The organism is Aquaspirillum soli (assembly GCF_054781915.1).
The window spans coordinates 1-56,634 of the sequence record NZ_BAAGTM010000003.1 but is presented as its reverse complement, the minus strand read 5'-3'; the positions used below and the strand labels follow the sequence as shown (position 1 = coordinate 56,634).

59 protein-coding genes and 1 pseudogene (1 of these 60 only partly in view) are annotated in these 56,634 nt (G+C 48.7%); 27 read left to right on the top strand and 33 right to left on the bottom strand.

What is annotated here, in order from left to right; all coding sequences use genetic code 11:
- On the bottom strand, positions 1-131 hold the 5' end (the start) of the coding sequence (locus ACYVJG_RS04135; protein ID WP_460429925.1) for a GTPase family protein. The gene continues 847 nt to the left of window position 1, outside the view; the window shows 131 of its 978 coding nt (coding positions 1-131); the start codon lies at positions 129-131; its stop codon lies beyond the left edge, outside the window.
- A 292-nt stretch (positions 132-423) separates the two neighbouring features.
- Positions 424-1,650: an aminotransferase-like domain-containing protein gene (locus tag ACYVJG_RS04130; RefSeq protein WP_460429924.1), complete on the bottom strand. Its 1,227-nt coding sequence runs from the start codon at positions 1,648-1,650 to the stop codon at positions 424-426.
- Between the two features lies 1 nt (position 1,651).
- Between ACYVJG_RS04130 and ACYVJG_RS04125 the strand changes: the two genes are divergently transcribed.
- Positions 1,652-2,095 carry a MarR family winged helix-turn-helix transcriptional regulator gene (locus ACYVJG_RS04125; RefSeq protein ID WP_460429923.1) on the top strand — a complete coding sequence of 148 codons (444 nt, stop codon included), beginning with the start codon at positions 1,652-1,654 and terminating at the stop codon, positions 2,093-2,095.
- Positions 2,096-2,165: 70 nt separating this feature from the next.
- Here ACYVJG_RS04125 and ACYVJG_RS04120 read toward each other — a convergent pair whose 3' ends face one another.
- The 5 genes from ACYVJG_RS04120 to ACYVJG_RS04100 form a co-directional block, all read right to left on the bottom strand.
- Entirely contained in the window at positions 2,166-3,050 is an 885-nt protein-coding gene (locus tag ACYVJG_RS04120) for a DMT family transporter (RefSeq protein ID WP_460429922.1), read from the bottom strand.
- A gap of 66 nt (positions 3,051-3,116) precedes the next feature.
- Positions 3,117-3,926, bottom strand: coding sequence for a hypothetical protein (locus ACYVJG_RS04115; RefSeq protein WP_460429921.1), 810 nt, complete (start codon positions 3,924-3,926; stop codon positions 3,117-3,119).
- 58 nt (positions 3,927-3,984) lie between these two features.
- Positions 3,985-5,604: a fatty acid--CoA ligase gene (locus tag ACYVJG_RS04110; RefSeq protein ID WP_460429920.1), complete on the bottom strand. Its 1,620-nt coding sequence runs from the start codon at positions 5,602-5,604 to the stop codon at positions 3,985-3,987.
- Positions 5,605-5,622: 18 nt separating this feature from the next.
- Positions 5,623-6,786 carry a porin gene (locus ACYVJG_RS04105; protein WP_460429919.1) on the bottom strand — a complete coding sequence of 388 codons (1,164 nt, stop codon included), beginning with the start codon at positions 6,784-6,786 and terminating at the stop codon, positions 5,623-5,625.
- Between the two features lie 223 nt (positions 6,787-7,009).
- Positions 7,010-8,422 (bottom strand): sigma-54 interaction domain-containing protein, encoded by a 1,413-nt coding sequence (locus ACYVJG_RS04100; RefSeq protein WP_460429918.1) that lies wholly within the window; start codon positions 8,420-8,422, stop codon positions 7,010-7,012.
- 108 nt (positions 8,423-8,530) lie between these two features.
- Between ACYVJG_RS04100 and lgt the strand changes: the two genes are divergently transcribed.
- The 4 genes from lgt (at position 8,531) to ACYVJG_RS04080 (ending at position 13,263) form a co-directional block, all read left to right on the top strand.
- A complete protein-coding gene (gene lgt / locus ACYVJG_RS04095) occupies positions 8,531-9,382 on the top strand; it encodes a prolipoprotein diacylglyceryl transferase (protein ID WP_460429917.1) in 852 nt (283 codons plus the stop codon).
- Between the two features lie 76 nt (positions 9,383-9,458).
- Positions 9,459-10,298: a 23S rRNA (adenine(2030)-N(6))-methyltransferase RlmJ gene (locus tag ACYVJG_RS04090; protein ID WP_460429916.1), complete on the top strand. Its 840-nt coding sequence runs from the start codon at positions 9,459-9,461 to the stop codon at positions 10,296-10,298.
- Positions 10,299-10,306: 8 nt separating this feature from the next.
- Positions 10,307-11,350, top strand: a complete 1,044-nt coding sequence (gene tsaD / locus ACYVJG_RS04085) for a tRNA (adenosine(37)-N6)-threonylcarbamoyltransferase complex transferase subunit TsaD (protein WP_460429915.1) — start codon at positions 10,307-10,309, stop codon at positions 11,348-11,350.
- The gene (locus ACYVJG_RS04080; protein WP_460429914.1) at positions 11,347-13,263 is read left to right on the top strand and encodes an ATP-binding cassette domain-containing protein; all 1,917 of its coding nucleotides are present in this window, start codon (positions 11,347-11,349) and stop codon (positions 13,261-13,263) included. The genes tsaD and ACYVJG_RS04080 overlap by 4 nt, the downstream gene beginning before the upstream one ends.
- On the opposite strand, the gene ACYVJG_RS04075 is transcribed toward ACYVJG_RS04080, so the two are convergent.
- The 4 genes from ACYVJG_RS04075 to dnaE form a co-directional block, all read right to left on the bottom strand.
- A complete protein-coding gene (locus ACYVJG_RS04075; RefSeq protein WP_022654434.1) occupies positions 13,264-13,875 on the bottom strand; it encodes a glutathione S-transferase N-terminal domain-containing protein in 612 nt (203 codons plus the stop codon).
- Between the two features lie 40 nt (positions 13,876-13,915).
- Positions 13,916-14,629, bottom strand: a complete 714-nt coding sequence (locus tag ACYVJG_RS04070; RefSeq protein ID WP_022654433.1) for an SIMPL domain-containing protein — start codon at positions 14,627-14,629, stop codon at positions 13,916-13,918.
- A 63-nt stretch (positions 14,630-14,692) separates the two neighbouring features.
- Entirely contained in the window at positions 14,693-14,905 is a 213-nt protein-coding gene (locus ACYVJG_RS04065; RefSeq protein ID WP_022654432.1) for a DUF1289 domain-containing protein, read from the bottom strand.
- Positions 14,905-18,342 carry a DNA polymerase III subunit alpha gene (gene dnaE / locus ACYVJG_RS04060; RefSeq protein ID WP_460429913.1) on the bottom strand — a complete coding sequence of 1,146 codons (3,438 nt, stop codon included), beginning with the start codon at positions 18,340-18,342 and terminating at the stop codon, positions 14,905-14,907. Before dnaE ends, ACYVJG_RS04065 begins: the two co-directional genes overlap by 1 nt.
- Here dnaE and ACYVJG_RS04055 point away from each other — a divergent pair.
- On the top strand, positions 18,335-18,796 hold the full coding sequence (locus ACYVJG_RS04055; RefSeq protein ID WP_460429912.1) for a type II toxin-antitoxin system RelE/ParE family toxin: 462 nt from the start codon (positions 18,335-18,337) through the stop codon (positions 18,794-18,796). The genes dnaE and ACYVJG_RS04055 overlap by 8 nt on opposite strands.
- The gene (locus ACYVJG_RS04050; RefSeq protein ID WP_460429911.1) at positions 18,793-19,074 is read left to right on the top strand and encodes a helix-turn-helix domain-containing protein; all 282 of its coding nucleotides are present in this window, start codon (positions 18,793-18,795) and stop codon (positions 19,072-19,074) included. The genes ACYVJG_RS04055 and ACYVJG_RS04050 overlap by 4 nt, the downstream gene beginning before the upstream one ends.
- Positions 19,075-19,121: 47 nt before the next feature.
- Here ACYVJG_RS04050 and ACYVJG_RS04045 read toward each other — a convergent pair whose 3' ends face one another.
- Positions 19,122-20,087: a calcium/sodium antiporter gene (locus tag ACYVJG_RS04045; protein WP_460429910.1), complete on the bottom strand. Its 966-nt coding sequence runs from the start codon at positions 20,085-20,087 to the stop codon at positions 19,122-19,124.
- 288 nt (positions 20,088-20,375) lie between these two features.
- Here ACYVJG_RS04045 and ACYVJG_RS04040 point away from each other — a divergent pair, with 288 nt between their 5' ends.
- The 3 genes from ACYVJG_RS04040 to ACYVJG_RS04030 all read left to right on the top strand — a co-directional run bounded on the left by ACYVJG_RS04040 (position 20,376) and on the right by ACYVJG_RS04030 (position 21,952).
- Positions 20,376-20,837 (top strand): hypothetical protein, encoded by a 462-nt coding sequence (locus tag ACYVJG_RS04040; RefSeq protein WP_460429909.1) that lies wholly within the window; start codon positions 20,376-20,378, stop codon positions 20,835-20,837.
- 47 nt (positions 20,838-20,884) lie between these two features.
- Positions 20,885-21,445: a hypothetical protein gene (locus tag ACYVJG_RS04035; protein ID WP_460429908.1), complete on the top strand. Its 561-nt coding sequence runs from the start codon at positions 20,885-20,887 to the stop codon at positions 21,443-21,445.
- A 69-nt stretch (positions 21,446-21,514) separates the two neighbouring features.
- A complete protein-coding gene (locus ACYVJG_RS04030) occupies positions 21,515-21,952 on the top strand; it encodes a GNAT family N-acetyltransferase (protein WP_460429907.1) in 438 nt (145 codons plus the stop codon).
- 13 nt (positions 21,953-21,965) lie between these two features.
- Here ACYVJG_RS04030 and ACYVJG_RS04025 read toward each other — a convergent pair whose 3' ends face one another.
- Positions 21,966-22,121: a zinc ribbon domain-containing protein gene (locus ACYVJG_RS04025; RefSeq protein WP_460430129.1), complete on the bottom strand. Its 156-nt coding sequence runs from the start codon at positions 22,119-22,121 to the stop codon at positions 21,966-21,968.
- A 371-nt stretch (positions 22,122-22,492) separates the two neighbouring features.
- On the opposite strand from ACYVJG_RS04025, the gene ACYVJG_RS04020 reads away from it, so the two are divergent.
- The 4 genes from ACYVJG_RS04020 (at position 22,493) to ACYVJG_RS04005 (ending at position 24,594) form a co-directional block, all read left to right on the top strand.
- A complete protein-coding gene (locus ACYVJG_RS04020; protein WP_460429906.1) occupies positions 22,493-22,870 on the top strand; it encodes a heavy metal-binding domain-containing protein in 378 nt (125 codons plus the stop codon).
- 11 nt (positions 22,871-22,881) lie between these two features.
- Positions 22,882-23,301, top strand: a complete 420-nt coding sequence (locus ACYVJG_RS04015; RefSeq protein WP_460429905.1) for a hypothetical protein — start codon at positions 22,882-22,884, stop codon at positions 23,299-23,301.
- Between the two features lie 238 nt (positions 23,302-23,539).
- A complete protein-coding gene (locus tag ACYVJG_RS04010) occupies positions 23,540-23,971 on the top strand; it encodes a hypothetical protein (RefSeq protein ID WP_460429904.1) in 432 nt (143 codons plus the stop codon).
- 161 nt (positions 23,972-24,132) lie between these two features.
- A complete protein-coding gene (locus ACYVJG_RS04005; RefSeq protein ID WP_460429903.1) occupies positions 24,133-24,594 on the top strand; it encodes a hypothetical protein in 462 nt (153 codons plus the stop codon).
- A gap of 199 nt (positions 24,595-24,793) precedes the next feature.
- Here ACYVJG_RS04005 and ACYVJG_RS04000 read toward each other — a convergent pair whose 3' ends face one another.
- Complete coding sequence (locus ACYVJG_RS04000) at positions 24,794-25,354, bottom strand: hypothetical protein (RefSeq protein WP_460429902.1); 561 nt, start codon at positions 25,352-25,354, stop codon at positions 24,794-24,796.
- A gap of 191 nt (positions 25,355-25,545) precedes the next feature.
- On the opposite strand from ACYVJG_RS04000, the gene ACYVJG_RS03995 reads away from it, so the two are divergent.
- Entirely contained in the window at positions 25,546-25,797 is a 252-nt protein-coding gene (locus tag ACYVJG_RS03995) for a type II toxin-antitoxin system prevent-host-death family antitoxin (protein WP_460429901.1), read from the top strand.
- Positions 25,798-25,932: 135 nt separating this feature from the next.
- Here ACYVJG_RS03995 and htpG read toward each other — a convergent pair whose 3' ends face one another.
- From htpG to motA, 13 genes are all read right to left on the bottom strand, one after another.
- Positions 25,933-27,828, bottom strand: a complete 1,896-nt coding sequence (gene htpG / locus ACYVJG_RS03990) for a molecular chaperone HtpG (protein ID WP_460429900.1) — start codon at positions 27,826-27,828, stop codon at positions 25,933-25,935.
- 129 nt (positions 27,829-27,957) lie between these two features.
- Positions 27,958-28,833 (bottom strand): serine hydrolase, encoded by an 876-nt coding sequence (locus ACYVJG_RS03985; protein WP_460429899.1) that lies wholly within the window; start codon positions 28,831-28,833, stop codon positions 27,958-27,960.
- Positions 28,834-28,941: 108 nt separating this feature from the next.
- The gene (locus ACYVJG_RS03980; protein ID WP_460429898.1) at positions 28,942-30,771 is read right to left on the bottom strand and encodes a SurA N-terminal domain-containing protein; all 1,830 of its coding nucleotides are present in this window, start codon (positions 30,769-30,771) and stop codon (positions 28,942-28,944) included.
- A gap of 149 nt (positions 30,772-30,920) precedes the next feature.
- Positions 30,921-31,190 (bottom strand): HU family DNA-binding protein, encoded by a 270-nt coding sequence (locus tag ACYVJG_RS03975; protein WP_022653708.1) that lies wholly within the window; start codon positions 31,188-31,190, stop codon positions 30,921-30,923.
- 101 nt (positions 31,191-31,291) lie between these two features.
- Positions 31,292-33,712, bottom strand: a complete 2,421-nt coding sequence (lon, locus tag ACYVJG_RS03970; protein WP_022653709.1) for an endopeptidase La — start codon at positions 33,710-33,712, stop codon at positions 31,292-31,294.
- Positions 33,713-33,850: 138 nt separating this feature from the next.
- On the bottom strand, positions 33,851-35,125 hold the full coding sequence (gene clpX / locus ACYVJG_RS03965) for an ATP-dependent Clp protease ATP-binding subunit ClpX (protein ID WP_022653710.1): 1,275 nt from the start codon (positions 35,123-35,125) through the stop codon (positions 33,851-33,853).
- Positions 35,122-35,769, bottom strand: a complete 648-nt coding sequence (gene clpP / locus ACYVJG_RS03960; RefSeq protein WP_460429897.1) for an ATP-dependent Clp endopeptidase proteolytic subunit ClpP — start codon at positions 35,767-35,769, stop codon at positions 35,122-35,124. The genes clpX and clpP overlap by 4 nt, the downstream gene beginning before the upstream one ends.
- Entirely contained in the window at positions 35,769-37,073 is a 1,305-nt protein-coding gene (gene tig / locus ACYVJG_RS03955; RefSeq protein WP_460429896.1) for a trigger factor, read from the bottom strand. The genes clpP and tig overlap by 1 nt, the downstream gene beginning before the upstream one ends.
- Positions 37,074-37,282: 209 nt before the next feature.
- On the bottom strand, positions 37,283-38,074 hold the full coding sequence (locus ACYVJG_RS03950; protein WP_460429895.1) for a TrmH family RNA methyltransferase: 792 nt from the start codon (positions 38,072-38,074) through the stop codon (positions 37,283-37,285).
- 9 nt (positions 38,075-38,083) lie between these two features.
- Positions 38,084-39,415, bottom strand: a complete 1,332-nt coding sequence (locus ACYVJG_RS03945) for an HDOD domain-containing protein (protein ID WP_460429894.1) — start codon at positions 39,413-39,415, stop codon at positions 38,084-38,086.
- The gene (locus ACYVJG_RS03940; RefSeq protein WP_460429893.1) at positions 39,412-40,152 is read right to left on the bottom strand and encodes a class I SAM-dependent methyltransferase; all 741 of its coding nucleotides are present in this window, start codon (positions 40,150-40,152) and stop codon (positions 39,412-39,414) included. Before ACYVJG_RS03940 ends, ACYVJG_RS03945 begins: the two co-directional genes overlap by 4 nt.
- Positions 40,153-40,183: 31 nt before the next feature.
- Positions 40,184-41,089, bottom strand: a complete 906-nt coding sequence (gene motB, locus ACYVJG_RS03935; RefSeq protein WP_460429892.1) for a flagellar motor protein MotB — start codon at positions 41,087-41,089, stop codon at positions 40,184-40,186.
- Positions 41,090-41,129: 40 nt separating this feature from the next.
- Entirely contained in the window at positions 41,130-41,990 is an 861-nt protein-coding gene (gene motA, locus ACYVJG_RS03930) for a flagellar motor stator protein MotA (protein ID WP_022653717.1), read from the bottom strand.
- A gap of 220 nt (positions 41,991-42,210) precedes the next feature.
- Here motA and ACYVJG_RS03925 point away from each other — a divergent pair, with 220 nt between their 5' ends.
- Complete coding sequence (locus ACYVJG_RS03925) at positions 42,211-42,756, top strand: cupin domain-containing protein (protein ID WP_460429891.1); 546 nt, start codon at positions 42,211-42,213, stop codon at positions 42,754-42,756.
- On the opposite strand, the gene ACYVJG_RS03920 is transcribed toward ACYVJG_RS03925, so the two are convergent.
- A complete protein-coding gene (locus tag ACYVJG_RS03920) occupies positions 42,753-43,238 on the bottom strand; it encodes a YajQ family cyclic di-GMP-binding protein (protein WP_460429890.1) in 486 nt (161 codons plus the stop codon). The genes ACYVJG_RS03925 and ACYVJG_RS03920 overlap by 4 nt on opposite strands.
- Positions 43,239-43,254: 16 nt before the next feature.
- Entirely contained in the window at positions 43,255-43,458 is a 204-nt protein-coding gene (locus tag ACYVJG_RS03915; RefSeq protein WP_460429889.1) for a DUF2788 domain-containing protein, read from the bottom strand.
- Positions 43,459-44,105: 647 nt separating this feature from the next.
- Between ACYVJG_RS03915 and ACYVJG_RS03910 the strand changes: the two are divergent.
- The 3 genes and pseudogenes from ACYVJG_RS03910 to ACYVJG_RS03900 all read left to right on the top strand — a co-directional run.
- Positions 44,106-44,378: pseudogene (locus ACYVJG_RS03910) on the top strand (methyl-accepting chemotaxis protein); the annotation flags it as partial.
- A gap of 27 nt (positions 44,379-44,405) precedes the next feature.
- Positions 44,406-44,801: a CZB domain-containing protein gene (locus ACYVJG_RS03905; protein WP_460430128.1), complete on the top strand. Its 396-nt coding sequence runs from the start codon at positions 44,406-44,408 to the stop codon at positions 44,799-44,801.
- 75 nt (positions 44,802-44,876) lie between these two features.
- Positions 44,877-45,977, top strand: a complete 1,101-nt coding sequence (locus tag ACYVJG_RS03900) for a VanZ family protein (RefSeq protein ID WP_460429888.1) — start codon at positions 44,877-44,879, stop codon at positions 45,975-45,977.
- Here ACYVJG_RS03900 and ACYVJG_RS03895 read toward each other — a convergent pair.
- The 4 genes from ACYVJG_RS03895 to ACYVJG_RS03880 all read right to left on the bottom strand — a co-directional run bounded on the left by ACYVJG_RS03895 (position 45,937) and on the right by ACYVJG_RS03880 (position 48,512).
- Positions 45,937-46,596 carry a pyrimidine 5'-nucleotidase gene (locus tag ACYVJG_RS03895; RefSeq protein WP_460429887.1) on the bottom strand — a complete coding sequence of 220 codons (660 nt, stop codon included), beginning with the start codon at positions 46,594-46,596 and terminating at the stop codon, positions 45,937-45,939. The genes ACYVJG_RS03900 and ACYVJG_RS03895 overlap by 41 nt on opposite strands.
- A gap of 34 nt (positions 46,597-46,630) precedes the next feature.
- Complete coding sequence (locus ACYVJG_RS03890; protein WP_027405253.1) at positions 46,631-47,059, bottom strand: CBS domain-containing protein; 429 nt, start codon at positions 47,057-47,059, stop codon at positions 46,631-46,633.
- Positions 47,060-47,194: 135 nt separating this feature from the next.
- A complete protein-coding gene (gene argB, locus ACYVJG_RS03885; RefSeq protein WP_460429886.1) occupies positions 47,195-48,067 on the bottom strand; it encodes an acetylglutamate kinase in 873 nt (290 codons plus the stop codon).
- Between the two features lie 103 nt (positions 48,068-48,170).
- A complete protein-coding gene (locus ACYVJG_RS03880; RefSeq protein WP_460429885.1) occupies positions 48,171-48,512 on the bottom strand; it encodes a DUF2325 domain-containing protein in 342 nt (113 codons plus the stop codon).
- A gap of 184 nt (positions 48,513-48,696) precedes the next feature.
- Here ACYVJG_RS03880 and ACYVJG_RS03875 point away from each other — a divergent pair, with 184 nt between their 5' ends.
- From ACYVJG_RS03875 to ACYVJG_RS03840, 8 genes are all read left to right on the top strand, one after another.
- Entirely contained in the window at positions 48,697-49,692 is a 996-nt protein-coding gene (locus ACYVJG_RS03875; protein ID WP_460429884.1) for a Fe(3+) ABC transporter substrate-binding protein, read from the top strand.
- Positions 49,693-49,834: 142 nt separating this feature from the next.
- Positions 49,835-51,451 carry an ABC transporter permease gene (locus tag ACYVJG_RS03870; protein ID WP_460429883.1) on the top strand — a complete coding sequence of 539 codons (1,617 nt, stop codon included), beginning with the start codon at positions 49,835-49,837 and terminating at the stop codon, positions 51,449-51,451.
- A 24-nt stretch (positions 51,452-51,475) separates the two neighbouring features.
- Positions 51,476-52,525, top strand: coding sequence for an ABC transporter ATP-binding protein (locus ACYVJG_RS03865; RefSeq protein ID WP_460429882.1), 1,050 nt, complete (start codon positions 51,476-51,478; stop codon positions 52,523-52,525).
- 9 nt (positions 52,526-52,534) lie between these two features.
- Entirely contained in the window at positions 52,535-53,431 is an 897-nt protein-coding gene (locus ACYVJG_RS03860; protein ID WP_460429881.1) for an AEC family transporter, read from the top strand.
- Between the two features lie 27 nt (positions 53,432-53,458).
- The gene (locus tag ACYVJG_RS03855; protein ID WP_460429880.1) at positions 53,459-54,343 is read left to right on the top strand and encodes an alpha/beta fold hydrolase; all 885 of its coding nucleotides are present in this window, start codon (positions 53,459-53,461) and stop codon (positions 54,341-54,343) included.
- Between the two features lie 60 nt (positions 54,344-54,403).
- Positions 54,404-54,964, top strand: coding sequence for a ribosome biogenesis factor YjgA (gene yjgA, locus ACYVJG_RS03850; protein WP_460429879.1), 561 nt, complete (start codon positions 54,404-54,406; stop codon positions 54,962-54,964).
- 2 nt (positions 54,965-54,966) lie between these two features.
- Positions 54,967-55,929: a YheT family hydrolase gene (locus tag ACYVJG_RS03845; RefSeq protein ID WP_460429878.1), complete on the top strand. Its 963-nt coding sequence runs from the start codon at positions 54,967-54,969 to the stop codon at positions 55,927-55,929.
- Between the two features lie 14 nt (positions 55,930-55,943).
- Positions 55,944-56,393: a GNAT family N-acetyltransferase gene (locus ACYVJG_RS03840; protein ID WP_460429877.1), complete on the top strand. Its 450-nt coding sequence runs from the start codon at positions 55,944-55,946 to the stop codon at positions 56,391-56,393.
- Positions 56,394-56,634 lie beyond the last annotated feature (241 nt).

Genomic DNA, 56,634 nt, shown 5'->3' with positions numbered 1-56,634 from the left:
ATTAAAATATTCACCTTGGTGTTTTTAAGCTGGGTCAAATTACGCAAAATGATGTTTTTCGATTCTTCCGAAATCTGTTGATCTTTCATAACCGAATCAATGATGGCGGATAAAGGGTTATTTGCGTGCATAGACGGCTCCTGATAGGATTGGCGGGTTTTGAAATTGGCGGTGTGGTCAAATAACATGGTGGAGCCTCTCAAAAGAAAATGGATATCAACTAATAAAACCAGATAACAGCAGCGGGACTATCTTTTAGGTGATGGCATCAATCCATTCCTTTGGTTGAGAGCAGATGAGCCGAGTGTAATCAACCGAACCAAAACATGTGGCGTAGCAAGCTTGTCAAAAAGAAAGGGACGATCCGAAAATCGTCCCTTATTTATTTGGCAAAGCAAGCCGCCGTTTTCTCGTTTAGTTCAGCTAGTCATCTAATGCTTTTCTCAACCCCGCAGCCAATCGCGCCACTCCAATTTCAATCGCCTGTTCGCTGGCGTGGCTAAAGTTCAAACGCAGATGACCAAGCTCGACTTGGTTTTCTGGATAAAACGCCTCACCCGGCATCACGGCCAAGCCTTGTTTCAACCAATCGGGCAGTAATAGGCGGGTGTCTAAACGCTCTTTTAACGTCAGCCAAAAGAACAAACCACCAGCAGGACATTGCCAATCGGCGATGTCTGACAACTCAGCTTGGAGTGCGCGTTGCATCACATCACGTTTTTGCCGGTAGTGTTGTTGTAGGGTGTGCAGATGGCTTTGATAGCTGTCCGAACTCACCGCCTGCAACACCAAATATTGCCCAAGGCGGCTGCTGTGTAAGTCGGCGGCTTGTTTTAAGCGCAGCAAATGTGGAAATAAGTCGGGCGAGGCAATTAAAAAGCCAATCCGCAAGCCGGGGGCGAGGGTTTTCGAGAATGTCCCAAGATACACCCAGCTATCGTCGGCGGTCATCTGGGCACACAAGGGCCGTCTTTCGACTTCGTCATACACCAAATCACGATAGGGATCGTCTTCAATCAACGGCACTCGCGCCGCTTGTAAGGCCTGCACCACCTGTTGCCGATGTTCGGCATCGTAACAACTGGCGGCAGGGTTTTGGAAAGTCGGGATTAAATAGGTAAAGGCTGGCTGTTGTTGTAATGCCTGTTGTAAGCGTGGCAAGTCGATACCCGTCGGCGACAGCGGAATCCCCGTGATATCTGCACCGAAAAATTCAAAGCATTGCAACGCCGCCAGATAAGTGGGCGACTCGGTGATAATGGGGGTCTGGGGGTCGATAAACAGCTTGGAGACCAGATCAATCCCTTGTTGCGAACCGGACAAAATCAGCACTTGCTGTGCCTGACAGTCAATGCCCAGTTGTTGCCGTGCATAGTTGGCAACATATTCGCGCAATGCCGGTTCGCCTTCGCTGGGGCCATATTGCGCCAGTTGTTTGGGCAAGGGTGATTCGGATTCATGCCAGAACAACAAAGCCGGATCGGGCAAGCCACCGGCGAAGGAAATCACGTCTGGCTGTTGTGCGGCAGCCAAAATATCGCGGATTAAAGAAGATTTGAGTTGTGCAACTCGTTGAGAAAACGCCATCATCTCACCTTTTACGTCAACATAATTGACGTAATAATGCGGATAATCGAAAAAGAAAGTCAATATGCTTGACCAAAATTCACCCTCTCACCCCAACCAGCCCGACGAGGCGATTGAACTGTTTTTTTATGCTTTTAGAAATTTTACTGCGAGAGCAGATGAGATATTGGCAGAATATGGCCTGCAACGAGTTCATCACCGCATTTTATTTTTTATCGGTCGTTATCCACAGCTCACGATTCAACAGCTGTTATCGATTTTGGCAGTCAGTAAACAAGCGTTGCACGCGCCTTTGCGCCAGCTTACCGAACAAGGCTATATCCTCAGTACCGCCGCTGAGCACGACCGCCGTAGCAAACAACTCACCCTCAGCCCACAAGGCCAAACCCTCCTTGCCCGTCTTAGCGCAGAACAACGAACATTATTAGAAAGTGTGTTTGATAGTGTGGGAACAGAGGGGGAAATGATCTGGAAAGACATCATGCGGCGGGTAGCGGGGTATCATTAGCTCGAATCTTCCCCGACAGACGTAAAAAAAGGCACATTACCATGTGCCTTTTCCAAAAGACTTCTCTGATTTAAGACCGCCGCAACGATACCACCGCCACCGCCGCCAAAATCAACACTGCCGCCAACCCCTCTTGCCAGCCCGGTTGCTCACCCAACAACAACGCCCCACCCACCACCCCAATCAACGGTGTAATCAACGATGACAAAGACGATACCGCCACTGGCACCATCATCACAATCCGATTCCACGCCCAATAGCAAAACATAAACGCCACTGTCACGTTATACACCATCCCCAACGCCGGCCATAACGAAGGCCAACGCAGGCTGTCCACCTCGAAGCACAACGCCCCCAACAACATCGGCGCACTGCCTAACAACATCATCCAACCGGTTAACACCGTTGTATTCACCGGCAACACAAACCGCTTCATCAACACCACACCCAATGCCCAACTCCACGCCGCCCCGACCATACACAACACACCCGTTGGCGCCTGCAACAAGGTCTGGACACTACCCCCCATCAACACAAACACCCCACTCAAACCCAATAACAAAGCTAACAACAAACGCAGGGTCAAGGGTTCACGCAAAATCCACACCGATAACAACACACTCCACAACGGCATGGTGTAGCCCAACAACGCAGCACGTCCAGATGGCAACAACGCCACGCCATAAATCGCTAACGCATTCCATCCAATAATATTAAACAGCGTTAGCCATCCCAGCTGCCGCCAATACCGAGAGGGAATCGCCAACGATTGCTGCCGCCGCGCCAGCGCCAACACCCCTAAACCGCCCAATAACAAACAACTGCCACGAAAAAACAGTGGTGGAATGTCTTGCAAGACAATTTTCATCACCGGCCAATTTAGCCCCCAACCCAATGCCAATGCGGCCAGCAACAACAATCCCTGTGGCGGAAGGCCAGCAGATTTTTGCGACATCGTCTTATTCCCACTCAAGCAAAGATAGGCAGTCTACGCCGAGTTGAAACAAAAAAATATCTTGGCCTAGCTGTCAATTTGTGAGGTTAATTCGGCAATCAGATTGAGTTCAGTGTTTAATTCTTTCGACAGCTGCTGACGATCTTGCTGATTCATCGCTGCTTTTAACAAAGCGGCCAACGCTTTTAACCTTTGCGTGGCTTCGGCAACCAACTGGCGGAATTGTTGATCGAGGGCTTTTTCTTGCTGATTAGCAGCATCCCCATACGACACCGTCACCCGAGGGGTATCCGACTCGGCTGGATCAGCTTCTTCTGCCGCCGCGCCAGTCTCGGTCTGTGTTTTATCCGCCGCTTCTGCCTTATCCACCGCTTGATTTGCCGCACTCAAGGCAGCTTCGGGTGTGGCAGTATTGGCTGTAGCAGTATTCTGTCCTGTTTGCGCCTCTTGTCCACCACTCACGCTGACCTGCAATGAAGGACTCTCCCCTCCACCTGCCGAAGCATATTGCTGCACAGCACCGCGCAACTGCTGTGCGATGTCTTTTAACTGTGCCGCCAATGCTTTTGCCGCTGCCGGTGGCAAACCAACGGCCAGTTTTTGCAACATCTCTAAACGCTGTTTTAACTCTGCCACCCGCGCCATCGCACGCGATTTTTCTTCTTGTCGCTGTTGTGCCAATAACTGTTTCTTTTGCTCATCAATTTCTTCGAGCGCTGCACGCAGTTTTTGCAAAGCCTGTTGCGATACCGACACTTTTTCTTGTGCTATCGCTTCCGCTAGATGGCTCTGGCGTGGTGTCGAACGAGACACACGCTCATCACTCGCCGGCGTCACCACCACCCGCGAAGACAATAAAGAAGGGGCAATCCTCATGATTATGACCTCCACAAAAGCCTATTATCGACTGCCCCATCGCAAAACTGATCGGTAATTAACAGTATTGTTTACGCAGTGCTACCTTATTTAATTTGCCTACGCTGGTACGTTCTAACGTATCGACAAAACGAATTTCATCCGGAACAGCCCACTTGGACAAATGACCAGCCTCAACCACTTGCAACAAATACGTACGTAAAACGTCTACTGTACATATCTGCTTGGGTTTCAATACCACTAAGGCCATAGGTCGCTCTCCCCATTTAGCATCAGGCACCGCTACCACCGCCACTTCACTGACAGCAGGATGTTCCGAGATACGGGATTCTAGTTCTAGGGAAGAGATCCACTCGCCACCTGTCTTAATCACATCTTTTAAACGATCAGTAATCCGTAGCGAACCACGCACATCCATCACACCAATATCATTGGTATGCAGGTATCCCCCTGCCCATAAATCAGCACTAACCTCAATATTTTTGTAATAACCCTGTGTCAGCCAAGGACTACGCACAACTACTTCGCCAGGTGTTTTGTCGTCTTGAATAACCGACTGCATTTCTGGACTTACCACACGCAAATCAACAAGAGGAATCGTTTGACCCGTTCGAGCACGCAGAGGAACCTGTTTTTCTGCTGATAACGCTAATTCTGCAGAACTCAAATGTGCCAAGGTTAGGATTGGGCAAGTTTCAGACATCCCATAACCCGTAAAAACATCCATCCCAAAACGAGCCGCCTCTACCGCCAAACCTGAAGGCAAAGCCGATCCACCAATCACCATTTTTAAGCCACGCAGACGTGTCGTGCGTTCAGCAAGCGGATTTTTCAACAACATATGCAAAATAGTCGGCACACATTGTGAGAAAGTCACATGCTCTTGTTCAATCAAATGTAATAAGTGATCTGCTAAATAACGTCCGGGATAAACCTGTTTGATACCTAATAGCGTGGCAACATACGGTAATCCCCACGCATGAACATGGAACATGGGAGTAATTGGCATATAGACATCTTCTCTATGCAAGCGCCCATGTGCTGCGGCACTTCCCAACGCCAATGCGCTGCTTAAGGTGTGTAAGACTAACTGTCGATGTGAGAAATAAACACCTTTTGGCAGTCCTGTTGTGCCAGTGGTATAAAATAAAGTCGCGCGTGTATTCTCATCGAAATCAGGGAAAATAAAGCATTTTCCAGCATATTCGGCTAATAGTGCCTCATATTCTCCTGCCCACGGTAAGCTAGATTGACAAGCACCGCCTTCGTCGTCTAGCAAAATAAACGTTTTTACCGACGTGAGTTGGGCCGCAATATGTTCAATCACCGGTAAGAACTCTCGATTAAGCAACAACACTTTTGGTTCTGCATGATTCAGTGTGTACAACACCTGATCAGAAGCAAGACGCACATTGACATTGAATAGTGTCGCACCCAACGATGGCACTGCAAAATAGCATTCCAAATAACGATGGCTATCCCAATCCATCACTGCAACCGTGTCCCCCATCACCACCCCTTGTGCGCTTAACATTAAAGCAAGTTGCTGAATACGCTGCCAAGTCTGTTGATAGGTATGGCGGGTGGTGCCACGATAGACAATTTCTTGTGCCGCAGTTTGTTGTAATGGAGTGTGCCAAAGTTGTTTGAGTAACAGTGGATACGTGTAAGCAGTCATGATTTTCCTTGAGCAGGGTTAGAAAGTATGGTTGATACCGACCATCAATGTACGGGGGTCAGCGCCTTTGCCAGCAACACGTCCGACCGTGCTGTCGTTTAAGTTAGCCGTCGACACAAAAGTGTACGCCGCATTGCTGTCATTCAGGATACGAGCATATTCTGCAAACAGTAGCGTACGTTTTGACAACGAGTAGCTACCAATTAGGCTGATAAAGCGGGCACCTGTGTCCTGTGTGGTCGCACCACCACTGACATGACTCTCAACATCATCGGCCTGCCCAAGATGGACTCCCATATAAGTAGCAGGGCTGAGGGTTTGGCCAAGATGAACGCCATAAGCATTTCGACTGACTTTACCTTCGGGAAACCGCGTTTCTAGGCGTTCAAAACCAACACCTAACACGGTACCTGAGCCAAAGTGATACATCGCCACCGCTTTCACGGCTCGCGAACGTGTCCCCTCAACCGTCATCGACGGTGGATAATGGGTATAACCGCTACCCAGAAAACCATTGCTATCACGACTTTCCAACCACACAACGTTAGCAGCTAACTTAGCGTCTTTATAATCAAGCTCACCCTGTACTGCCCAAGGATCACTTTGGCTTACCCCCTGTTTTTCTGCGGTGGAGAAACTGAGGGTACTCGATACCCCATACCAACTCGGCGTCTCATAACGCAAAACATTTGGGGCTCGACCGCCAGTTAGCGGTGCAGTAGGACGATCTGCGCGTGGTGCATACCCACCGAACGTTCCAAATAAGGAAAGAATAGAACCAGCAATACCAGTGCTGATAATCCGCCGATCCATACCAGGGATATGCGACGTCCAATAGATATCGTGTCTCCCTGCTAGCAAACGGCCCCATTGTCCCTTTAATCCAACATAGCTGTTGCGATTGGCAAAGCCACATTGACGACATTCATCTGGATTAATGTCCTGTTCAACTTGCCAAATCGCACTCAATCCATTCCCTAAATCTTCGCTTCCACGAAAGCCCATATAAGATAAATTGCTGGTCACACGCTGCATTGATTCGATATCACGACCGTCTTTTGCACCTTTGGCAGCAATGGTTTCAAATGCCAAATTTATCTTGCCGTATAACTGAACGTCTGCTTGTACCCACGTAGGAAATAATCCAGCGCTAAGCCAAATCACTGGCCATGTTTTCTTCATCATTTCTCCTGAATTTATCGTTATATCACCGTGATACGGTGTTCAGGCTATCGCAAAAAACAGGCCAGCTTTTCAAGTGTTTGTTTTAATTCAAAAAATAGATATGCTTAAGCGTCTTTTGTCTCTAACAAAGACAAGAAAAATATCAAAAAAAACATAACACTTTGAATATTAAAGTTTATTTAAATTCTACAAACGGAGACAAACTATCTCTTTTATGAGACTACAGAGAAGGGGAAGATGACGTGATTTGATGATATTGGATTTTTTTATATAACGTGGCACGTCCAATCCCAAGTTGTTTTGCCGCAGCAAAAACATTGCCCCGATGAGTTGCCAACGCATCACAAATGACCCGCCGTTCACATTCAGCCAGTTGTTGTTGTAGAGTCAGAGAAACGGTAGTGGGAGAAATCGAGTCAGAAGCTTGGGGTAGCACTGTTTGTAACTCATTCACACCGAGAGTTAACGTATCAAACAAGGTCACGGCTTGCTCCAACACATTCCATAGCTCACGCAGATTACCCGGCCAGTCATAGCGTGTTAGCCATGCTAAACCTTGTGGATCAATGTCGCGTGGGACTTCTCCTGTGTGATCAGCAATACGTGCCAAGATGTGCTCACAAAGCGCAGGCAGATCTTCTCGACGTTGTCGTAGGGGAGGTAAAGTCAGAGGTAAGACGTTCAAACGGTAATATAGATCGGCACGAAATTGTCCATTGTGTACCATCGTTACCAAATCTCGACTGGTTGCTGTGATAATACGCACATCAATGTTTTGAACCTGATTCGACCCTAAGGCCTCAAACTCCTTTTCTTGTAAAACTCGCAAGAGTTTAGCTTGAAGGGATAAGGGCAAATCGCCAATTTCATCCAAAAACAAGCTTCCGCCCTCTGCAAGCTTAATTTTTCCTTCGCGACCACGCCGGTCAGCGCCAGTATAGGCACCTCCTACAGCCCCAAACAATTCGCTCTCTAATAAAGTTTCAGGAATCGCCGCTACATTAAGCGCGACGAATGGCCCAGCTGAACGTGCACTTTCAGTATGAATCGCATGAGCAAATAATTCTTTACCTGTTCCTGTTTCACCTAATAGCAAAACAGCCCCTTGCCCCCGAGCAACACGCCGTGCCCGACGTTTCGTTTCTTGCATCACTGCTCCATGACCAATGATGTCAGAGAGCGAATATTTAGTAGCTCGACTCCGAGTTAAAGCCTGTCTCACCGACGCTAACTCAGCTTCTAGACGTCTAAACTTAGCTAACAATGGTTTCAAATGTTGACGGGTTTCATACAAAGCAAAACCAATCGCACCGACAATTCGTCCTCTTTCATCTTTGACTGGTACCCGTGAAATAATGAATGAACGCTCACCTACCGTAAAAATATCGAGTAATACGGGTTCACCAGTGGCTAAGACCTCTGGCATCCTAGTATGAGGGGTGAGTTCGGCAATCGGACGACCCAACACTTGCTGCAGCGGCAAAGCCAACGCCTCAAGGTAGGTTTCATTAATCCAAATAACCTGTCCCTGACAATCAACAGCAATCGCACCTTCGCAACGTTCTGCTAACCACGAAGCCAATGAAGAAGCAATTTGTTGTCGCCAAATCGATAAGTCGGCAGGAAACGCCATGTGATTTTTTTCCATGTGCTGACGATATAACAACTCACCCCTTGGCACAAACCATCCTCTAAGCGGAAATGATAAGATGCCGCCTCTTTCTTTTGTCACGAGGTGTCTGTGCTGATTCATCCTCAATTTGATCCTATCGCCGTGAGCCTTGGCCCACTTGCCATTCGTTGGTACGGGCTGATGTATCTGGTGGGTTTTGTGCTGTTCATTGTGTTGGGCAGTGTGCGGATTAAACGCGGTTACAGCGTCTTTACCCGACCGATGCTAGACGACCTGTTGTTCTATGGCATTCTCGGCGTCATTCTTGGCGGTCGTCTTGGCTATGTTGTGTTCTACAAGCCGGCGGAATATCTTGCCGACCCGCTATCCATTCTCAAAGTCTGGGAAGGTGGCATGGCGTTTCATGGTGGCTTTTTGGGGGTGTTGGTGGCGATGGCGTTGTGTGCGCGCAAATATCGCCTCAGCTTTCTCCAAGTCACCGACTTTATTGCACCACTGGTACCGCTTGGACTGGCCACAGGGCGGATTGGTAATTTCATCAATGGCGAATTGTGGGGACGGGTTACCGCACCCGACTCAGCATGGGCAATGGTCTTTCCACAGGCCTATCACGAAGACTTACGCACCGCCATGCACAACCCAACGCTGATCGAGTGGATGAGCCAATATGGCGGCTTGCCCCGTCATCCCTCACAGCTCTATCAATTCGCGCTCGAAGGCGTGTTGTTATTCCTGATTTTGTGGGGCTATTCCAATCGACCCAAACCGGTTGGCTGCGTCTCGGCGTTATTCTTAATCGGCTATGGTAGCTTCCGTTTTATCGCCGAATTTGCGCGCGAGCCGGATGATTTTCTCGGTTTGTTGGCAATGAATTTGTCGATGGGACAATGGTTGTCGTTACCCATGATTGTGATTGGTGCCGTGTTGTGGGGAGTCAGTAGCCGACGCCCTCGGTATTAAGCACAATTGCGCTGTGCGCGGGCAAGCAGGCATCGGGTACAATCCTTTGCTTTCTTGCCCGTTTTCTTGGTCTTGCATGCTCAGCTATCGTCACGCTTTCCACGCCGGCAACCACGCCGATGTGCTCAAACACACTATCCAACTGGCTTTGTTGGACTATCTCAAACAAAAAGACAAACCATTTTGGGTGGTGGATACCCACGCTGGTGCCGGTGGCTATGTCTTAGACTCTGACTTTGCCTTAAAAACGGCGGAATGGCGGGATGGCATTGCCCGTTTATGGTCACGTCAAGACCTGCCGCCGCTGTTAGCAAATTATGTGGATCTGGTGAAAAACCTACATGGTGATGACGAGCTACGCTATTACCCAGGTTCACCTTGGTTTTCATTACAAGCCGCACGCGACAGCGAACACCTGCGCTTATTCGAGTTACATCCAACAGATTTCCCCCTGCTGGCACAAAACATCTGCGACCCTCGCGTGCGTAGCGAACAGAAAGATGGGTTTGCTGGATTAAAAGCGGTACTCCCTCCGCCACCACGACGCGCCTTGGTGCTGATCGACCCACCCTATGAAGATAAAAAAGACTATCAGCGGGTGGTCAGTTCGCTACAAGACGCGCTCAAACGATTTGCCAATGGGGTGTATGCGGTGTGGTATCCCTGTTTGCAGCGATTTGATGCCCGCGATTTACCAGAACAACTCAAACAGCTCCCCGTAAAAAGCTGGTTGCGCGCTGAATTGCATGTGCAAAGTCCGGCCAGCGATGGTTTTGGGATGCACGGTAGCGGTATGTTTATCCTCAATCCGCCGTGGACACTGGCACAACAGCTCGCAGATACCTTGCCTTATCTTGTTCAGCACTTGGGACAAGACTCTGGCGCCCGATTTGTGTTGGAACAGCAAAGCGCATAGGACACGTTATGTTAGTGCTTGGAATTGAATCATCTTGTGATGAAACTGGCGTGGCTTTATACGATACCGAACACGGTTTACTGAGCCATGCGCTACATACACAAATGGCGATGCACGCAGAATATGGCGGCGTGGTGCCAGAATTGGCCAGCCGCGATCACATTCGCCGTGTGTTGCCTTTAACGCGGGAATGTCTGCAACAGGCGCAAAAAACCCTAGCAGACCTCGATGCGATCGCCTACACCGCTGGCCCGGGTTTAGGGGGGGCGCTGTTGGTCGGTTCGGCTATCGCCAATGGTTTAGCGTTTGGCCTTGATATTCCAGTGATTGCAGTGCATCACCTCGAAGGCCATCTCTTATCGCCGATGCTGGCCGATCCTCGTCCCGAATTTCCGTTTGTGGCTTTGCTGGTGTCGGGGGGGCATACCCAGTTAATGGCGGTGCATGGCATTGGCCAATACGAAACACTGGGGGAAACCCTCGACGATGCTGCTGGCGAAGCGTTTGATAAAACAGCAAAACTGCTGGGTTTACCTTATCCGGGTGGCCCTGCATTATCAAAATTGGCCGAACAAGGCGATCCGAACCGCTTTAGCCTGCCACGTCCGATGCTGAAAAGCAGTCATTTGGACATGAGTTTTTCTGGTTTAAAAACAGCGGTATTGACCTTAGTACGCCAACAAGAAAAACACGGTGCGATAGATGACACCACACGCGCTGACATTTGCCGCGCCTTTCAGGATGCAGTGGTGGATGTGCTTCTGCATAAATCCGCCGCTGCATTAAAACAAAGCGGTTTACGGCGGTTGGTGGTTGCTGGTGGGGTCGGTGCCAACCGTCAACTACGCGAAGCACTCAATCAATTTGCCGCCAAGCAGCATATCGATGTGTTTTATCCGCCGCTGTCGTTATGCACTGACAACGGCGCCATGATTGCCCTCGCCGGTGCCATGCGCCTGCAATATGCCCGTCCCGCTGCTGGCTTTAGCGTGTTCCCTCGTTGGGAACTGGCCAGCCTGCCGCGCCTTAATCCACCACAGGATGCCACATGATTCAGCTTAAAAATATCACGCTCCGCCGTGGCAACAAGGTGGTCTTACAAGAAGCACAATTGACCGTCCACCCCGGCCAACGGGTGGGGGTAGTCGGTAAAAATGGCGTGGGTAAATCCAGCCTATTTGGTCTGTTGCGGGCCGAATTACACCAAGATGCCGGTGAATGTAGCTTACCTGCGGCATGGGTGATTGCCCATGTCGCCCAAGAAACCCCAGCTCTGAACAGTTCCGCCTTGGATTATGCACTGGATGGCGATAAGGAATTGCGCCAGTTGGAAGTGGCACTGGCCGATGCCGAAGCGCGGCACGATGGAGAGGCCATCGGTCATCTGCATGATGAAATGGCACGCATTGATGGCTATGCGGCGCCAGCCCGCGCAGCGCGTTTGTTGGCAGGGTTAGGTTTTTCAGAAACGGCACAACAGCAACCCGTGGCCAGTTTTTCTGGTGGTTGGCGAATGCGTTTAAATTTGGCACAAGCGTTGATGTGTCGTTCTGATTTGCTGTTACTCGATGAACCAACTAACCACCTCGATTTAGAAGCGGTGTTGTGGTTGGAAGATTGGCTCACCCGTTACCCGGGCACTTTGTTGCTGATCTCCCATGATCGTGATTTTCTCGACACGGTTACCAGCCACATTGCCGAAGTCGCCAGCGGCAAAATCACGCTTTACACCGGGGGTTATAGCGACTACGAACGGGCACGCGCCGAGCGGCTGGCACGTGAGGCCGCCCTGTATTCAGCGCAACAAAAACAAATTGCCCACCTCGAAAACTTTATCCGCCGCTTCAAAGCCAAAGCCACCAAAGCCCGACAAGCACAAAGTCGTGTCAAAGCGTTGGAACGCTTAGAGCGAGTGGCTTGCGCCCAAGTCGATTCGCCGTTTTCGTTTGAATTCCGCGATCCAGATAGCCAACCCTCGCCTTTGGTGCGGTTAGAAGGGGTCAGCATCGGCTATGGCGATATCCCACTGTTACAGCGTTTGGAATTGAGCGTTGAGGCAGGGGCACGGGTGGGTCTATTGGGGCCGAACGGGGTCGGGAAATCGACATTTATTAAATTATTAGCAGGCGAACTCGCCGCTTTGGGTGGCAAAGTCACCCGTGCCAAAGAATTGCGCGTCGGCTACTTTGCACAACACCAGCTCGAAACCCTACGTGAAGCCGAGTCGCCCTTGTGGCATCTCAACCGAATTGCCCCCGACGTGCGCGAACAAGAATTGCGCGATTTTCTCGGTGGCTTTGATTTTCGCGGTGAGATGGTAAGCAGCCCAGTTGGGCCCATGTCAGGCGGCGAAAAAGCACGCTTGGCACTGGCCTTGATTGTGTGGCAACGGCCTAATCTGTTGTTGTTAGACGAACCGACCAACCATCTTGATCTAGATATGCGGGCCGCGCTGACGTTGGCCTTGCAAGATTACAGTGGTGCATTGGTGGTGGTATCGCACGACCGCGCCCTGATCGAAGCCACCACCGACAGTTTTTATGTTGTCGGCGAAGGCACCGTGAAAGTGTTTGAAGGGGATTTAGAAGAGTATCGCCAACAACGCCTCGAACAAGATCGCGCGCGACAACAGGCACAACGCCAAGAGCAGCAAGCCGACAGCGGCAATGCGCCTATGGTGGATCGCAAAGCACAAAAACGGTTAGAAGCCGAAGCACGACAGCGCCTCTCGGCACAACGTAAGCCATTAGAAAAACAACTGGCACAATACGAGAAAACCCTCACCGCTTTACAAGCGGAAAAGGGCACACTCGATACGTTATTAGCAGACGAAGCGATGTATCAACCCGAGCAAAAAACCCAGCTACAACAGGCGCTCAAACGTCAGGGTGAGGTCAGTGCTGCTTTGGCTGAAGTCGAAGAGCAATGGCTAATGGTGCAAATGGAGCTGGAGGCCCTAAGTTAATTAACTCGATGGGGGCAAGGTATCAGCAAAGCTGCTGCGTTGCCCCAATTTTTCATACAACGCGGCCAAGTTTGGGTGATCTTGTGGCCACGTTAAATCGGGGAAGCGCAGTTTTAACCAGCCCAAAGCACAGCCAACCGCAATGTCAGCTAACGAATAGCTGGTGCCATACATCCAGTTTTTATCGCCCAAGTCTTGCGCCAACGCCTCTAGCCCTCGGACAACCTTTTCCATTTGCCGTTGCATCCATGCGGTGTTTCGTTCACCAGCAGGACGTTTGTATTCTAGAAAGATATTGATCGCTGCATCTAACACCCCATCGGCCAACGCCTCAATCCGCTTGACCACTGCCAAAGGGCGGGTTTCTTTTGGTAATAGCCGTGAGACAGGTGAAATATGATCGAGATAATCCACAATCACCCGTGAGTCGTATAACACCGAACCATCGTCTAACACCAACACCGGCACCTTACCCAATGGATTCGGTACTTGTTGGCTGGCCTCGGGTAACCACGGATTGGCAACTTCTAGCTGGCACTCTATTTTTTTCTCTAGCAATACTACCCGCACCTTACGGGCAAATGGGCTAGTCAACGAAGCAATTAGTTTCATCAGCAATCAAATTCAAAAAATCATTAAACAGGGTCGTCGCTTAAGGCTCGTATTGAATCCGGCCTTGCACTTGTACCCCAACCTCACTATCGCCTGCCGCAAACGTAGGCATCACCGCCGCTTCGTCTGCCACTTTTGCCGCCATACTCATCGCACGAACAGGCCGATGTGCATAAAACTGACCTTGGTTTAATACTGTCAGATTCACAATCCGGTATTTGCCATTCCCCAAATTGCGTGCCACCAGTTGGGCGCGTTCTTCAAAGGCTTTTAATGCCTCGGGGGTCAGTTGCTGCTCCACTTTTTTCCGCGCAGCATCCGAGATGCTAAAGCCAAGTTGTGCAATTTGCAGTTGGCCTTCTAAATCGGCAATCAACGCCGCTGCTTGATCGTGTTCGGTGGCTTCAAGCCGAAACTCCACCCGACCGCGCCAGCCACTGATTTTACGCTTATCGTAAATCGGCCATGTATTCTGCCCTTGGCTGCTGATTTTGACCGCCGGATAGCGTTTGGCTTTTTTTAATGCTTCATCCGCGACTCGATTCAAACGCTGTGCCAACTCAGCCGCTTGGCCGTGACTGTCTTCAACATATAACGTGGCTTGTAACAAATCGTTGCTGATCGTGCGCTTGGCCTCGGCACTGAGTTCAACCAGATGATAATTCAGCGGTTCGGCCTGTGTGATTGACGACACACCCGATAAGGACAGCCCGATCACGGCCATCGCCAATAGAGAACGAGAAAGGTGTCGCATGGTCAATTCCTTGTGGTTGAGCCGAGAAAACCTCGGCAAATCGCAACATGAGTATGCCTGAAATTAATCATTATCACGTAATGGCGCGGTAGATTCGTGTTGCTTTTGTCTTAATCGCGCCATGATGGCAGCTTTTTGTTCATCGGAATAGACATTCCAAAACGTCACTTCCTCGAAAGTACGGCCACAACCACGACATACCGCATCGCCTAAGGCCGTGCTGCAATACCCGATGCAGGGGCTATCCACCCCCGGCGTCATAATCACACCCGACATCAGAAAATCAACTCCACTTTATCGTGCCCCAAACGGCGACGCAGTTCTTGTAAATGGGCAGGTTGGGGGGCAATGCGCCAACGGTCACCCAATCGCACCCGACCACTGATGTGCGGCAATACCCGCTTAATCTCAACCACACAGCCCTCGCCCGCTGATTGCTCACAGAGCTGTTGCAACCATTGGCACGTCGCCACATCGGCCACCTCAATCTGTAATGCTTGCGCAAAATAGGCGCACGCTTCGGCCAGATCAAAAGCGCGCTCAACGGAAATACGCGTGCCGCCGCTATATTCATCATGGCTGACTTTGGCTTCAACCACTAGCACACTATCTTCGCGGAGTTTGTCTTTTGCCAACTCAAACGACTCACTGAAAAACGACAACTCGACCTTAGCCGAACCATCATCTAACTGGACAAAAGCCATCTTGCCACGATTGCCGACTTTGGTGCGAATCGCGGTAATGGTGCCAGCGAGCCATTGCAATTCTTTTTTCGGTGAGATGCGCTGTAATGGGGTTTTGATAAATTGCCTTACCAGCGGCGCGTGGGCGTGGAACGGATGACCGGAGAGAAAAAAGCCAATGGCAATTTTTTCTTCCGCCAGCCGTGTCGCTTCATCCCACGGCTCGACCACCAGCGGCTCAACTGCCAAGACTAAATCTTCTGCCGAGGTGTCAAACAATCCCCCTTGATTGGCATGGGCGGCTTGTTGTTCTGCCGCTCCTAACGCTAAATCGATATTGGCCAATAACGCAGCACGGTTTTTTTCAAGGCTGTCAAACGCACCGGCACGAATCAAAGCCTCGATTGTGCGGCGATTGACCACGCGCTTATCCGTGCGGCGACAAAAATCGAATAAATCGCGGAATGGCCCGTGCCGTTCCCGTTCTTGCACAATGTGTTCTACCGCCGCCTCACCCGTCCCTTTAATCGCACCAAGGGCGTAGCGGATGTGATGGCGGTCAGTAGGGATAAAGCGATAAAAACTCTGGTTAATATCGGGCGGTAAAAAAGTCAGTTTGTTGCGTAAACAATCATCATAAAACACCCGTAATTGGTCGGTATTGTCCAATTCCGAGCTCATGGTCGCCGCCATAAACGGCGCCGGATAATGGGCTTTTAACCATGCTGTTTGATACGACACCACCGCATAAGCAGCAGTATGCGACTTGTTAAAACCATACTCGGCAAACTTCGCCATCAAGTCGAATAACTGCTCTGCCAGTGCAGGGTCATAGCCTTTTTCCCGCGCCCCTTGAGCGATTTTTTCACGGTGTAGGGCCATTTCTTCTGGCTTTTTCTTACCCATCGCCCGCCGCAACATATCCGCGCCACCGAGGGTATAACCCCCAATAATCTGCGAGATTTGCATCACCTGTTCTTGATACACAATCACGCCATAGGTTGGTTCGAGACAGGCGGTTAAGTCGGGGTGGAAATAATCCACTTCTTGTTTGCCGGCCTTACGCAAAATAAAGTCGTCCACCATACCGGAACCCAAAGGCCCCGGACGATAGAGCGCCAATACCGCGATAATGTCTTCAAAACGGTCGGGACGCAGCTTTTCTAAGAGCTTTTTCATCCCGTCCGACTCCAACTGGAAAATAGCGGTGGTGTTGGCTTCTTGCAGCACTTTATATGCTGCAGGATCGTCAAAAGCCATCGTGTTCAAATCAACCGCAAAAGTCGGGTCGATATCTCGGATGTATTTCACCGCCAAATCGATAATCGTCAGGTTCCGCAGACCAAGAAAGTCAAACTTCACCAAGCCGACTTGTTCCACGTCATCTTTATCAAACTGGCTCACCGGACTGGCTTCTTCACCCGAAGCTAAATAAATCGGGCAAAAATCGGTGATTTTTCCGGGGGCAATCAACACACCGCCGGCGTGCATCCCCACATTTCGGGTCAGGCCTTCGAGCTTTTTCGCCAGTTCCCATAACTCAGCGACTTCTTCCTCTTTTTCCAACCTGTCTTTTAATACCGGCTCCATACTGACTGCATCATCCAGCGAGTATTGTTTCCCCGGCGCAGCTGGAATCAGTTTCGACAGGCCATCGCAGAAAGAATAAGGCAGATCCAACACCCGCCCAACATCACGCACCACAGCTTTAGAAGCCATTGTGCCGAAGGTGATAATCTGGCTGACGGCATCATCACCATAGCGTTTGCGGACATATTCAATCACCCGCCAACGGTTGTCTTGGCAAAAATCAATGTCAAAGTCGGGCATCGACACCCGCTCGGGATTTAAGAACCGTTCGAACAACAAGGCATAGGCGGTGGGGTCGATATCGGTAATGCCCAAAGAATACGCCACCAACGAACCCGCCCCCGACCCCCGACCCGGCCCAACTGGGACGCCATTTTCTTTTGCCCAGTTAATAAAGTCGGCCACAATCAAAAAATAGCCGGGGAAACCCATTGCAATAATGGTGTCGGTTTCAAACTTCAGCCGTTCTTCATAGCGCGGTTTTTCTGCTTGGTATTGCGTGGGATCGGGGTATAACACCCGCAAACGTTTCTCCAACCCTTCTTTGGCTTGCCAAATCAGGAAATCATCCAGACTCATACCATCGGGTGTCGGAAACAGCGGCAAGAAGTTTTTGCCCAGTTGAATTTCGACATTACAGCGTTTCGCAATTTCAATACTGTTTTGCAAAGCCTCTGGCACATCAGCAAACAAGGCCTGCATCTCTGCTGTCGATTTGAAGTATTGTTCCTCGGTAAAACGGCGAGGACGGCGGCTATCGCCAAGGATATTCCCCTCGGCAATACATACCCGCGCTTCATGCGCTTTAAAATCATCTCGCTGTAAAAACTGAATCGGATGCGTCGCCACCACGGGCAATTGCAGCGATGCCGCTAACTGCAACATCTGTTCGGTGCATTGCTCGCTTTGGCGGTCGCCACGGCGTTGTAGTTCAAGATAAAACGCCGAGGGGAATAGTTCGGCCCAATAGCGGGCATAGCGTTGTGCTTGTTCGGTATTTCCCGCCAACAACGCCATCCCAACATCACCCTGATGCGCTCCCGACAGCATGATTAAATCGCGGCGGTCGCCTTGTTCTAACCATTCACGTTTTAACTCAGCCCGCCCTCGGTATTGGTTATGGCGATAGGCTTGAGTAAGCAATTCACACAAGCGGCCATAGCCTTGGCGGTTTTTAGCGAGCAATAGCAAGCGGAAAGGCTGATCGCGGTCGAGATGGTTTTCGAGGTAAACATCGACACCAATAATCGGTTTGATACCTTTGCCTTGGCAGGTTTTGTAAAATTTCACCATGCCAAATAGGTTCATCAAATCGGTGATGGCCAAGGCCGGCATCTGCTGTGCAATGGCCGCCGTCACCGCATCACCTAAACGGGTGATGCCGTCGGTAATGGAAAATTCGGAATGGAGGCGAAGATGGATAAAAGCGGGTGTGTTCATCCGCGCATTTTACCAGAATGCGCGGATCGCTCTTGGAGTAAAAGAGCCCTTGCCAACTGTCTTTCTACCAGCCAAAATTTTGCAATTTTATATAAAATTTTATATATTTCTTAACATGAACGATCCAAAGCCAATCGAATTTCTGGGGAGTGCCCTTGATGATCTGCGTGCCTTTCCTCTGCTAGCCAAACGGGAAGCAGGTCATCAACTTGACCAAGTACAAAATGGCCAAGAACCGGATGACTGGAAGCCTATGAATACCATAGGGCAAGGGGTAAAGGAGATTCGAATTCGAGATGCTTCTGGGGCATTCCGAGTCATATACATTGCAAAGTTCGCTGAGGCTGTTTATGTACTTCACTGTTTTCAGAAGAAAACAGCCAAGACTAGCAAGACTGATTTAGACTTAGCAACGAAGCGTTATCGCGATCTGCTACAGGAGTTAGGGAAATGAATAATCAACGATTTACCAGTGTATGGGATGCTATCGAGGATACCCCTGAAGAAGCAGAAAACATGAAACTGCGTTCAGTCCTGATGACAGCCTTAAAAAACCACCTAACCCGCACTGAGATAAGCCAAGCACAAGCAGCTAAGCTCTTTGGAGTCACCCAACCGCGTGTCTCTGATCTGATGCGGGGCAGAATTAATTTGTTTAGCCTTGATGCGTTGGTCAACATGGCCACTGCTGCTGGACTTCATATAGAAATACGGATTTTAGAAACGGTCTGATTTTCAGAAGGGTGAGCACTAAGCCAGTGCCCACCCCATTTCCATAATCAGAAAACAGTCACCATCAAATACACGGTGTAGGCGATATACGATGACAATAAAATCGCCCCTTTGCTGCGGCTGATACTGCCTTCTTTCCCAAAACCGTAGCCGAAAACAAACAGCGACAGCGTTAACACTGCCATCACCAAGATGTCACGGTTTAACACCTCGGGGCCGACTGATAATGGATGAATCGACCCAGCAATCCCCACCACGGCAAGAGTATTAAACAAATTCGAGCCGAGGACGTTACCTAATGCAATATCGTGCTCGCCTTTGCGCGCAGCGATAATCGACGAGGCCAGCTCTGGCAACGACGTCCCAACAGCAACAATAGTCAGGCCAATAATCAGATCACTGATACCGAAAGCATGGGCAATCTCCACCGCCCCCCACACCAATAAGCGCGAACTGGCAATCAACAAAATCAAGCCAACGACCAACCAAAACACCGCCTTACGCATCGGCATAATTCGCACATCAAGTTCTTGTTCTATCTCGGTGCCCAGCGCATCCGATTTTTGTTTTAACCCCTGCCAAATTGTCCACACCATTAAACCAGCAAACACAGCTAATAAAACAATGGCATCAGAACGAGAGATTTCGCCATCCCACAACTGCCACGCAGCCAAAGCGGTGACCGCAATCAAGATTGGCAATTCTTTGTGCAAGACTTGTGAGTGGACGGTGATGGGGCTAATCAGGGCGGTGATGCCGAGGATAAGAGCAATGTTAGTGATATTCGAGCCATAGGCGTTACCGAGGGCAATGCCCGGGTTGCCCTGTGAGGCGGCAAGGGCGGATACCACCATCTCGGGGGCTGAGGTACCAAAGCCAACGATGACCATACCAATTAACAAGGGCGGCATCCCGAAGTGCGACGCCGTCGATGCTGCGCCTTCAACAAAACGGTCGGCACTCCACACCAGTAACACCAGCCCCACGATCACGGCAAAGAAAGGTAATAGCATCAATCTGTATCCCCTTGTGGTTGGTTGCATTTTCTACGACTTACACTGTACCGATTGCATGAAGAGCTGTCAGCAGCCTTGGTACGTCGCCCCTTGCGCGAATCAAAGATTCACACGCAAGGGGTGACATACCCTAATCATCTTCTACGTCCATCATTCAGAAGCAACTAGTCAAAAAATCGATATCTGGCTCACTCAGGCTTATGGACATGGAATAGACCATAGGCGTATGCTTTGGCGCGGGCTAGGAGATAGAGCAACAGAGATTGGCCAATGCGTGGGCAAAGAATGGCTTATTTTGTCCTATCAATTTTTAATCATGTAACAATTGGAATCGTTATGAAAAAAATAATTTCGCTGTTAATTTTCCTCGGATTCACTTCGGGATTGGCTTATGCAGATGAACGTCCCAATGCAAAGAATTTTAATAAATCGAATTGGGGTTTACACGTTTCTGGCAGCGATTCCTCTGCTGGGGTGTTTGTCATATTTAATCAAAAATCCTGCTCTCATAAATATCAAGGAAAGCTTCAAGGGCTTGAATCAAAAGTTGCTCTTCGCCAAGCGACTATTTTTTTAGATGATGAAGGTAGCCCAGGGAAAGTGATTGGCAAGGGGTGTTGGTCGGCAACCGTAGAAAATCAGCAATTCGAATATCTCGGTTATCAAGGTGAGTTTAATGCTGAAAAAGATGGCCGTATCTTAGAAATTCCGTGGTCAAAAATGTTTAATGCCAGCAATGCCGGTTAGTTTATAAAAAACGGCTATTCCGCTTTGTATCTGTTAAGGAGCTGATTGTGAAATTGAAAAATCTTTGCGTAATTCCCCTGTTTCTTTGTGCTTCGCTTGCTCACGCATCACAGTTCGCCTCTGTGGTTGAAGCAATGGCAATCAAAAGTGATGCCGGATACACGAATATTGATTGGGAAGATACTCAGAAAATTAAGGGGGTGAAATGGCAATGGCCCTATCATCAATCTGGCGCTCATAACAGCACAATGAAAGGCAAAACCAAGTTTGGTACGAGTGCTAATCCAAATATTGGTGCAACAATGGTGGTTGTCGAAGGCTCTCGGACAATGGTTAATCGGATCAGTATTTCTGTTGCTAACAGCCGTGATGCCGCAGATATGAAACTTCTGGGGCACGGGAAAGCAAGACAGATTCCAACATCGTGCGATATGAACTACGCTTCTGAAGTACAAAAAATTTATGAGTTTCGGAAGACTGGCTATAAACCTTTGTATGTGAAATATGCGGAGAGTTGGGGGGCCAGTGGTGAGAGTGGCAGTGTCGATTTTACTCTCGCTTATCAGATTGAAGACGCTATTGATAATCCAAGCTGCAAACCTTTGTGATCATTCAGCAGTTGGGGAGAATCATTCACTCATCCTCACAACGTCACCATAAGCTTTAAAGGACACGACATGATCATCCGCCTCGCCGTGGAATCTGACTTTGCACAATGGTTACCCTTATGGAAGGGTTACCAGTTGTTTTACAAAACAAACATTATGGACGACACCACTGCCACGACTTGGGCCAGATTCCACGATCCTGCAGAACCGATGTACTGTGCCGTTGCTGAATATAAGGGAAATTTGGTCGGTATGGTGCACTACATCCAGCATCGCAGTTGCTGGACAGTGGGAGACTACATCTATCTTCAAGATTTGTTTGCTGTGCCAGAGGTACGTGGACAAGGTGTAGGACGGGCTTTGATCGAGCACGTATATGAACAGGCTGCAGTAAAGGGAGCTTCCCGTGTTTGGTGGCTCACCCATGAATCTAATACCCACGCGATGCAGTTGTATGACCGGATTGCGGACAAAAGTGGGTTTGTACAGTATCGGAAAATGCTTTGACTTCCTCCCCGTCCTAAAGAGCGGGGATTCCTGCTGCCAGACGGCAAAGTCCCGCCGTGAGAATGTTTTTTGCTGCGTTGGTGTCGCGGTCGTGTGTTGCACCGCATTCGCTGCAAATCCATGCTCTTATTCGCAAACTTGCTCTACTTTTCGGACTTCTGGCGGGAATTTTCCCGCAGCAAAGTAGGGTGCATCACCCCAACGGGGCGATGCACCATGACCTTTACCATCCCCCAAAATTCACAATCCACGCTCTATCACAGCCTTGGTACGTCGCCCCTTGCGCGAATCAAAGATTCACACGCAAGGGGTGACATACCCTACTCATCTTCTGTATGTACGCTATTGGCCGTAGGATGAATAAGCGCGGCGCATCCATCAACACATCATCATTCACAATCTACTATCAGCCACGGCTTTGGTGCTACACCTATATAGATTAAGAAAACGTGTCTCAAATAAACAACATTCGCATAAACTTATTTGGCAAACCCTTTGATGTTTAGTATGCTTAGGCTTTTCATTTATCATGATTAAAAAATGAAAACAATTAAAATCTTAACAATAGCCATTTCCGTAACTATTTTATCTGGCTGTGCCAGCTATAGAATTTCCTCTAACATTCAAAATGACTCCATTAAAGAAAAAAGCATAAACAAAATCACCCCAGTTTTAATTACTGAAGGTACTCCAAAGAGAAAATTTAAGGAGATTAGCCCAATAGAAATTAGCATTAAAAAATTGACTATTTTCCATCAAGATCCAACCAAAGAACAAGCAAACCAAGCACTTATTGAAAAAGCAAGGGAGATTGGAGCAGATGCAGTGATAAATGTTAAATATAAAAGCGGAATTGGCTTTACTACATGGGGCTACATCGATGCTAACGGCACTGGTGTAAAATTTGTTAATCAATAAACCTACTTAACATGAAAAAAATTATTTCATTAGCTGTGTCTGTTTCTCTCGGTTTAATGGGTTGTGCAACAGCATCTAAGGACATTGCATCGAATTATGTTTCGCCCATTCAGTATCAGTCCTATGACTGTGAACAATTATCTAGTGAAACTCAACGGATTCAGGTTCGAGTTAACCAAGTGGGGGGTAGGCTGGATGAGGCAGCCTCTAACGATAAGGCAATCATGGGTGTTGGTTTAGTGCTTTTTTGGCCAGCGTTATTTGCACTTGGTGGCACAAAACAACAAGAGGCTGAATATGCTCGTTTAAAGGGTGAATATGATGCTCTACAGCAAGCCGCTATTGTCAAGAAATGCCCGGGAGCAATTAATACTGAACAGGTGGAAACAGAGACAGTAAAAGACAAAGGGAGAAAAGACAAACCAACATAGATTAAAAACATCAAAAAATGACATTAGATGTATCGACTATTAAACTAGAAAAGTCGGAATAATAAGGTAGGGTGCATCACCCCAACGGGGCGATGCACCACTACATCTGTCAAGAGCAAACAAACCTAATCATGGGATGAAAATTTTATGAGTTGCATAAATTAACCCAAAATGATGATTAGCAATTTGCTCTTAAACTAAGATTGATTTTTATTAGAATTGAAACGGAGAAGCTAAGATGGATAAAAAAACAAGCAAAATCTCTTGGATTTTTGGCTCTATTTTATTACTGATCGGAATAAGCAGCACATTTATTTTGCTTAACGCCTACGGAATTTTAATGATAATAGCAGGGTGCTTTCTAATTCCACCGGTAAGAAATAAATTTCACAAAATAACAGAAATCGAGATAAAAGGCTGGCTGAGGGGTGTTATTGTTAGCTTACTCATAATTAATTTCTTTACCCTTTCTCAAGAACCGAGCACCAATAAACCAGGGAATAAAGAAGTAGCAAAAGACACTAAATCAGAACATACTGCCACTAATAAAAAAGTTGAAGAAATAGAAAACAAACCCTGTAAAAACTTAGAAGAAAGTAATTTAATTTATCAAAAAAATATGGAAGAAAAAAAGTATTATGATGCAGGATTGATAATAAACAGTGTTTAAAAACCCATGAAAACAATCAAGAATTAAAGGAAAAACTCTCCATTGCTGAGATCAATCAATATAAATTCAACATAGAAAACCCACAAAGTAGACTTCATCAACTTCTTAATATTGAGAATCTAGAACGTATTTCTCCCAAAGAAGCAGAAAAATTTGCTGATTTGAAGCGCAAACTAAAAAACGAAATAGAATCAAAATGGAACTATCAAGCAGTGCAAGATGATATGTCTAATAAAAATATATTTTTTGCTACTAACACAAGCAGAAACTATATAAATTTTGATTTTCCTTATTCCGGAGAGCAACAGGCTACCCTACAAATTAGAAATCACCCAAGACATGGTCGGGATATTATACTTTCGATAGAGAAAGGACAGTTCTTATGTGGATATAATGATTGTTATGTATTAGTAAAATTTGATGATTCTCCTCCTGTCAGATTTTCAGCATCCTCACCAAACGACCATAGCTCTGAACATATTTTCATAAATAGTTATCAGAAGTTTATTGATCGAATGAAAAAATCCAAAGAAGTCAGAATTGAAGCAAGATTTTACAGAGAGGGTGCTCAGTCTTTAATATTTGACACTACAGGATTTGATCAACAGAAGATGTCGAATTAGGCAGTATAAGTCAGGACAGATTTGGTATGTCACTCTATGCGAGAATCAAAGATTCATATATAAGGGGTGACATACTTATCTGCTACACGAAATACCAAACCGCCCTGCCTTGAATTGGGTGAAGCGATTTTTTATAGTAGCGTACTATGCATATAAAAATAGTGCTTTCCCTACTCATAAATTTTTAATACTTAACTCTCTATTCTATTCCAATAGCGACAGAAACTTTAAAAATAACATCTGCACACATCAATAAGAAATCATCATCTACTTCTATCAAAGCAGAGATCTCAGACACATCACCCTCATTAAAGAAATTTTCGTCAGGTTTTTTAATTCTAAAAGGTAGAGTGTCTAAATCATGAACGAGTAAATCATAACTTCTACCCCTTCCATGCTTTAATACATTGATAGCCAAACATATATTGGACAAGTCCCTTTCTAAATCATACTCTCCTTTTTTCTTTAAAATTTTAGATGCACTTTTAAACCCATCCTTACAATTTAAACTACTTTGTAGGACAGCCTCAAATATAGAAAAAGTACCAACAGCATAAATGATTTTCTGCAAGTTAATACTTTGGAGATTTACAACCAATGATGTTGCAGCATTACTTTCTAAATTTTTTATTGTTTTTTTGTAGTTATGGTTAAGTCTACTAATATTAACTTCCGTAGAAAGTCTTACTAACTGACAAAATGAATGCATAAATGCCCCTCTAGTTAATTCATGGGTTATGGAAAAATAAGCTAGCTCCACTACATCTACCTTCCCCCAAAATTCACAATCTACGCTCTATCACAACTTTGGTACGTCGCCCCTTGCGCGAATCAAAGATTCATACGCAAGGGGTGACATACCCTACTCATCTTCTGTGTGTAGGCTATTGATAGTTGAAAAAGCACTTTATTCGGCGCTATATTTGTAGCTGTTATTTCGAGGAATCAATCATGGACACCATCTACGCAGACTACTCCATCAGCATGTCAGAATTTAAGCGCAACCCAGCACAAGTGCTGCGAGAAGCAGGAGAAAAACCAGTCGCAGTGCTCAACCACAACCGCCCAGCTTTCTACATGATTACCCCAAAACTGTTTGAAGCACTGGTCGAACAACTGGCCGACCGTGACTTAGTCGAACTGGCCCGCCAGCGGTTGACCATGACCGACAGTGCGATTGAGGTCGATATTGAACAGCTCTAACGCACCAACAGAGGCAACAAAATACCGGTTCAAAGTCCTACAAACGACTGGTTTCAGATCAATAGCAAGAAACCATCACCCAACTAAAAAAAGCCACCCAAATCATCGGGTGGCTTTCTTGGTAGCGCAGAGCGCTTATGCCTGCAACAACAACTTATTCATCCGCTTCACAAACTGCGCCGGATCAGCAAGCTGGCCGCCTTCAGCCAACAACGCCTGCTCAAACAACAACGCACTCAAATCGGCAAAACGGTCTTCACTTTGCTCACGATCCAAACGCTTCACCAACTCATGTTCAGGGTTCAGCTCCAGAATCGGCTTGCTGCTGTCCACTTTCTGCCCCGCTTGCTTTAACAAACGCTCCAGATGCGTGCTCATACCGTATTCATCCACCACCAAACACGATGGCGAGTCGGTCAAACGATGGGTAACGCGAACCTCTTTCACCTTCTCGGCCAAGACTGTTTTCACCCGTTCCACCACCGGCTTCAACGCTTCCTCAACCTTTTCTTGCTCTTTCTTCTCCTCGGCATCGGCCAATTCGTCAAGATCAAGCGCGCCTTTCGCCACCGACGACAATTTCTTACCATCAAATTCGGTGAGATAGCTCAACATCCACTCGTCAACACGATCCGTCAACAACAACACCTCAACGCCTTTCTTGGCAAAAATCTCCAAGTGTGGGCTATGGCGAGCGGCGGCGGTGGTGTCGGCGGTGATGTAGTAAATGTGTTTTTGCCCTTCTTTCATCCGAGATACATAGTCGCCTAACGACACCGTTTGTTCATCGGATTCTTGATGCGTCGAAGCAAAGCGCAACAGCTTAGCAATACGGTCGCGGTTGCTGAAATCTTCACCAACGCCCTCTTTCAACACCGAACCAAACTCCGTCCAGAAACCTTGGTATTTCTCGGTTTCTTTCTCGGCGAGATCTTCCAACAGACCCAAGACCTTTTTCACACAACCGGCGCGAATGGCGTCGATATCCTTCGAGCTTTGCAACAACTCACGGCTGACATTCAGCGGCAAATCTGCCGAATCAATCACCCCGCGCACAAAGCGCAAATAGTGTGGCATCAGCTTTTCGGTGTCTTCCATGATAAAGACACGACGTACATATAACTTCACCCCTTGCTTGCGCTCACGCTCCCACAAATCAAACGGGGCTTTGGCAGGGAGATACAACAACTCGATATACTCTTGCCGCCCTTCGACACGGGCATGGCTCCATGCCAGAGGGTCTTGATAGTCGTGAGACACATGCTTGTAGAACTCACGATATTGCTCTTCGCTAATATCGCTCTTGCTACGCGCCCACAATGCCGAAGCTTGGTTAACACTTTCCCAACCTTCTTGTTTCACTTCCTTGCCATCGTCGTCAAACGTAGGCTGTTTTGGCATTTCAATCGGGATAGCGATATGGTCGGAGTATTTGCGGATAATGCTACGCAACTGCCAATCATTGAGCAGATTGTCTTCTGAGTCACGCAGATGCAAGACAATTTCTGTCCCACGACCCGCTTTTTCGACGGTTTCTAAGGTGTAATCACCTTCACCAGCCGACTCCCAACGCACTGCCTCAGTCGCGGGGGCACCAGCGCGGCGAGTGGTTAGGGTCACGCGATCAGCCACAATAAAAGCCGAATAGAAGCCAACACCAAATTGACCGATTAAATTCGCATCTTTTTTGGCATCACCCGTGAGATTCTCAAAGAAAGCCTTGGTACCCGACCGCGCAATGGTACCGATATTTTGAATCACTTCTTCGCGATTCATCCCGATGCCGTTATCGCTGATGGTCAGCGTTTTTGCCTCTTTATCAAAAGCAAGGCGGATTTTTAACTCGGCATCGTTTTCAAACAATTCTGGGGTTTCTAGGGCTTCAAAGCGCAGTTTGTCAGCTGCATCAGAAGCATTTGAAATCAGCTCGCGCAGGAAAATTTCCTTGTTTGAGTACAAGGAGTGGATCATCAGATGCAGGAGCTGTTTCACTTCGGCCTGAAAGCCCAGGGTTTCCTTTTGTGCGCTCATCGTATTCTCAACCAAATGGGATTAAACAATCGAGCAACACAAATGAGGCAAAGCCAGTGCTTTTCAAGACTAAAAGAGGTTGGACTCAGCGACAATCGCCGCCGCCGAGCCCATCAAGAGACAGGCTATTTAGCCCATTAACCAAGTGCGGGGGTTGGATTCCAACCACATTTTGATTTGTCGCGCATCGTCCAAACGCGAATTAGGATTGTCTGCCGCCAACAGCACAATAAACATTGGTGTTGAGCCGACAGTGGCTTGCATCACTAAACAACGTCCGGCCTCGCGGATATAGCCCGTTTTCGATAAACCAATCTGCCATTCACCCTCACGCACTAAGGCATTGGAATTGCGGTAGTGCAATACACGATTCGAGGGCAACAACACATCATGTTCTGCTGTGGTGCTGTATTGGCGAATCAGCGGGTATTGATAGGCAGTTTGTACCATGTGGGCCAAATCCAGCGCCGTGGCGCGATTACCGCTGTTCAAACCGGTTGCGTCGTAAAACACCGCATCGCGCATCCCGATTTGTTTCGCTTTGCGGTTCATGCGCGCAATAAAGGCATCCGTTCCACCGGGGAAAGTCCGTGCCAACGCTGCTGAAGCGCGGTTTTCACTCGACATCAGCGCCAGCAACAGCATTTCGCGCCGAGAGAGGGTAGTCCCCACCGCCAAACGGGAGCTGGTTCCCTTCAGACGATCAATCTCGGCCTCGGTGATGCTAATCATCTCGTCCATCGGTAAATTGGCATCCAGCACCACCATCGCTGTCATCAGCTTGGTAATCGAGGCAATCGGGGTCGAGAGATGGGCATTTTTTTGATACATCGGTTCACCAGTCATCGCATTGATGACCAAAACCGCATGAGAATGCAAACTTGGCTCGGCACTGGCTTCTAAACTCGCCGTCTGTGTGGCACGCCCTTCGGCCAGCACAGGGGGCAAAGCGGCCCCAAATAGACACGTTGCCAAGGCAAAAGAAGAAAAATAGCGGCGTAACATCGATCATTCCTTAGCCAAAAAAACGGCACATGCCCGTGATCCAGCAAAGAACAACGGGCATGTGGCAGTACACGTTACATTGTACGGGAATGGTTTGCGTTATGTCGCTTAATCTGTGGCTTTCACCGGTTTAATTTTGACGGGGAAAGTCTGTTGCAAACTGTTGACATAAGCAAAGGCATCCTGACCCACTTGGAGTTCAGTCAAACGGGCGGCCAATTCGGCTTGTCGTTCTGCATTCTTCGCTGGTGGGGTGGCATGTGGTGCGACACGATAAATCACGTAACTGCCATCACCCACCGCTGTGCCAACATAGGCCGGCGCAGGTTTCAACTTAGCAGAGAACACGACTCGCGCTTCTTCTGGTGACAAACCAATAGGTGCTTCACGCGAGACGCGCTGTAACGGCCCCCAAGCGTATTGGTCGCTGGCTTGTCCAGCTTTCAGCTTGGCTAAGAACGCCTTGCCTGCTTCTTGTGCCACTGTGTTGGCCTGTTGCAAGCGCAGTTCCCGTTCAATTTGTGCTGATACTTGCTCTAGCGGTTGTTGTTGGGCTGGGCGATGTTCTAAGACACGCGCAATCACCGTGCGCCCGGGCGCAATTTCGATTGCTTCACTATTGTGTTTTTGTTTCAACACATCATCGCCAAACACCGCTTCTAACAGCTTAGGTTGGGCTAAGGGCGAGGGGAGGGCGGTGTTACGCTCTAACCATTCGCTGGTTTGCTGCTTGGTTTTCAATAAATCGGCCACCGCTTGCAAGCTATCCGCTTTTTGATAGGCCAACTCACCCGCTTCTTCCACCTTTTGGCGGTATAGCGCATTGGCTTTTTGTTTTTGCAAACGCTCAACAATGCTCGGTTTCACCGACTTGAGATCAGGCGAGCGAATGTCTTGCACTTTAATAATGTGAAAACCAAATTCACTTTCAACCAACTCACTGAGCTGACCTTTGTTCAGTTTGAAAGCCGCTTCTTCAAACGATTTCACCATCACACCACGCGGTACATAACCAAGATCCCCGCCACGGGCAGCACTGCCGGGGTCTTGTGAATGTTGGCGCGCTAGCGCAGCAAATTGCTCTGGTTTTTCCTGCAACAGAGACAACACCGTTTCCGCTTGTTGGCGGGTGTTTTGTTTCACTTCGCTATTTGCCCCCTGCGGTAAGGCAAACAGAATATGAGCAAGCTGGCGTTCTTCTCGTGCCAACTCGGTTTTATGTTCTTCAAAGTATTTTTCAATCTCAGCTGCTTCAATCGGAATCGTGGCAGCAATTTGATCGAGAGTGATTTCGATGTATTCCAGTTTTACCGCCTCTGGAATGACATATTGTGCTTTGTCTTTTTCGTAAGCGGCCTTAATGGCATCAGGCGCCAACTGCACCCGATCAGTAAATTTTTCTGGACGGAACCACAGCGGATTGATTTCGCGCACTTCGGCGAGGGTGACGGCCAAACGCTCAGTAACGGTTTTTGGTAAGAAGGCGGAAGCAGCTAGGGCTTGAATTTGTTTGTCCAAACGTAATTCACGCATCACGTTTTGTTCAAAGGCTTCAGCCGACAGATTTTGTGATGCCAAATAGGCCTGATAAGTCGCTGGATCAAAACGGCCATCTTTTTGCATCGCCGGAATGGCAGCAATCGCACGCTGTAGCATGGCAGGCGTAATCACCAAACCGGCTTTTTCTGCCTCGGCCAGTAACAAACGCTGGCGGATGAGCATATCGAGCATTTGCTGTCGTAGCGCAGGATGACTCGGTTGGCCTTGCAATGCTTGGTCGAGGTCGCGACTGTAGATGCGGCTATCGCCAACTTCTGCGAGATAGTTATCATCGGTGGCTGTGGTATAACTGCCAACACCAAAGCCAACAAAAGTCAGTGCCACTGCCCCTAAGATCACTTTGATGAGGACAGTATTTTTTTGGACAAAATCAAACATACACGCCGTATTTCCGTTTGCCGGTCGGCAAAAAATAAGGTGAACCCGAGGTGTTCACCTTTAAATAAAATAAACACGTAACCTGTGCAACATCACGCTGGTGTGCACAAAGCAGTGTGAGGTTGGCACACTGCTTTTACACAGACAAATTACAGGGCGTCTTTCAACGCTTTGCCCGGGCGGAACTTAGGCGATTTTGAAGCAGGGATCTGAATGGTAGCGCCGGTTTTTGGATTGCGCCCAGTACGTGCGGCACGTTCACCGACGTAGAAACTGCCAAAGCCAACCAAAGTGACTGTATCACCTTGTTTCAGTGCCTCGGTTAAGGCAGCAACCGTAGCGTCCAATGCTTTGCCGGCATCGGCTTTAGACAGTGCAGCGCGCTCAGCGATGGCGTCGATCAATTCTGCTTTATTCATTGTGATCCCTTAAATTATTGTAATGATTCCTAAGAATCGAAAATCAAACCGTCTGCTTTATAGCAAGGTGCAATTCGGCATGTCAAGCAAGCCACTCACGCTTAATGTGTGGTGATTTGCGAGCCATTCGCCGCTTCATTCAACGCTGGAATCGGCGTCACCGCTTCGGCCTCTTCCAACAAAGGCACAGGTTCACGCTCTAGCGCATGACTCAGCACTTGCTCAATCCATTTAACCGGATGAATTTCCAGCTTTTGTTTCACATTTGCCGGAATCTCAGCCAAATCCTTGACGTTGCCTTGCGGGATTAAGACATGCTTAATGCCCCCACGTTGTGCGGCCAACAGCTTTTCTTTCAGGCCCCCAATTGGCAACACCTCACCACGCAAGGTAATTTCACCGGTCATGGCAACATCAGCGCGGACAGGAATTTTGGTCAAGGCAGAGACCATCGCTGTCACAATCGCAATCCCTGCCGAAGGGCCATCTTTTGGTGTAGCACCTTCTGGTAGGTGAATATGGATGTCGTTTTTCTCGTAGAAATTGCTGGCAATACCTAACTGGCGAGCACGACTGCGTACCACACTCATCGCCGCCTGCACTGACTCTTGCATCACCTCGCCGAGTTGGCCAGTGCGAATGATATTACCCTTACCCACCAAGGCGACCGCTTCAACCGTCAGCAACTCACCGCCCACTTCCGTCCATGCCAAGCCCGAAACTTGTCCAACCTGATTGGCTTGCTCAGCCACACCATAATCGTAGCGGCGCACGCCTAGGTATTTATCCAACCCTTTCGCCGCAATGGTCACTTTTTGTGCTGCTTTACCCAACTGTTTAGCACGCACCACCTTGCGACACAGTTTGGCCAATTCGCGGTCAAGATTACGCACACCGGCTTCGCGAGTGTAGTAACGCACAATGTCACGGATCGCTGACTCTTGCACGACCAATTCACCTTCAGTCAGGCCGTTGTTTTTCAGTTGCTTCGGCAACAGATAGCGCTGAGCAATATTCAGCTTTTCATCTTCGGTGTAACCCGAGAGACGAATCACTTCCATCCGATCAAGTAACGCAGGTGGGATATTCATCGAATTTGCCGTTGCGACAAACATCACATCCGACAAATCGAAGTCAACTTCAGCATAATGATCAGCGAAAGCATGGTTTTGTTCGGGGTCTAACACTTCTAATAAAGCAGAAGAAGGATCGCCACGGAAATCAGACCCCATCTTGTCCACTTCATCGAGCAAGAACAGCGGGTTTTTCACCTTGGCTTTAATCATGCTTTGCAAAATTTTGCCCGGCATCGAACCAATATAAGTACGGCGGTGACCGCGAATTTCTGCTTCATCACGCACTCCACCCAGAGCCATCCGCACAAACTCGCGGTTTGTCGCACGAGCAATCGATTGCCCCAGCGATGTTTTACCGACACCGGGCGGGCCAACTAAGCACAAAATCGGGGCTTTAAGTTTATCGACACGCTGTTGAACCGCCAGATATTCAACAATCCGCTCTTTGACCTTTTCCAGACCAAAGTGATCGCTTTCTAATACCTCTTCTGCCGCAGCCAAGTCTTTATTGATCTTGCTTTTCTTTTTCCACGGCAGATCGATCAGCGTTTCAATGTAATTGCGTACCACGGTTGCCTCGGCCGACATGGGCGACATCAGGCGCAATTTTTTCAACTCAGCTAAGGCTTTTTCGCGGGCTTCTTTTGTCATTCCAGCCGCTTTGATGCGCTTTTCCATCGCATCTAAGTCGCTGTTTTCGTCCAGCTCACCCAATTCTTGTTGAATGGCTTTGACTTGTTCGTTCAAGTAGTAGTCGCGCTGGGTTTTTTCCATCTGTTGCTTGACGCGACCACGAATGCGTTTTTCAACTTGCAGAATCTCTAGTTCAGATTCCAGTTGCGTCAACAAGTGCTCTAAGCGTGGCTCAGTGTGCAACAGCTCGAGCACTTCTTGTTTTTGTTCTAATTTCAGCGGTAAATGCGCGGCGATGGTGTCGGCCAAGCGGCCAGCTTTATCAATGCCAGTGATTGAGGTCAAAATCTCAGGAGGAATTTTTTTGCTGAGTTTGACAAATTGTTCAAACTGCGCCAATAAGGTCCGGCGCATGGCTTCAGATTCAGAGCTATGCTCTTCCTCTGCCGCAAACACTTCTAAATCGGCTTCAAAGAATTCGGCATCGTCACGAATTTCGGTGATGGTGGCACGTTGGCGGCCTTCAACCAGCACTTTGACCGTACCATCGGGCAGTTTCAACATCTGCAATACGGTGGATAGCGTACCAATGCGGTATAAATCTTCTTCGGAAGGTTCGTCTTTAGCAGCAGTTTTTTGGGCAACCAATAAAATCTGTTTGCCCTCGTTCATTGCCTGTTCAAGTGCCTTAATCGACTTGGGGCGGCCCACAAACAGGGGGATCACCATATGCGGGAACACCACGACATCGCGCAAGGGGAGCAGGGGCAAGGTCAAAGCTTCTGCAGGTGCGGTATCTTGGGCGTTAGACATTGAGTTTCCTGTAATTAAAGACGAAGAGATGCAAGGGAAATGGGGCAGGCGCAAGCGAATTCAAGCAAAACACCCACCATCCCCCCTTCGACAAAAAACCGCCCCGAAGGGCGGTTAGTGTCATACAACAAGCCAACACTAGGCAGAACGTGATACCGATAGATCGTCTTCTTGATAGACATAAAGCGGTTTCACGCCCTGTTCGATTACGTTTTCATCGACCACGACGCGATTGACGCCAGACAACGAGGGAAGCTCGTACATGGTATCAAGCAACGCTCGCTCGATAATCGAGCGCAAACCACGGGCACCCGTTTTGCGGGCAAGCGCTTGTTTAGCAATGGCTTTTAGAGCTGTTGGTCGAATTTCTAGCTCGACTTCTTCCATCGCAAACAGCTGTTGGAATTGTTTGATTAAAGCGTTACGCGGTTCGGTGAGAATCGTCACCATCGCGGCTTCATCCAATTCTTCCAACATCGCCAACACCGGCAAGCGACCGATAAACTCGGGAATCAAACCGAATTTAATCAAATCTTCTGGCTCGGTTTCTTGCAAAACACGGCCAATCGCCTCGCCTTGCTCTTTCGAGAAGACATCCGCCCCGAAACCAATCCCGCCTTTTTGTGAACGCTGACGGATAATTTTTTCTAAGCCATCAAAAGCGCCACCACAAATAAACAGGATGTTGGTGGTGTCAACTTGGATAAACTCTTGATTCGGGTGTTTGCGGCCACCTTGCGGCGGAATCGATGCAACAGTGCCTTCAATCAGCTTTAACAGCGCCTGTTGCACCCCTTCACCCGATACATCACGGGTAATCGAAGGGTTGTCAGACTTACGGGAAATTTTATCGATTTCATCGATATAGATAATCCCACGCTGAGCCTTGCTGACATCGTAATCACATTTTTGCAACAGCTTCTGAATGATGTTTTCAACATCTTCACCCACATAACCAGCTTCGGTCAGTGTGGTTGCATCGGCCATCACAAAGGGCACATCCAACAAACGTGCCAAAGTTTGTGCTAACAGGGTTTTTCCTGAACCCGTTGGGCCAATCAGCAAGATATTACTCTTGGCCAATTCAACCCCGGGCGCACCTTCTTCGCCACGTGCCAGACGTTTGTAATGATTATATACAGCCACCGAGAGCACTTTTTTCGCTGCCTCTTGACCAATGACATATTGGTCGAGGGTAGCGCGGATCTCTTGTGGCGTTGGCAGGTGAGATTTGGTTTTATCTTTCCCTTCCAACGCTGCAGCTGCCTGTTCTTCACGAATGATGTCGTTACATAAATCGACACACTCATTACAAATAAAGACCTGTGGGCCAGCAATCATCTTGCTGACCTCGTGTTGGCTCTTACCGCAGAAAGAACAGTACAGCAGCTTGTCTTTCTTTTTTATGCTCATGAACGGGCTGCCTCGCTGCGATTAGCAAGCACTTTATCGATCAAACCATATTCACGCGCTGCTTCCGCCGTCATGAAGTTATCGCGATCGGTGTCGCGCTCTAAATCTTCGACTGGGCGGTCGCAGTGTTGCGCCATTAACTCATTAAGCTTGCGTTTCAAGCTCAGGATTTCGCGGGCATGAATCTCAAAGTCGGAAGCCTGACCCGAGAACCCACCCAAGGGCTGGTGAATCATGACGCGAGAATTTGGCAGCGCAAAGCGTTTACCTTTTGCACCAGCAGAGAGCAAAAATGCGCCCATGCTTGCCGCTTGCCCGATGCACAGTGTTGACACATCAGGCTTAATGAAATTCATCGTGTCATAAATCGACAACCCAGCCGTGACCGACCCACCGGGTGAGTTGATATACAGGTAGATGTCTTTGTCAGGATTTTCCGACTCAAGAAACAACAACTGCGCCACCACCAGATTGGCAGAATCATCTGTCACCGGCCCCACCATAAACACAATGCGCTCTTTGAGCAGGCGAGAGTAAATATCGTAGGCGCGCTCACCACGACCACTTTGCTCCACCACCATCGGCACTAAGCCTAAGGCATGTGGAGTGGGCTGTGTAGTTTGCCAATCTGATTGGATATGCATTAGGCGTTCCCCATCAACTCATCAAAAGAAACCGATTTCTCGCTTACTTTGGCCTGAGATAACACAAATTCAACCACATTATCTTCCAGCACCATCGATTCTGGGCCTTGCAGACGTTCTGGGCTGGCTTTGTACCATGCGATGACTTCTTCAGGTTGTTCGTAGCTCTCGGCAAATTCTTGGATCAGAGCCATGACTTGCTCTTCTTTTGCTTTGATGTCGTGTTTTTCAACCAGTTCCGCCAAGATCAAACCCAAGGCAACACGGCGCTCGGCTTGTTTGGTGAACAAATCAGCAGGCAGTGGCATCGAATTTGCATCAATTCCACGTTGAGCCAAGTCTTGACGAGCTTGGTCCATCAAACGGTTGATTTCCATGCCCACCAACGCTTTTGGCAGTTCGATTGGGGTGGCATCCAACAGCGCTTGCATTGCATTTTCTTTCACTTGTGCTTGCAGGCGGCGTTTGACTTCGCGGGTAACGTTTTTACGAATTTCTTCGCGCATTTTGCTCACATCACCATCCGCGATACCAAGCTGTTTTGCAAAAGCTTCGTCGATTTCTGGCAAGGTAGCTGCAGCAACATTTTTCACGGTGATGGTAAACACAGCGGTTTTACCAGCCACTTCTTTACCGTGGTAATCCTCAGGGAAAGTCACCGATACATCACGGCTTTCGCCTTCGGTCAAACCGATAACGCCAGCCTCGAATTCAGGCAACATTTGCCCTTGACCCAACACAAACGGGAAGTTCTCAGAGCTACCACCGGCAAATGCTTCACCATCGATGGTGCCTTTGAAATCGATAATGACACGGTCGCCTTCAGCAGCAGCGCGTTCGACACGGTCGAAACGGGTGCGCTGTTTACGCAGAATATCAATGGTCTTATCAATTTCAGCATCAGTCACTTCGGTCACTGGCTTTTCGACTTCTTTGTCGGTTAAAGAACCAATGGCGACTTCTGGATACACTTCAAATAAAGCACTGAAAGTAAATTGGCTGCGGTCTTCTTCGCTGTTTTGTGGTTCAAAACGCGGGAAGCCAGCCACACGCAACGCTTGCTCGCGCACAGCCGCAGTAAAGCTATTTTGAATCTCTTCACCCAACACTTCTTCACGCACTTGCAAACCGTAGTTCTGCTCAACAATTTTCAGTGGCGCTTTGCCTGGGCGGAAACCTTGGATCTTGGCATTACGAGCCACACGCTGTAAGCGTTGTTTCACTTGGTTATCGATGGCTTCGGTAGGCAAGGAGATCGTCAAACGGCGCTCCAAGGTGCTCAACGTTTCCAACTGAATTTGCATCTTGAATCCTTAATCAAAAGCTTGGATGAAAAGCGATAAAGGCAAGGACGGTCAAATCACCCGATCAGGATTTCATCCGAGCGAGGAGACTGTTCTGGCTTACGCAAGAAAGGCGCGAGTATATCACGGGTGTTTACTGCAGCAACGGGCAGGGATCAAACAGCGAGCATTCTGCCGCGAATTGGCTCGCCATCATCATGCTATCTCCCTCAGACTGCGACAGTCGCGCGTTGTCGTACTTGTTCAAACAGACACACCGCCGCCGCAATTGCCACATTCAATGATTCAGTTTGGCCGGGCATCGGAATTAACACTGGCTGAGCTAAAGCGGCCAAGGCATCAGAAACACCAGTGCCTTCATTACCAAAAACAAAAGCGCAAGGCGGAGTTAAATCACATTGGTAAAGACTGTGCTGTGCAGCAAGATGGGTCACCAGCTTGATACCAACAAAATCAGTCAATACAGCGGCTAAGTCGGCATCAGCAACGATTTGCAGAGAAAAGTGTGCGCCCATTGCCGCACGGAGCACTTTCGATGACCACGCGTCAACACAATCGGCAGACAAATACACTTGGGTAATACCGGCGGCAGCGGCAGTGCGTAACAACGTCCCTAAATTACCTGGGTCACGAATCGACTCGAGCAATAGTTTGTCCTGCGACATCACCTTCGGGCGCGGCAAGGCAGTCAACGACATCACCCCCAGTACCTCGGGGGCAGAATGTAGCGCCGACATTTTTTGTAAAGCAGCCTCTGCCACCCATACACACTCTGTCGTTGCTGCACAACGTTGCAATAACGCTTGGACTTCGGGATGGTGTTCTGCACGGCTATTGAGATAAAGACGTTCTAAGCGCCCACCTCGGTCCAGCAAGGTATGGCATAGATGTAAGCCTTCTAAAACACATCGCTGTTCAGTATGGCGCGCCTTTGCTTTTTCCAGTAGGCGATTGAGGTTTTTTAACTGCGGATTGTGTGGAGAATCAATACGGGCAAGCAAAACAACCCCTTACATATTAGCGAGATGAATAATGGCCGCTTTAAATGATTGGTAAACCACATCATCAATATCACGTCCAGTTTGTGCATTATCGATATAAAACAGCCCTTTGAATGCACCATCTTTATGTAGGCTAATCATGGCACAACCATTTTCTGGTACACCGACAAAGAAATTATCTTGGAAGCGACTGCGGATAGTAGCTAATTGAGGTGCAGCAATCCGAATGGCTTGGGTTTTTTGCCCAAAAGCATGGAAAAAGCTGTTGTGATCTAACGATAATACGGCCCCAATAAGCTGATCTTCATGCTCAAAACCAATCCGGTAGTGATTACGCAAAGTTTGATCGGTTGGATTAACGGCAAAAAATGCCAAGCGATCACATCCCAACTGTAAAGACAAGCTGGCTAAGGTGCGGCGAATAGACTGATCGAGCTGGGTCATCCGCTCATCACTGCTCCAGTCAAAGAACAAGAATTCGTTCTCTGATACCAAAGGCATAATGGGTAACAAAGCTAATTCGCGGGCAAAACGGTCGTTATCTGTCCCGGCAGCAGGATGGCGAGCCAGATAAAGCGCAATTTGGGTAAGGACTTGCCATAAAGTTTCACGCGGTTGTTGCAACAAATCTGCTGCGTTATCCAGCATGTGTACCACAGGTTTTGACCACCAACCTTCATCAAAGCGCGAGGTAATTTGAATCGCACACCGCAACACCAATTTACGACGGTCGATGGTTTCGTGGGATTGCTGCGACAACATTTCTAGGGCTTGCGGCGGCATCCGGCACAGGGTCAATAATTCGGACAACACCATGTCATAAGGCACACCAAAGCGTTTTTTAGCAACCTCATCTGGTGTGGCTTGTGGATCTAGCGCAGTATCTAAGGCACGACAACACAGCGGCACTTGATATAACAAGGCAGCAACAAAGTATTCTTCAACCCGATGCTCTTCGTTTAATGCTAACCACTCTTTTACCAACCAAGCAGAAAAACGGGCACGAGCATAGGCGGTGCGAATCGCCGGCATGTGGGCTGGTGCAACCCGCGACTCGAGACTGGGCAGCGAACCAAAGCGGTTAAAGAATTGGTCAAGGCCAATCAACATAATCGCGTGTTCAATCCCCAATGTTACCGTCAGAGGCTCACGCACACGTTCGATAGAAGCGACATGGCGCAGCAACTGATAGGCCAATAAGGGGTCGGCCAACACCACATTGGCCACATCCGCAACATTCAGCAAGCTTTCATCTGTTCGCCGCAGATGCGCCAAACGATCAAGACTCACAGAACGAATCGGTAGCGGCTCGGTTGCCATCGTACGAAGCCAGTTTTTCATGCTCTATCCTTCGGTTTCTGCCACACATACAGACAAGAGCCAATACGATCATTGATAGGAAATGATTGCTGGGCCGGCTGTCCTGGTATCGTAAAAGTATTGCTAATCAGTTGGCCATGTGCCGGTGCTTGTTGGCAAAATTGTTGCCAAACTTTTGGCATGGGCTCAGGAGAGAGATAACAGTATACGATATCCGCTTCTTGCAGTGAGGTTTGCCATAAATTGGCAAATTTCACTTGCACATTGCGCACAAAACACGCTCGTATCCGTGCAATTAAAAAGGGAATCATACTGTTTTCTACCCCAGTCAAGATCAGATCGGGGCGCAGGCGCGCTAAACCAAATAAGACCGTGCCAGTACCACAACCCAGATCAATTAACCGTGCTTGCGGCGGTACGATATATTGCAGTTGTGAAAGTGTGGCCTTAGTGGATAAAAACAGAGGCACCCGTTCACGCCACGCATTGCCAGAGATGGCAAAAGTCAGCATGGCTAAAGCCAGATACCACTCGGGCGCAATGTCTAGCATTAAAGCCCCCCATAACAAAGGGAGAGCGACAAGATGCAATAAACTTGCCCACCAAGGGTGGCGGCGAAAACGACTCAATAACACCGCACAAGGGCCTTGTAGTAACAGCGCAGGGATAGAAAAAGAAACGGCGACCGGCCATGCTAATAGCAAACCGATCACCATCACTAAGCCGTGCTCTAGCCAGCGGCGAATTGAGAAAGACATTGAAATCTGGAAAAAGGCGACAGTGAAAAAGTTACTGTCCTGCCGTTTCTGTTGTCTCTGCGGGGGCTGGAGACGGAGCAGCTGCCGCAGCACGCTCTGCGACAGAGGGGCCTGATTCGCGCAGAATTTCTTCTTCCGTTTTCTTATTGAGGACAATAATCGTGATGCGACGGTTAATCGGATTAGTTGGGTTGGTTTGATCGAGTGGATTCGCTGCAGCCAAACCGGTCACTCGTAACATTTTTTGCTCAGTCATCCCGCCCAACAACAATTCACGACGCGCCGCATTAGCGCGGTCAGCCGATAACTCCCAGTTACTGTAGCCACGTTCACCGGCGGCAAAAGGGGTGGCATCAGTGTGTCCAGAGATTGACAACCGATTTGGCACATCATTCAGAATTTTTGCCATTTCCTGCAATAACAGGCGAGTGTGCGGCAACAAACTGGCACTACCTGAATCAAACATCGGACGATTTTTTTCGTCGATGATTTGCACCCGCAACCCTTCTGGGGTCATTTCAAGGGTAATTTGATCTTTAAACTGTTTTAAGGTTTGGTTTGACTCAATCGCCTGAGTGATTTTTTGCGAAAGCTTGTTGAGCAAGACACGTTCTTTGCGCTCATCTGTCACGATATTGCTGCGGTTCACCTGTCCTGCGGAACGGGTTAAGTCCTCACCCCCGCCCTTGATGGGACTGGTGGCATCACCCGCACCATCGCCCCCGAGCAACGCCACTTTCAATGGTGTACGGAAGTATTCAGAAATCCCCGCTAACGCGCCTTGGGAGACCGATGATAACAACCACATCAACAAGAAGAACGCCATCATCGCTGTCACAAAGTCAGCATACGCAATCTTCCACGCACCACCGTGGTGGGCATGCCCCCCTTTTTTGATGCGCTTGATAATAATGGGGCGTTGTGATTCATCAGCCATGCTCGGCTCCTTTTAACCTACTAAACAAAGCACATAAAAATTAGCGGTTCTTCGCGTTTTTCACGTGTTCTTCCAACTCAAGGAAGGTTGGACGATCGGTGCTTTGCAGAGCTTTACGACCAAATTCAACCGCCACAGGAGGCGCATACCCGTTGAGCGATGCCAACAAGGTAACTTTGATGGTATTGAGCATCCGCGTTTGGTCGTTGAGTTTGTGTTCTAGGTTGGTTGCCAATGGACCGACGAAACCGTAGGACAGCAAAATACCCAAGAAGGTACCAACCAGCGCCGCCGCAATCAGTTTACCGAGTTCTGCCGGCGGAATCCCCACCGATTCCATCGTATGCACCACACCCATCACACACGCCACAATACCCAAAGCAGGGAAAGCATCAGCCAAGTTACGTACAGCATTGACCGGCACTTCGCCTTCATGGTGGTGGGTTTCAATTTCGATATCCATCAAGTTTTCAATCTCGATAGGATTCAAATTACCCCCAACCATCAAGCGCAAGTAGTCACACATAAACTCTGTGACATGGTGCTCAGCCAAGATAGAAGGATATTTGGTAAACAAAGGGCTTTCTGCCGGCGCATCCACATCGGCTTCAATCGACATCAAACCCTCTTTACGCACTTTGCCAAGAATTTCGTACAGCAATGCAAACAGCTCCATATACATTGCTTTATCGAAGTTGGATTTTTTCAGCGTGGTTGGCAAAGCCTTCATGGTGGCCTTGAGTGGTGCACCTGCATTCGCCACCAAGAACGCGCCCACCGCAGAACCACCAATCATCAGCAGCTCAACCGGCTGGAACAGCGATGCAAGATGGCCACCGGCAAGTACAAAGCCGCCGAACACACTGCCTAATACAATGATGTAACCGATGATGACAAACATTAAAGCCCCTTAAGAATGGCTATTTCTCTGTGATGTCCAGCACCCTGATGACGCAGCGCAAAAACGGCCACTATTGTAACAAACACTGGCTATTCGCCAATAGTTCAACTCGCATGACGCTGTAGAAATTTTGCCTATTTGCAACATGAAAGGATGAGCAATCGGGCCAGCTAAGGCTAAAATGACCAGCAATCTTGTGATCTCACCATGGAGCTTAGCAATGGATGTTGGTTCTCGCCTACGTCATGTCAGAGAAAAATTTGGTTTATCACAGCGTGAATTGGCAAAACGGGCTGGCGTCACCAATGGGACAATTTCCCTGATTGAGCAAAATCGTGTCAGTCCCTCGGTTAGTTCATTGATGAAGGTACTCGAAGGGTTGCCGATGACACTGGCTGAGTTTTTTACCTTTGATCTGGCCCCACAAGCCCCTACACCGTTTTATCCCAAAGCGTGTCAACCGAATGTGGGACGGGAGCAGATTTCGTTTTTTTTGGTTGGGCTCAACCACCCTAATCGTAACCTGACTTTATTACGCGAGATTTTCGCCCCAGGGGCCAATACTGGGCCGGATATGCTATCGCATGATGGTCAAGAAGGTGGTGTGATTGTCCGTGGCAGTATTGAGCTTACAGTCAATGGTGAGACCCAACGCTTAGAAGCAGGCGACGGTTATTATTTTGACAGCCGCCTGCCGCATCGCTTTTCAAACCCCAGTCATGAACCGTGTGAGTTGATCAGCGCCAATACCCCCCCATCAGTTTAGTCACGGAAATTATTGAACTGCAGTGGGGTATCCGTTATTTCCTTACGAATCAAAGCAATTGCTTCTTGCAAAATGTCACGCTTTGCGCCGGAAACACGAACTGTGTCACCCTGAATAGCAGCCTGCACCTTCAACTTGGCATCTTTTAGCAAGCGCACAATTTTTTTTGCAAGTTCCGTTTCGACACCGACTTGAATGGTCACAGTTTGCTTGACTTTATTACCGCTGACTTTTTCTAATTTACCATAATCTAAACAACGTACATCGACATTACGTTTGGCTAACTTGGCAATTAAAATGTCTTTCACTTGATCGAGTTGAAACTCTGCATCAGCAAATGCCGTTAATACCTTATCACTTTGCTCAATACGGGCATCAGACCCCTTAAAGTCATAGCGGGTGCTGATTTCCTTATTGGCTTGTTCTAAGGCATTACGCACTTCAACCAAATCTACTTCTGAAACAACGTCAAATGATGGCATAGGTTTTACCCCCTTGTTATTTTTCTAAAAAATAGCTGACCAGAAATTCTTTGAAGACAAATCCAGTCACTCCCGTTCCAAGTGCTAAAAATAGAACGAACATCCCAAATTTTCCGGCATCCGATTTCTTACCCAGATCCCAAATAATAAAGCCCATAAAACCAATTAAACCTGTCAGTAAAACCCCCATCGACCATCGGGTAAATTCTTCTTCTGACATGTTATCTCCTCAATCTATGTTCATTCAGTGATATGACAGACTCTGTTATGCCAATTTCAAAACGACAGGCAGACTATGTGACGTTTTTTTTCCAAAAAAATGAACCACTCGGCTATAATATTTCCTTAATTTTTCTTAGAAAAATATCTTTTTTGTTTTTTACATAAAAAATAAAAGATTTTTCAAAGAAACGGGCAGAAATATCTGTTTTTACCATTTTTGGAGGGTTCATGTTCGGTTATCGCCACAAGCAAAGAGCGTTAGAGCTAGAGCGTCGTTTACAAAGCCTAGAGGAAGAACGGCGAGCAACAGAACGAGAACTGGAGCAATTACGCGCCAATTGGGAACCCGCCCAAAAAGAACTGGCTGACTTTCGCGAACGCGCTGGCCGTCGTGCTTCTTACATCGATCCTTTTGGCTTATTTTGTAACAACGTCGAAGAACTACGCGGCACTTTCTCACTTTTGGCCGAGCGCTTAGAAAGCGACTTTACCGTAGCCTGTGATGCGGTTTCAACTCTCCACCGCAGTCGCGAAGCACTTGATGTCATCATCAATAGCTTTAATCACATCGTCCAAGCACAAGGGCAGACTGTCCGTGCCATGGATACCTTAAATGATAATACCGGCAAAATCAGTCAATTTGTTCAGTTAATTAAGGACATTGCCGATCAAACCAACCTTTTAGCATTAAATGCAGCAATTGAAGCTGCACGCGCCGGTGAACAAGGTCGTGGTTTTGCCGTGGTTGCAGATGAAGTACGGAAATTGGCAGAGCGCACCGCACAAGCCACCAGTGAAATTGCTACTTTGGTCACCACCATTCAGGATGGTTCCAGCGCCACCAAACAACAGGTACAACAAGCGTCGGAACAAGCGATGGACTACCAACGTTCTGGCGTCGAAACAGCAGACCAAGTCAGACAGTTAGTCAAGTTTAGCGAACAGATGGCGCACACCATCTCAATGGCGTCTAACACCAGTTTTATGGAGATTGTGAAACTCGATCACATCGTTTTTAAACTGGATATTTACAAGGCATTTATTGGCTACCACGATTTGCGACCAGAACAATTATCTAGCCACACTAACTGCCGACTGGGTAAATGGTATTACGAAGGACGTGGCCATGAAGAATGTCGTCACAACCCGGTGTATGGCAAATTAGAACAGCCTCATGCCCGTGTTCACGATGCAGGGAAAAAAGCCTTAGAGATGCTCAACCAGCGACAATTTGATGGGGCACGCCAAGCCTTGTTGGAGATGGAAAAAGCATCGGATGACGTGATGCGGATGCTGACAGAAATGGAAAATGAACGCTGCACAAAAGATTTTCGCAGCTAGGGACTAGTCGATTGGGGGCAGCATCTATTAAGCTGGCACCATGATGCTGATGCTGCCCGTTATGGCCTTTATGTGATGGCCTCACTGCCCCCTTCAATGACACCTCGAGGCCATGTCCCTTGGCTGTTTGCCGCGATTTGCTTAGGGGTTATCGCTGTTGTCAGCCTATATCCTTTAGATAGCTGGCAAGACAATACTGAACCGCTGTTCGATTTTCTGTTTTATCCGCTGCCATATTACACCCGCCGCTTTGACACCATTGTTAATGTGCTTGCCTATTTTCCCTATGGCTTTGCCTTAGCATTGATTCCACGCCAACGCTGGTTGGGGCTGTTATTAGCATTGGTGGTGACCAGTACCACTAGTTTAAGCGTAGAACTGATTCAACAATTTCTGCCAAGCCGCATCTCATCCAATCTTGATCTACTCTGCAACAGTGTTGGTGGCACGCTGGGCGCCTTATTTGCGCTCAATCCGCTATCGCGTTATATCGGTCAACGCCTACACCGCTGGCGGCATCGCCATTTTCACCCCAGCCGAGTGACTGACTACGCCTTATTGCTGATGACCTTATGGTTTCTGACCCAACTTGATCCCTCGGTGCCCTTCTTTGGTGTGGTGGTGATTCCCAAGGGATTACCACAACCTTTTATTTCACCACTGGAAAATCCAGCACTGTTTCTATTTCTGATCGAAGCAGGCAGCGCCATGTTGAATCTGCTGGGGACATTACTATTGGTCAGTCTATGCGCGAAGCGGTCGCAGTCAAAATTACGCCTTGTGCTCGGCTTTTTATGTCTGGCGACGTTAATTAAACTCGGTATTGCCGCTGCTTTTCTGCGTGAATTTGCCTTCTTCGAGTGGATTAACCCTCGGGTCTTGCTTGGCTTGTTAGCGGGATTATTACTCTTATTGTGGTGGGTACGGTTACCGTACACCGCACGCGCTGGTTTAGGTGCCATCACCTTGGGGGGGATGCTCTATCTTGCAGCACAATGGCCACTACAACCCGACCGCAGTCCAAGTTTTAGCCATCTGCGTTGGAGCCACGGCCATCTCACCAACTTAAGCTTGTTGGCAGAAGTCGCCTCTCATGTCTGGCCGTGGTTAGCCTTAACCCTATGTTTCATTGGCTTTATACGACAATCGTTGTTTGCTTCGCGATACACAGGCTAAGCCGCGCCAGCTGTGGCAGCGCAGTAATGCGGTAATCGACATAAGGGGGCCGACGCGGTTGTTTGTGCAGCCATACGGTGGTCATCCCCAGCTGTTTAGCTGGTCGCAAATTCTCCACGGTATCTTCCACCATCACGCAATCAACTGCGCGCACCCCCAAACGATGCAACACGGTAAGATAGGCCTCTTGTTTTGGTTTGGGCCGTAGGCGCAAGCATTCCACGCCAAAGCGCGCCAGCAAATGTGGGTGTAAACCAAGCTTTTTGGTGACGGCTTCAACATAGTGTTTGGGGCCATTCGAGAAAATCACTTTTCGCCCGGGCAAACACCGCAACAGTTGTCCTACTCCGGCTGGTTTTTCTAACAAGGGAAGTAAGGCAGATACAGGATGGGTACGAGTAAGAAAATGTTTTGGTGCAACGGCATGATGTCGTTGTAGTCCATGCAATGTTGCACCATAGCGTTGCCAGTAGTGTTGGCGCAGTCGATGCGCCTCGGCTTCGTCCATGCCCAACTCTGCCATGATAAAAGCAGTCATTTGCTGGTTAATATAAGGAAACACCCTGCTCGAGGCAGGGTGTAGGGTGTTATCTAGATCAAAAAGCCAAGTCAATGCCACGTGTTTACCTAAGCAGGGAATTGAGGTATCAACGTCAACTGTGAATGTAATGTGATAATTGGTCAATCAGGAAGTTCTGTTCCGCAATCGTCGCACTCACCACATCACCAATCGATACCATCCCCACCACGGCTTCATCATCAATTACCGGTAAGTGGCGAATACGCTTATCTGCCATCAAAGCCATACATTCGTTGATCGTTCGGTCGGGCGAGACAAACAATACGCGGCGGGTCATGATTTCACCAACACGCGTTCCAGCGGAGGTGCGCCCTTGTAGCACCACACGGCGCGCATAATCCCGTTCCGAGAAAATACCCTGTAATTTGCCTTCTTCCATCACCAACACAGCGCCGATATTATGCTCGGCCATTAAACAGAGTGCTTCATACACCGTTGCTTGTGGTGTGACGTGATACAACTGATGTTTATCACGTTGATCGAGCAATTGCTTGACTGTCATGACCATGTTATTCCCCCTTGGATCAATAAAACGGCGTTAACGACACGCGATTGCAGTATAGAAAAAGAAATGTATTTTTTTAGTGGTTTTTCTGCAAGCTGACCGAAGTCAAGCTTGCAGTACACAACCACCAGCTTAACTGGCTTTAATCATGGTGCCAACACCCGCATCGGTCAAAATTTCCAGCAGCAAAGCGTGTTTTACGCGGCCATCAATGATATGCACTGAATTAACGCCGTTTTTCGCTGCATCAAGCGCCGAACTGATTTTTGGCAACATACCACCATGAATTGTGCCATCGGCAAACAATTCATCCACTCGCTTGGCAGTCAAACCAGTCAACAAATTGCCTTCTTTATCCAACACACCGGCAGTATTGGTCATCAAAATCAATTTTTCAGCCTTAAGTGTTTCAGCCAACCGACCAGCGACCAAATCCGCGTTGATGTTATAGGCCGAGCCTTCAGGCCCCACACCAATCGGGGCAATCACTGGAATAAAGGCATCATCTTCCAAGGTCGACACCAAACTGGGGTCGATATGTTCAATTTCCCCAACCAGACCGATATCCAGTGGCTCACCCTCTGGCGAACGCAGGAACATTTTACGAGCGCGGATAAACGAACCATCTTTACCAGTCAAACCCACCGCTTTACCACCGGCTTGGTTAATCAGGCTAACGATTTCTTTATTCACCAAACCGCCTAATACCATTTCAACCACTTGCATGGTTTCGCGGTCGGTGACGCGCATGCCTTGTACAAATTCACCGTTTTTGCCCAAACGCTCTAGCATCTCGTTGATTTGCGGCCCACCGCCATGCACTACAACCGGATTGAGGCCAACCAATTTCAACAGCACGATATCCTGTGCAAACCCTGCCTTCAATTCATCATCGGTCATGGCATTGCCACCGTATTTGATTACGATGGTTTTACCATTGAAGCGCCGGATATAAGGCAGCGCTTCGGCCAAAATAGAGGCTTTTTCTTGGGCTTCAGTCAACATAGAGCAGTATCCTTGTTCGATAGTCTAAAAGGGCAGTGACACAACAGCACCGATTGTAACCAATGCCAAGAGTGCTATCGAATTTTAATCCCGCCCAATCACATTATCGTGACGGCCTCGCACAACGGTGCTGACAATCTGCACATGCGTTTTGCTCTTGCAACCCCACTTTCTCTAGCCCCTGCTTCAAGGCACACACGGAACGGCGACAAGCAATCACATGAATATCCCCGCTGTTGGCCAATTCACGGAAGTGTTTCATCACGTTATGACCCAAAAAATCCGTAAACAGAATCAGCAAGTCCGTTCCCGCTGGTAAGCGATCTACCTTACGTTGATGAGCGCTATTGCGGCCACTGATGTGTTTTTGCACGGTAATGCCAAAAGATTGCAAGACATTAGGGATATTTCCGAGTGTATCGGCACCAACCAACATGGCGTTCATGCTCCACCTCCTTACAAATGAGAATTGTTATCATCTTTGCAAGGCTATTGATGACTGTCAAGGGTATTACGAAATAGTTTGATAACTATTCTCATCATTGCTACAATTTTTGCCACACTCTCGCTTGAGTTCACCCTCAGGCAAATCACACCCATACATCATTTCTGAATAAGGTGATTAAGACATGAAACGTCTTTCTTTGTTGTGTGCAGCGTTAACCGTTGCTTTTGCTGGTCAAGCATTGGCAGAAGAAGTTGTGGTGTACAGTGCGCGAAATGAACAGCTGATTAAACCGCTGTTTGATGCGTACAAAAAAGAAACTGGCGTGGATGTAAAATTCATCACCGATAAAGAAGGCCCACTGATGCAGCGTCTAAAATCAGAAGGCAACAATACGCCTGCTGATATTTTGCTGACGGTGGATGCGGGTAACCTGTGGCAAGCCAGCCACGAAGGTCTACTCAAGCCAGTCAAATCCGCTGCACTGGAATCTAACGTGCCAGCACACTTGCGTGATCCAAAAGGGGAATGGTTTGGCCTGTCGATCCGTGCACGGACAATTTTTTACAACACCAGCCGCGTCAAACCTCAAGAACTAAGCAGTTATGAAGATTTAGCGACTGCCAAATGGAAAGGCCGTTTGTGCTTACGCACCTCGAAGAAGGTGTATAACCAATCGCTGGTAGCAATGCTGATGGCAGAACATGGTGAAGCGAAAGCTGAACAAATCGTCAAAGGTTGGGTGGGTAATTTGGCAACAGATGTCTTCCCAGACGACACCAAAATGTTAGAAGCCATTGGTGCAGGTCAATGTGATGTTGGGATTGCCAACACCTACTACTACGGTCGTTTGATGGAAAAAAATCCAAAACTGCCAATTGGCATTTTCTGGGCTAACCAAAAAGGCAGTGGTACTCATGTGAACATTTCTGGTGCTGGGGTGACCCGTTATGCCAAGAATGAAAAAGGCGCGATTCGCTTGCTCGAATGGTTATCTTCTGACAAGGCACAAAACCTCTATGCCGACAGCAATATGGAGTTCCCTGTCAATCCAAAAGTGAAATCTGATCCAAAAGTCGCTGCATGGGGTGATTTCAAACACAACTATATCAATGTCGCCAAAGCCGGCGAACTGCAAGCAGCGGCAGTGAAATTGATGGACCGCGCAGGCTATCGTTAATTATTGCGTGTTGTTCACCCACAGGCAGCGGTACGACCAACTGCCTGTTTGTCTTTCTGCTTGGCAGCATTATGCTTGAGTTTCTTGCATAAAAAGTTCGATAATTGCTGTTTTCCTCGACGATTTAGACAGATTTTCTTCAATGGCCCTTTTTCATTCCACTCGGCGTTGGTTTGGTGTCGCAGCAGTTTTCAGCCTGATTACCTTAACCCCGCTGGCGGTAATCCTTTCGGCCTTTCTCGACCCTAGCCCAGATATTTGGGCCCACCTCAGCGAATTTGTCCTCCCCCGCTTGTTATGGAACACCTTCATTTTGATGCTTGGCGTCAGTGTGGGTGGACTGGTGTTAGCGGTACCGTTGGCTTGGCTGATTGCCATGTATGATTTTCCGGGAAGACGTTTTTTTAGCTGGGCTTTGATGCTGCCCTTGGCAATGCCGGCGTATGTGATGGCCTTTACGCAAATCGGTTTGTTTGATTTCACTGGCCCTATTCAAACATGGATGCGCGAGGTTTGGGGTACTAGCGCAGCCATGCCGCCAATTCGCTCGACTGGTGGGGTGATTTTGGTGATGAGCCTTGCCCTCTACCCCTATATCTATCTGCTTGCCCGTGATGCTTTTGCCAGCATGGGACGACGTGCGCTAGAGGCGGGCCAATCTTTAGGGCTCAGCCGACGGCAAGCCTTCTTTCGGGTGGCCTTACCGATGGCACGGCCTTGGATTGTTGGCGGCGTGAGTCTGGCCTTGATGGAAACCTTAGCTGACTTTGGAACGGTGTCGATTTTTAACTACGATGCTTTTACCACTGCCATTTACAAAGCATGGTTTGGCCTATTTTCACTGTCTTCTGCCTCACAGTTAGCCTCGTTATTAGTGTTATTGGTGTTTATTTTGGTGTGGTACGAACTGCGCGCACGCGGACGGCGTGCTTATACCGTCACCGGACGCGGCAGTATTCAAGCAAAACGCGACCGTCTTCCCACGCTATCCGGCCTATTGGCCACCGCTTGGGCCAGCGTGGTTTTGGGACTGGCCTTTGTAATTCCATTTGCTCAGTTGTTATGGTGGTGCCGACAAGCGATTACGACCGACCTCGACGCCCGTTACATCCGTTTTGTTTGGTATTCCTTACTGCTGGCCGGTCTTGCTGCCGTCGCGGTTGCCGTCGTCGCCTTGCTGATTTCTTATGCACAACGTCGTGATGCGCGCCAGCGCACTCGCTTTGCGGTTCGATTGGCGACACTTGGTTATGCTGTCCCCGGTACTGTGTTAGCCGTAGGTGTGTTTATCCCCATCGCTTGGTTGGATAATGTCTTACTGAATGTCTTTTCCAGCTATTTACCAGAAGGACAAACAGCTATTTTCAAAGGCACGCTGCTGGTAATGATTCTGGCGTATATCGCGCGTTTTCTCGCCGTGGGCTTTCAATCGGTCGATGCCGCGATGCAAAGAATTACCCGTAGCCAAGAAGAAACGGCGCGAGTCTTGGGCGAATCAGGATGGGGTTTGTTACGCCGTTTATACCTGCCGTTATTGCAGGGAGGGTTATTCACTGCCTTGTTGATGGTGTTTGTTGATGTGATGAAAGAAATGCCCATCACCCTGATGACCCGTCCCTTTGGCTGGGATACGCTTGCTGTACGGGTGTTTGAGATGACCAGCGAAGGGGAATGGGAACGCGCTGCGCTGCCTTCAGTCGCGATTGTCTTAGTCGGTTTATTGCCGGTGATTTTGTTAGCACAACGTCGCCATGCTTAATGCTTTTTCTGTTTGGGATACCTGATGTCGGTCTTGCTTGAATTGCGCCATATTAGCCAGCGTTATGCAGCACAAGAAATCGTCAAATCACTTTCACTACAGCTTGAACAGGGCGAAATTGGTTGTTTGCTTGGTCATTCTGGCTGTGGCAAAACCACTGTTTTACGCTGTATTGCTGGGTTTGAGCCGATTCACGATGGTGAAATTTTATTAAAGCAACAGCCAATCAGCCGCCCGAACCAAAGTGTTCCACCCCATCAACGCCAAATCGGCATGGTGTTCCAAGACTATGCTTTGTTTCCACACCTGTCCGTCGCCGATAACATTGGCTTTGGCCTCCACCAACACACCGCTTCACACCGACAACAGCGCATTACCGAATTGTTGGAACTGGTGGGGTTAACCGCACATGCCCAAGCTTATCCGCATGAGCTCTCTGGTGGTCAGCAACAACGGGTGGCACTGGCGCGGGCCTTAGCACCCAAACCCCAGCTTTTGCTACTGGATGAGCCCTTTTCAAACCTAGACGTCGCTCTACGCGAACGCTTGGGGCAAGAAGTCCGTGATATTCTCAAGCGCGAACAAATGACCGCTATTTTGGTTACCCACGATCAACATGAAGCTTTTGCTATTGCCGATCAAATTGGGGTGATGCAAGCGGGTCAAATTGTGCAATGGGCAACACCGTATGAACTCTATCACCAGCCAGCCAATCGCTTTGTCGCCGACTTTGTTGGTAAAGGCGTGTTTGTCCCCGGCACCATCACCGGCAGCCATTGTGTAGAAATCGAATTTGGCGAAATTTGCCGTGTTGACCTCGATAGCCGTGGCTTTGCTGTCGGAAGCCGTGTCGATGTGTTATTGCGTCCCGATGATGTGGTTCACGATGATTTCAGCCCCTTAAAAGCCCAAGTGGTCAACCGTGCATTCCAAGGTGAAGTGTTTCTCTACACCCTCGCCCTTGCTTCGGGACAACAGGTACTCGCCACCGTCGCCAGCCATCACAACCATCGTATCGGCGAATGGATTGGCATTAAATTAGACCTTGATCATCTGATTGCTTTTCCAAGCTAGGGCCAGTGCATGTCAAGTATTGCTTGGGCTTTATTGCCAGATTTTGTGCTGATTCTGCTTGGCTTGAGCCTACGCCGTTGGTTTGGTTATCCAGCGGAATTTTGGGGCCACTTAGAACGCCTCGTGTATTACGTGATGTTCCCCGCTCTGCTCTTTCGTTCAGTGGTCAAAAGTGAGCTCGAATTTACGCCTGCCCTCGATATGATCGCGGCAGGCGTCGGGTTTACCGCTGGAGGCTTGGCATGTGGTTTATTGCTCTGTTGGTGGCTACGCCCTTCATCACAAGCCTTTGCTTCAACCATTCAAACAGCCTTTCGCTTTAATACCTATATTGGTATCGCCGTTGTAGATCGTTTGGCCGGTGGGCCGGGGATTGCTGCCTTAGCCTTATTAGTCGGCGTGTTAGTCCCTGCGGTGAATGCACTGGCAGTGTGGTTTTTGGCACGTCACGGTGGCCATTCGGTATGGCGAGAAATTGTCCGCAATCCTCTAATTATAGCCACTGTCAGTGGCTTTATCTGCAAGCTATTCGGTGTCACCGCCCCCGACACCGCCATGCACCTCCTCGATCTCTTTGCCGTTGCAGCCACACCACTGGGATTGTTAGCAGTGGGTGCAGGGTTACGCAGCGAAGGGTTACGGCAAAACTTAGCACTGATTAACGGCATGACCGTGATCAAATTGGTTGTCGTACCGGCGCTGGCATGGGGTTTGGCGGAATGGTTTGATTTACGCGGCATGTATCGGACTGCTGCCATTGTCCTCGCCACCCTGCCAACAGCCTCGTCAGCCTATATCCTCGCAGTACGGATGGGCGGTGATGGTAAGTTGGTCGCTTCCATCATCACCATGAATATCTTTGTTGGTATGTTGACACTACCGTTATGGCTGGCGTTTACCTTATGATGAGCGTTTTTCTCTCGCCGCCCACTTATGTACCAAGCAAAATTATTATCGCGCAGTGAATTCCCGCCGCTGGCAGTCGACCGCCCCCGCCTGCACGTCCGTCATTGGGGCCGCGAGGGTGCAGCAAAATTGTTTTTGTTACATGGCTGGATGGACAGCAGTATCACTTTCCAATTTTTGGTTGATACGCTGGGAGATCGTTGGCATTTCATTGCCCCTGATTGGCGTGGGTTTGGTCAATCACAGGCCAATACCGCTGGTTATTATTTCCCCGATTACCTCGCCGATTTAGATGCACTGTTGCATCACTATGCTGCAAACGAAACCGTCACCCTGATCGGGCATAGCATGGGCGGTATGGTCGCCAGTCTCTATGCCGGCATTCGTCCACACAAAATTGAAAAACTCATCTCCATCGAAGGGTTTGGCTTACCAGATAGTGATCCCAATGAAGCACCAAAACGCTATCGTCGTTGGCTAGATGAACTACAACACCCCCCGCGCTTTGATGCACTAAGTTTAACCACAGTGCAACAACGGCTACAACGGCGTAATCCCTTGCTGTCCGCCGACCGTGCGGCTTTTCTTGCTCATGCGTTGACAGAGAGCGATACGGTCAATGATGGCTATCGTTACCAAGCCGATCCACGTCATAAAATGGTCAACCCAGTACTGTATCGTTTAGCCGAGGCTAAAGCCTGTTGGCGGGAGGTGACAGCGCCGGTGTTGTGGGTGGTCGGCGGTGGAGACAGCGATCATCCGCTGGCCCGTTCGGTGTTGGCCAGCTTGGACGAGCGGCGAGCATGTTTTCAAACCATCCAACAAGTCACCCTCAACCCGTGTGGTCACATGGTGCAATGGGAACAACCAGAAGCCCTCGCCGCCGCCATAGAAGATTTTTTGGCCTGCTGAGGCTGGGCAAGCTTCTGTTATCATTGTGCTCTTTTTACCAGTCATTGAAGTGGAATTATTGTGAGTCAGCCCTCCTTGTACGATGACGAGGCACCCAGCAAATCGCAAAAAAAACGCGATGCTGAGGCATTACAGGCATTAGGTACCGAACTGATTGCGTTGTCGCATGACAGCCTGAAAAAATTGCAGCTACCAGAAAACTTATATCTGGCCATCCGCGAAGCGCAAAAAATCACTGCCAATGGTGCCATTCGGCGCCAGCGGCAATATATTGGCAAATTGATGCGTGATATCGACCCCGAGCCTATCCGCGAATTTTTAGCGGTATTACGTGGGGAATCCGATCAACATACGGCATGGTTACACCGTTTAGAACGACAGCGTGATCGCCTGTTGCAAGACGATGAAGCCCTCGCTGAATTTCTTGCGGCGCATCCTGATTGTGATGTGCAAAATCTGCGGCAACTGATTCGTAATGCACGCAAAGAACAAACCGAGAGCAAGCCACCAAAAGCCTATCGACAATTGTTCCAACTGCTCAAAAGCCTGTCACCTGCACCTGGCCTACCACAACATGCAACGGCCAGCGATAGCGACGAGGACAACGAGGATAACGGCTAATTATGCCCAACTACCGCGCCCCGCTTTGGTTACCCGATGGCCACAGTCAAACGGTTTGGCCAGCTTTATTTTTGGCGGGGGCGGTACCTCATTATCGGCGCGAACGCTGGCCGACACCGGATGGCGATGAAATCGCTCTTGATTTCCTTGTCAACGACAGTACCTCGCCACACGCACCATTAGTCGTCTTGTTTCATGGTTTAGAAGGCAGTTCGCGCAGTCACTATGCGCGAGCCCTGATGCGCGAAGTGGCTTGCTGTGGTTGGCAAGGCGTCGTGGTGCATTTCCGTGGGTGTGGCGGACAACACTTCCGCGCCCCCCGCGCCTATCATGCCGGAGACTCCGCTGAAATTGCTTGGGTGTTACAACATCTGGCACGGCGCTTTGGCTGTGTGTTGACTGTTGGTGTCTCGTTGGGTGGCAATGCGCTGTTGAAATATCTTGGCGAAGCAGGACAACGCGCCATTCCTCATGCTGCTGCCGCCATTTCGGCCCCATTGGATTTAACTGCCGCTGGCCATGCCCTTGAACACAACCCGATCAATCGTCAGCTCTATACCCGCATGTTTTTACGCAGCTTAAAACCCAAAAGCCTGCGCCTGCTTCAACATTATCCACATCTGCTCGATTCACACGCACTTCGTGCCAGCCGCACCCTCCGCCATTTTGATCACCATGTCACTGCACCATTACATGGATTTCATGGTGTAGAAGACTACTGGCAACGCGCCAGCAGCAAACCCTATTTACCGCACATCACCATTCCAACTTGGGTATTAAATGCCCGTAACGATCCCTTCTTACCTGCCCACGCCCTACCGAAAAAACAGGAAGTCAGTCCGCAGGTTCAATTAGAGTTTCCAAAACAGGGTGGGCATGTTGGCTTTGTCAGCGGACATTTTCCCGGCCATATTCAATGGCTACCGCGACGGATTGTGGATTTTTTCACCCAACAACTTAGCTAAAAGTACACGACAAAATGGACATCATCATTCGAACCGCGACGGTTGACGATGTGGCGGCAGTCGCCGTGTTATTCGATCACTATCGCCAGTTCTACCAACAAGCCGCCGATCTCAGTTTGGCGCACCGTTTTATCCAAGATCGTTTGCAACAGCATCAATCGGTGATTCTGGTGGCAGAAACATCAGCGAAAACCCTCGTCGGTTTTTGCCAGCTCTATCCAACATTTTGTTCAGTGGCAGCACAACCGATTTATGTGTTGTACGATCTATTTGTCAGCGTTGCAGCGCGGCAATCTGGCATTGGGCAGCAGTTATTACAGGCTGCCGAGGCACAAGCAAAACAAGATGGAAAAGCACGCTTAGATTTATCCACCGCCAAAGACAACCATACCGCACAGCGACTGTATGAGCATCATGGTTGGCAACGCGATGAGATCTTTTTGACCTATAGCCGCAGCCTCTGAACACATTTTCTTCGAGGGTTGAGATCATAGCGTCGTCGGGCGGTTTTGCGACATGGTGTGAAGCAAACCGCCAAAACATACTACAATCAGCTGTCATCCTCAGTCCCCACCCCAATCATGCTGCCGCTGCTCGATCCAAAGAACGATTACATCTTCAAACGTCTCTTTGCCCAATCACCCGAATTGCTGTCTGACTTGATTAACAGCATCCGCTACGATCAACCACCGATTACCATCACCG

What these genes read in the sequence shown, in the direction of transcription:
- ACYVJG_RS04125 (WP_460429923.1), top strand. Translation starts at nt 1,652, where the DNA reads ATGCTTGACCAAAATTCACCCTCTCACCCCAACCAGCCCGACGAGGCG.
- ACYVJG_RS04120 (WP_460429922.1), bottom strand. Translation starts at nt 3,050, where the DNA reads ATGTCGCAAAAATCTGCTGGCCTTCCGCCACAGGGATTGTTGTTGCTG.
- ACYVJG_RS04115 (WP_460429921.1), bottom strand. Translation starts at nt 3,926, where the DNA reads ATGAGGATTGCCCCTTCTTTATTGTCTTCGCGGGTGGTGGTGACGCCG.
- ACYVJG_RS04110 (WP_460429920.1), bottom strand. Translation starts at nt 5,604, where the DNA reads ATGACTGCTTACACGTATCCACTGTTACTCAAACAACTTTGGCACACT.
- ACYVJG_RS04105 (WP_460429919.1), bottom strand. Translation starts at nt 6,786, where the DNA reads ATGAAGAAAACATGGCCAGTGATTTGGCTTAGCGCTGGATTATTTCCT.
- ACYVJG_RS04100 (WP_460429918.1), bottom strand. Translation starts at nt 8,422, where the DNA reads ATGGCGTTTCCTGCCGACTTATCGATTTGGCGACAACAAATTGCTTCT.
- ACYVJG_RS04090 (WP_460429916.1), top strand. Translation starts at nt 9,459, where the DNA reads ATGCTCAGCTATCGTCACGCTTTCCACGCCGGCAACCACGCCGATGTG.
- tsaD (WP_460429915.1), top strand. Translation starts at nt 10,307, where the DNA reads ATGTTAGTGCTTGGAATTGAATCATCTTGTGATGAAACTGGCGTGGCT.
- ACYVJG_RS04080 (WP_460429914.1), top strand. Translation starts at nt 11,347, where the DNA reads ATGATTCAGCTTAAAAATATCACGCTCCGCCGTGGCAACAAGGTGGTC.
- ACYVJG_RS04075 (WP_022654434.1), bottom strand. Translation starts at nt 13,875, where the DNA reads ATGAAACTAATTGCTTCGTTGACTAGCCCATTTGCCCGTAAGGTGCGG.
- ACYVJG_RS04070 (WP_022654433.1), bottom strand. Translation starts at nt 14,629, where the DNA reads ATGCGACACCTTTCTCGTTCTCTATTGGCGATGGCCGTGATCGGGCTG.
- ACYVJG_RS04065 (WP_022654432.1), bottom strand. Translation starts at nt 14,905, where the DNA reads ATGTCGGGTGTGATTATGACGCCGGGGGTGGATAGCCCCTGCATCGGG.
- dnaE (WP_460429913.1), bottom strand. Translation starts at nt 18,342, where the DNA reads ATGAACACACCCGCTTTTATCCATCTTCGCCTCCATTCCGAATTTTCC.
- ACYVJG_RS04050 (WP_460429911.1), top strand. Translation starts at nt 18,793, where the DNA reads ATGAATAATCAACGATTTACCAGTGTATGGGATGCTATCGAGGATACC.
- ACYVJG_RS04045 (WP_460429910.1), bottom strand. Translation starts at nt 20,087, where the DNA reads ATGCTATTACCTTTCTTTGCCGTGATCGTGGGGCTGGTGTTACTGGTG.
- ACYVJG_RS04040 (WP_460429909.1), top strand. Translation starts at nt 20,376, where the DNA reads ATGGCTTATTTTGTCCTATCAATTTTTAATCATGTAACAATTGGAATC.
- ACYVJG_RS04030 (WP_460429907.1), top strand. Translation starts at nt 21,515, where the DNA reads ATGATCATCCGCCTCGCCGTGGAATCTGACTTTGCACAATGGTTACCC.
- ACYVJG_RS04020 (WP_460429906.1), top strand. Translation starts at nt 22,493, where the DNA reads ATGAAAACAATTAAAATCTTAACAATAGCCATTTCCGTAACTATTTTA.
- ACYVJG_RS04015 (WP_460429905.1), top strand. Translation starts at nt 22,882, where the DNA reads ATGAAAAAAATTATTTCATTAGCTGTGTCTGTTTCTCTCGGTTTAATG.
- ACYVJG_RS04010 (WP_460429904.1), top strand. Translation starts at nt 23,540, where the DNA reads ATGGATAAAAAAACAAGCAAAATCTCTTGGATTTTTGGCTCTATTTTA.
- ACYVJG_RS03995 (WP_460429901.1), top strand. Translation starts at nt 25,546, where the DNA reads ATGGACACCATCTACGCAGACTACTCCATCAGCATGTCAGAATTTAAG.
- htpG (WP_460429900.1), bottom strand. Translation starts at nt 27,828, where the DNA reads ATGAGCGCACAAAAGGAAACCCTGGGCTTTCAGGCCGAAGTGAAACAG.
- ACYVJG_RS03985 (WP_460429899.1), bottom strand. Translation starts at nt 28,833, where the DNA reads ATGTTACGCCGCTATTTTTCTTCTTTTGCCTTGGCAACGTGTCTATTT.
- ACYVJG_RS03980 (WP_460429898.1), bottom strand. Translation starts at nt 30,771, where the DNA reads ATGTTTGATTTTGTCCAAAAAAATACTGTCCTCATCAAAGTGATCTTA.
- ACYVJG_RS03975 (WP_022653708.1), bottom strand. Translation starts at nt 31,190, where the DNA reads ATGAATAAAGCAGAATTGATCGACGCCATCGCTGAGCGCGCTGCACTG.
- lon (WP_022653709.1), bottom strand. Translation starts at nt 33,712, where the DNA reads ATGTCTAACGCCCAAGATACCGCACCTGCAGAAGCTTTGACCTTGCCC.
- clpX (WP_022653710.1), bottom strand. Translation starts at nt 35,125, where the DNA reads ATGAGCATAAAAAAGAAAGACAAGCTGCTGTACTGTTCTTTCTGCGGT.
- clpP (WP_460429897.1), bottom strand. Translation starts at nt 35,769, where the DNA reads ATGCATATCCAATCAGATTGGCAAACTACACAGCCCACTCCACATGCC.
- tig (WP_460429896.1), bottom strand. Translation starts at nt 37,073, where the DNA reads ATGCAAATTCAGTTGGAAACGTTGAGCACCTTGGAGCGCCGTTTGACG.
- ACYVJG_RS03945 (WP_460429894.1), bottom strand. Translation starts at nt 39,415, where the DNA reads ATGAAAAACTGGCTTCGTACGATGGCAACCGAGCCGCTACCGATTCGT.
- ACYVJG_RS03940 (WP_460429893.1), bottom strand. Translation starts at nt 40,152, where the DNA reads ATGTCTTTCTCAATTCGCCGCTGGCTAGAGCACGGCTTAGTGATGGTG.
- motB (WP_460429892.1), bottom strand. Translation starts at nt 41,089, where the DNA reads ATGGCTGATGAATCACAACGCCCCATTATTATCAAGCGCATCAAAAAA.
- motA (WP_022653717.1), bottom strand. Translation starts at nt 41,990, where the DNA reads ATGTTTGTCATCATCGGTTACATCATTGTATTAGGCAGTGTGTTCGGC.
- ACYVJG_RS03925 (WP_460429891.1), top strand. Translation starts at nt 42,211, where the DNA reads ATGGATGTTGGTTCTCGCCTACGTCATGTCAGAGAAAAATTTGGTTTA.
- ACYVJG_RS03920 (WP_460429890.1), bottom strand. Translation starts at nt 43,238, where the DNA reads ATGCCATCATTTGACGTTGTTTCAGAAGTAGATTTGGTTGAAGTGCGT.
- ACYVJG_RS03915 (WP_460429889.1), bottom strand. Translation starts at nt 43,458, where the DNA reads ATGTCAGAAGAAGAATTTACCCGATGGTCGATGGGGGTTTTACTGACA.
- ACYVJG_RS03905 (WP_460430128.1), top strand. Translation starts at nt 44,406, where the DNA reads ATGGCGCACACCATCTCAATGGCGTCTAACACCAGTTTTATGGAGATT.
- ACYVJG_RS03900 (WP_460429888.1), top strand. Translation starts at nt 44,877, where the DNA reads ATGGCCTCACTGCCCCCTTCAATGACACCTCGAGGCCATGTCCCTTGG.
- ACYVJG_RS03890 (WP_027405253.1), bottom strand. Translation starts at nt 47,059, where the DNA reads ATGACAGTCAAGCAATTGCTCGATCAACGTGATAAACATCAGTTGTAT.
- argB (WP_460429886.1), bottom strand. Translation starts at nt 48,067, where the DNA reads ATGTTGACTGAAGCCCAAGAAAAAGCCTCTATTTTGGCCGAAGCGCTG.
- ACYVJG_RS03880 (WP_460429885.1), bottom strand. Translation starts at nt 48,512, where the DNA reads ATGAACGCCATGTTGGTTGGTGCCGATACACTCGGAAATATCCCTAAT.
- ACYVJG_RS03875 (WP_460429884.1), top strand. Translation starts at nt 48,697, where the DNA reads ATGAAACGTCTTTCTTTGTTGTGTGCAGCGTTAACCGTTGCTTTTGCT.
- ACYVJG_RS03870 (WP_460429883.1), top strand. Translation starts at nt 49,835, where the DNA reads ATGGCCCTTTTTCATTCCACTCGGCGTTGGTTTGGTGTCGCAGCAGTT.
- ACYVJG_RS03865 (WP_460429882.1), top strand. Translation starts at nt 51,476, where the DNA reads ATGTCGGTCTTGCTTGAATTGCGCCATATTAGCCAGCGTTATGCAGCA.
- ACYVJG_RS03860 (WP_460429881.1), top strand. Translation starts at nt 52,535, where the DNA reads ATGTCAAGTATTGCTTGGGCTTTATTGCCAGATTTTGTGCTGATTCTG.
- ACYVJG_RS03855 (WP_460429880.1), top strand. Translation starts at nt 53,459, where the DNA reads ATGTACCAAGCAAAATTATTATCGCGCAGTGAATTCCCGCCGCTGGCA.
- ACYVJG_RS03845 (WP_460429878.1), top strand. Translation starts at nt 54,967, where the DNA reads ATGCCCAACTACCGCGCCCCGCTTTGGTTACCCGATGGCCACAGTCAA.
- ACYVJG_RS03840 (WP_460429877.1), top strand. Translation starts at nt 55,944, where the DNA reads ATGGACATCATCATTCGAACCGCGACGGTTGACGATGTGGCGGCAGTC.